This window comes from Microlunatus sp. GCM10028923, from assembly GCF_042666975.1.
Taxonomy (GTDB): domain Bacteria; phylum Actinomycetota; class Actinomycetes; order Propionibacteriales; family Propionibacteriaceae; genus Microlunatus.
This window is the reverse complement of record NZ_JBHTFF010000020.1, coordinates 1-53,881: the sequence shown is the minus strand read 5'-3', so window position 1 is coordinate 53,881 and position 53,881 is coordinate 1. Positions and strand designations below refer to the sequence as shown.

Below are 53,881 nucleotides of genomic sequence, written 5' to 3'. Positions count from 1 at the left end.
CTGCACCTGGAACAACACGCAGCTGGACGAGCTGTCGTACGTGCACTCCCGGGACATCACCTACGCGGTGTTCTGCCAGGGGCCGTACGAGGAGAGCGTCCGCTACCACGACTTCATGGGCTGGACGATGCCCTGGTACTCCGCCCAGCAGTCGCTGGACACGCTGCTGGTCGGGCGCCAGGCCGGCATGATGCACGTGGTCTGTTACCTCCGGCGCGGCGACCGGGTCTTCGAGACCTACTGGACCAGCTGGCGCGGGGTCGAGGCCGTCGACATCAACTACCGGCTGATGGACCTCACCATCTTCGGGCGCCAGGAGCCGACCGAGGATTCCCCCGAGGGCTGGCCGCAGTCCCAGAGCAACACGTTCCGCACCGACGGCCGGCCCATCGCCCAGTGGTCACGGATCCACGCCGGCCGATCGGACGACCTGACCGGCGGACGGTCACCGGCACCGGCGCCCGTCGCGGAATCGGATTCCCACGGCTGTGGCGCGTGTGGGTGAAGCAGCCGATGTCAGCAGTAGGAGAACCGGAGGTGTCATGAAGTACGTCTTGCTGATCTGTGACGACGAGGTCGATCCGCCCTCGACGGAGGAGATGGCCGCCGATCCCGTGCACGACGGCTGGGAGGCGAAGGTCCGCGGTGTCGAGCTGTGGGGTGCGCGGCTGCGGCCGACGGTCAATGCGACGACGATCCGGGTCCGCGACGGAGACGTGCTCGTGTCCGACGGGCCGTTCGCCGAGACCAAGGACTTCGTCGGCGGGGTGGTCGCCATCGAGTGCGAGAACCTCGACGACGCGATCGAGATCGCGGCCAGTCATCCGTACGCGCGGCGCGGGAGTGTGGAGATCCGACCCGTCTGGGAGTGACGGGGCTGAGTGGTGTGCCAGTAGGTTGGCCCATCATGAGTACGGACAGCAGGCAGGCTCGGGCACGCCCCGAACAGGCCGAACAGGCCGTCCGGGACGGCGCACCCACGGGTACGTCGCCGTACCGGACGGACCTGGAGCGGATCCGCTTCGCACCGTCGTTCTCCCGGCTGGCCGAGGTGACCCAGGTGGTGGCCTCGGCCGCGACCGCCGGCGTCGTGCACAACCGGCTGACCCACACGATCAAGGTCACCGCCGTCGCCCGGGCGCTGGCCGACCGGCTGGTCCGCAGCGAACCCGCCGATCGGTTGCAGGGCCTGGGCGGGCTGGACCAGGTCGTGGTGCAGGCGGCGGCCAGCGCGCACGATCTCGGGCACCCGCCGTTCGGGCACCTGGGCGAGCGGGTGCTGGACCGGCTGGCCCAGCACCGGTTCGGGCTGCACGACGGCTTCGAGGGCAACGCGCAGACGTACCGGATCATCACCGAACTCGAGGTGCGCGGCCCGGGCGACGAGGGGCTGAACCTCACCGCAGCGGTGCGGGCCGCCGTGCTGAAGTATCCGTGGGGCCGGCTGGACGTTCCCGACCCGCATCCGAGCAGCTGGCCGGAGCTGCCGCGCGGCGCCCGGGTCGGGGTCGACGGTCCGGGGTCGGCGAAGTTCTCGGCGTACGTGATCGACCTGCCCGAGCTGATCGCGGCGCGGGCCGCGTTCCCGATGCTCGGGCCTGGCCGGCAGACCGTCGAGTGTTCCGTGATGGACCTGGCCGACGACATCGCGTACTCGCTGCACGACCTGGAGGACTTCCACCGCTCCGGGGTGCTGCAGTTCTCGCCGGTGTCGGCCGAGTTCCGGGCCTGGGCCGCCGACCGGAAGACGTTGGCGGGCCTGGAGCCGGAGTCGGTGCGCGACCTGGACCGCAAGCCGGGTGCCGGGCTGGAGCAGCTGCGGCGCCGGTTGCGGGACCGGGACGGCTGGATGTTCGACGAGGAGCTGTTCGCGGCGGCGGTGGCCCGGGTCGGCGACGAGTTCGTCGACGGCGTTCTGGACCGGCCGTACGACGGGTCGATGGCGGCCGACCGGACCATCTCGGGCTTCACCGGTCGCTGGATCGACGAGTTCATCGCCGCCGTCCGGCTCGACCCCGAGCCGGTGGTCCGCTCCGGCTGGGTCGAGCTGACGCCGGAGGCCTGGCACCGGGTCGCGGTGCTGAAGTTCGTGCACGCCTACTTCATCCTGGAGCGGCCGGACCTCGCCATGTTCCAGCGCGGCCAGGCCGAGATCCTGACCCGGCTGGTCGCCGCCCTGGACGACTGGCTGTCGGACCGACCGGACGCCGGCCGGGCACCGCGGCGGCTGCTCGACCTGGTCCGGGTCGCGACGCTGGCGTACCGGAAGCTGGCGGAGGAACGGCCCGAGTGGCTGGCCGGCCGGACCGGTGACGGCGACCTGGCCCGGATGGGGCGCGGCCGCGGCATCATCGACTACGTGAGTGGGCTGACCGACGAGCAGGCGATCGCGTTCTCGTCGCGGCTCTCCGGTGGCAACAGCATCCTGTGGAGCGGGGCGGTCTGACCTTTGGACGCATTGCAGGAGTTCGCCGCGGCCGCCGGAACGGTGCTGCGGGAGATCGTCAACCGGGCGGTGTCGGTGCAGCCGGCGCCGCCGATCGAAGTGATCCTGGTGATCGCCGCCATCGCCGCGCTGGCGGTGCTGCTCCGGCCGGTCTGGCCGATCACCCGGCTGTTGATCACGATCACCCACGAGGGAGCGCACGGGGTCGCCGCCCTGCTGAGCGGCCGCCGGCTGCACGGGATCCGGCTGCACTCCGACACCTCCGGCGTGACGCTGTCCAGCGGCCGGCCGGACGGGCCGGGCATGATCATCATGCTCGCGGCCGGCTATCTCGGTCCGGCCGTGGTGGGCTTCGGCGCTGCGTTGCTGCTCGCGGCCGGGCGGAGCGTCGGGCTGCTCTGGCTGCTGTTGATCTTGCTCGCGCTGCTGCTGGTGCAGATCCGGAACTTCTATGGCCTGTTGGTGATTCTCGGGGTGGGAGCCGCGCTGGTCGCGATCAGCTGGTACGCGTCGCCGACGATCCAGTCCGGTGTCGCGTACCTGATCACCTGGATCCTACTGATCGCCGCACCGAAGCCGGTGATCGAACTGATCCGGCACCGCAACCATCCGCAGACCGCGGGCTCGGACGCCGCCCAGCTGGCCGGCCTGACCCGCATTCCAGCGCTCGCCTGGTCGGCGCTCTTCCTGGTCGCCAACGTCGCCGGGCTGGTCCTCGGGATCAGCTTCCTGGTGCCGGGGCTGGTCCAGCGCCTGGTCTCCCTGGCCGGCTGAATCCCTGAAAAACAAAGGACTCCCGGCCGGAAGCCGGGAGCCCTGTTCTTGGGGAGGAGGGTGTTTCGATCAGCGGTGCGGGCTGAAGACGCCGTTGCGCTGCGCGACCATGATCAGCTCATCGCGCATCGCCGGGGTGGCGGCGGTGGTGATGGCGCGGTTGATCTCGCGGCGGGTCCGAACAATCTCACGGCGGCTTCGAAGAGCCTTCGCGAGGCGTGACATGCGTGGTCCTTTCACAGGGTTGGTGAGTGGCAGCTTCGGCGTCGAAACTTTCGATTTCGAATTAATCTTACCTCGGCCGACAAGGCGTTCCGAAGCCGGCAGCTATGATCTCGCCCACACGACTGGGAGGAATAGATGCCGCAGGTCGAGGCACGAGTCCGGGTCGCGGTCGACCCCGCGACGGCCTTCGCCGTTTCCCAGACCACCGGGCCGACCAGGCTTCGCTGGGACCCGTTCATCCGGCGCCAGCACTTCCTCGACGGCGCCACCACGGCCGGCCGCGGCGTCCGTACCTTCACCCGGTCCCGGCACGGCCTTTCCATGATCAGCAGGTACGTCTCGTACGCACCGCCGGCGCCGGACCGGGACACCGGCAACGTCGGCATGACCATGGAAAGTGGCCCGTGGTTCTTCGAGACGTTCGGCGGTGGCTGGCGCTTCGTACCGGACGGCGAGGGCGGCACCGTGGCGACCTGGAAGTACACCTTCAGCTGCCGACCGGCCTGGGCCCGGCCGGTGCTGGAACGGATCGGGAGCTGGCTGCTCGGCCGGGACATCCGCCGCCGGATCGCCGGCTTCGCCCGCGGGTGCGGCGATCCCGAGGTACTCGCGGAGGCCCGGTCCGGGCATTAGGGTCGTTGGTCATGGACACCGAACCGCTGGCCCGGTTGCTCCGCAGCGGCCTCGCCGCCCACCCCCGACCCGTGTTCCCCGGCGCAGTGTGTGCCGTCGATCATGGCGGCGAGCGCGATGTGATCATGGTCGGCGACGCCTATCGCTACGCGGATCTGGCCGGCACCCGGGTGCCGGAGGAGCAGCGGACGCCGATGGCCACCGACACCGTCTTCGACCTGGCCTCATTGACCAAGTTGTTCACCGCGATCTTGATCATGCAGCTGGTCGAGCAGGACCAGGTGGACCTGGACGCGCCGGTGGCCGACTATCTCGAGGCGTGGTCGGACCAGGAGCGTTCGGCGGTGACCGTACGGCACCTGCTCACGCACACCAGCGGGCTCGCTGCCGTACTGACGCTGTGGGCCGAGCCGGACCTGGACGCCCGGGTCCGTACGGTCCTCGAGGCGCCACTGGAGACGCCGCCGGGCACCGTCTTCCGCTACTCGTGCGTCGGCTATCTCAACCTGGGCCTGCTCTACCAGGCGATCACCGGCCTGGACCTCGCGCACGCGGTGATCAACCGGATCTGCCGCCCGCTCGGACTGACCGAGACCGGCTATCGCCCGCTGGCCGCCGGGATCGGCAAGGAACGGATCGCGGCGACCGAGATGCGGCCGATCGCCTGGTCCCGGGACCTGCCGCCGGCCGGGCCGGACGAGCCGGCCCAGGACAACCGCGGCATCGTGCACGACGAGAACGCCGCCTCGCTCGGCGGGATCGCCGGCAACGCCGGAATCTTCGGTACGGCCGCCGACCTGCTCACCTTCGGCCGCGCCGTCCTGACCGGACTCCGCGGCGACGCCTCGGCCCTCGGCCTCCGTCCGGAGACCCTGGCCGAGATGGCCCGACCGCAACTGCCGGACGGCCTGAACCCCGATTTCCAACAGGGACTGGGTTTCCGGATCGGCCAGACCGGCTTCATGGGCCGGCTCGCCGACGGCCCGTCGATCGGCCACACCGGTTACACCGGGACCTCGATCACCATCGACCCGTCCCGCGACCTGGTGCTGGTGCTGCTCACCAACCGGGTCCACCCGTCCCGCGAGTGGTCCGAACTCAACCCCTTCCGCAGCCGGATCTCCGACCAGGTCGCCGCCTCCGTCAAGCCCGCGGCTGCGGATCATGCCGGTGAGCCGAGTCGGCCATGAAGGCCCGCTCGTAGAGGTCGTACACCACGGCTGACTTCACGTCGTTGTACCGCCGACCTACCGCTCCGTCGGCGGCGTCGCGCTTCGCGGCGGCGTAGCGGTCCCGATCGGCCGGGTGGGTGCGCAGCCAGCTGAGGAACAGGGCGTGCCGCCGAGGCTCGACTGCACCGGGACCCCACACGTGCAGATTGGCGTTGGGGGTGCCGAAGGTCAGTTGCCGGTGCGCGTCGCCGCCGAGGTCGTCCCGGAAGATCAGCCGGAACCCGACCGCTTCCAGACGCGGCAGGTACGAGCCTTCGTCGGTGACCTCGGGGACGGTCAGATCAAGATCGATCACCGGCTTGGCCAACAGTCCAGCAACCGCGGTCGAGCCGACATGAGCGACCTCCACGACCTGATCAGGAATCGCGTCCTCGATCACCTGCCGCAGGGCCGCATACTCCTTCGCCCACTGCTCTTGGTGCTCCTGCAGCGGACCGGGCTGAACCTGCCGATGCGCGATCCGCTGGGCCTGGCGGGCGGCATTGGCCGACGAGGAGTACGGCCGCCACAGCGGATGGGTCGCCACTGTCGTCTATCGCACCCGGTCAGCCGAGGCGACCAGAGCGATCGAGGGCAGCTTCAAGACTCCGGCTCTCCGGTCCACGGCCGTGAGCTCGCGGTAGGCGGCGCGCAGCCGCTCCCTGCCCGCGGCGTCCTGGTTGCGGAAGGTCTGCCCGATACCGGCGATGCCCGCCTCGACCGCGGCCCAGAGATCGTCCGGCCGGATCTCGAACGTCCACCGCAGTTCCCGGCAATCAACCTGCTCGAAGCCGGCCTCAGCCAGCATCCCGCCGAACCCTTCCGGCGTTCGCTCGAAGTCGAGCGCAGCTGGGAGCCGAGGGGCCGACGAAGGCGAGACACCCGCCTGTGCCATTACGTCGTTCCAGAGCTGATGGAGCGACACAGGCTGCGAGCTCCAGATCGTGGCAACGAGGCGCCCGCCCGAACGAAGACCTCGAAACAGCTCCCTTGTAGCGCTGCGCGGGTCCGGCGCGTGATTGACCACGAAGTTGGCCGTGATCGCCTCGAAGGTCTGATCACGACACGGCAAGCGTTCGATCGAGGCCAGGCCGAAGCCGATCCCAGGATGGCGGCGCGAGGCCAGAGCGATCATCGAAGAATCGCTGTCCAACCCGATCACCGCGTAGCCGCTGTCTTTCGCGGCCGCCGCCACCGTGCCGGGACCCGTCCCGATGTCCAGCAGACGTCGCGACGCGTCACCCGGCCCGAGGCGACGAAGAATCTCGTCGACCGTGCCGGCGCAGAGACCCGCGAAGGAACGTACGTAAACATCTGCGGTGTTCTCCCAGCAGTGAGGCACGATCGCGAACCTAACACCGCGAACGTGCCGAGCCCGTCTCGACAGACCCCGCAGCCGCGACCGTTCATCGTGTCCGCGACCGTTGCACCAGTCGCGGCTGGGTCGAACGGTCGCGGATCCCCTCCGGGTCGGCCGGACGCGCGTCAGGTGTCGGGGTGGTCCGCAGGGGTCGTCGTGACACAGGCGGCGAGGTCCTCGCGGAGCCGACGTTGCCGTTCGCGAGACAGTGGCGAGAAGACCTGCTTCTCAACGGCGCGGATCGCGACGCTGGCCTTCCGCAACAGCGCGCGACCTTCGGCGGTGAGCTCGGTCGGCCGGCTCCGCCCATGGGGAGCCTGATCAGGCCGGGTGAGCAGCCCGTGATCTTGGAGCCGGCGGACGACGAGGTTCATCGACTAGCGGGTGACGAAGGCGCCGCGGGCGAGGTCGGAGTTGGAGAGGCCCGGCTGCCTGGCCGAGCAGCTCGAGGCAGGCGTACTGCGGAACCGTCAGCTCCAGCGGTCGCAGCGCCTCGTCCATCGCCGCGCGCAGGGAGGCGTGCACCTGCTTGAGCACGTAGCCGACCGACAGGTGACATCGAAGGGAAGATCATGAACGGAAACGTCACCTACTTCGAGGTTCCGAGCAGCGACATCGACGCCACGGAACGCTTCTGGGGCTCGCTGTTCGACTGGAGGTTCACGGCGGGGAACTTCCCGGGCTACTCGATGATCCACGGGCCCTCGCCGATGGGCGGCGCGCCGCACGACGACGCCTCCCGGCACCCGCGGATCTACTTCGCGGTCGATGATCTTCAAGCCGCCCTGGCCAGGGTCCGCGAGCTCGGCGGAACGGCCCAGGACCCGGTGACCATCCCGTCGGGCGCGTTCGCCCACTGCACCGACGACCAGGGCGTCGAGTTCAGCCTGTTCCAGGATCCCGTCGCCACGGCCTGACCGGCGGATGTCGCGAATGACCCCCGCTCTGGCCACATCGGGCCGATTTCCGCGGTTTCTGCCCAGAGCGAGGGACCTTCGCGACAACGCCAGCCCGCATCATCAAACCAATCCACCGGCGACCCACGTCAGCATCAGTCCCCGATCCATCCGCGCCGACCGGGCACCAACGCAGCGACGCGCCGCCAGAACGCCTGCTTTTGTGCCCGGTCGGCGGGGTTGTTGGGCGGGGTGGTTGGGCGGGGCCGGTTAGGCGGCGCGGCCGTAGCCGGTGGAGAGGATCAGGCCGGCGCGTTCGAGTTCGGCCTCGACACGGAGGCGTTCGATGTCACGGGCGTGGCCGGCGGTGTCGGTGGCCAACTCGTGCTCGATGCCGAGCATCGCGCAGGTCTGGATCAGCAGCCGGTCGTAGGCGAGGCGGTTGCCGAGTTGGTGGGCGGCCGAGGAGCTGGCGTCGACGGCGATGATCCGGCGGAGTCGGCGCAGGTCGGCGGCCAGGCGTTCGATCGGGATGCCGCACTGGTGCCTGAGTGCGGACACGTTGCGGTGATGCTCGGCCCGCTGTCGTACGACCTCGGCGACCCGCTCCAGCAGGTCGGTCTCGGGAGACTCGAATCGACGGTGCCGCCGCCACCGGGATCCGGCCCACCAGAGGGCCGCCAGTCCGCACAGCAGGCCGGCGAACACCAGATATCCGAGCACCAGCCAACCCACATCTGAACTCTAGGCACGGTGTGACGCACCGCACAAGGAACTTAAGACCCACCCCACGAAGTTGCCCTCCCCCGCTGCGCTCCTCCGAACAACTTCGCGGGGACCCCGGGACATGGCTCTGCCCGGCCGGACATGTTCCGGCCGGGCAGATCCGAGACGATCGACTATCCGGTGCCTTCGTTTCCGTAGACCGAGATGTGCACGTGATCGTAGTGGTTCGCGGAAACCGATCCACGATCCTCCATCGAGCGCCAGCCTTCGCTGCTGCGCTGGACGGTCCAGATCTTCTGGGCGTGGATGACTTCCATGACGCCGAGGGCCTTGGCGTTGTCCTTCAGCCAGTACGCCACCTCCCAGCCGAGGTCGCCGTCCACCATGGCGTCCACGGCGCGGCCGGACGGGTGGTAACCCGATCCGTCCACGACACCGATGTAGTCGGTGATCGACGGGAAGCGAGCGCAGATCGCACGGTGCACGCGGATCGCGTCGTCGGTGAGGCCGTCCTCCATCCCCGAACCACTCGGGCACGGTGCGGACGAGAAGCCGTCGTTGTCGTCCGAGGAACCGCCGTCGTCCTCGCGAGGCTCGGGCTTGGTCTTGGACAGGTACTCGGTGGCCAGCCAGCGCGGCTCGTCGGAGTAGATCACGAGGGTGTAGTCACCCTCCTCGGTCGAGGTTGCCGTGACCTTCGAGCCCTCGGGCAGGACCTTGACGATCTTGCCGTCCGTGTTGGGTTCGATCCGGAGGTTGAGGGCCGTGGTCACGTACCGGTCGCCGACTTCCTCCCAGTCAGTCGGCGCCCGGTACGCATCCTCGGATCCCGAGTCCCCCGACTTCTCCTCCGAGTCCCCAGACTTGTCCGAATCCTCGGACCCGTCACCGGACTGTTGCGACCCCGCTCCCTCGGAGTCGCTGTCCGATTCCTTCTCCTCCTGGGCCTTTTTCTCAGCGGCTTCCTGCTCGGCCTTCTCCTTGGCCGCCTTGTCCTTGGCGGCCTGCTCCTCAGCAGCCTTCTTCTCGGCGGCCTTCAGCTTGGCGGCCTTGTCCTTGGCAGCCTTCTCCTTGGCCGCCTTCTCCTTGGCGGCCTTGTCGTCGGGTGGCGTGGACGGGCGGTCGGTGCTCCGATCCGGCCGGTCCTCGCGGGTGTCGGTCAGCGGTGTCGCTGACGAGGGGATTGGCGGCTCCGCAGTGACTGGCGCCGTTTGGGGCCAATACGCCACAGCAACCCCCGTCGCCAGGGCGCCCGCAACCACGGCCGGAATCCCGATGCGGGCGATCCGGACGAACATGGGCGGTCGCGCCGCGCGGCGGGGTCGTACCACGAAATCTGCCTCCTGCGTTTATCAAACCGTTACCAAACGCTGGCAGTCTAACCACACGGGTGCCGGATTCGGCAAACGTGACCACAAAAAACCTGCAGGAAGTCCTCCGGACCAGGCGTTTCAGTCCTTGGCGGGTACGGGTGCGCGGGGGCTCCTCCGGTACGGCGACACGCTGGGATCACCTTCGATCCAGAACCGCCAGGGCCGCTCCGCCGCGACCGAAACGCCCACCCGCGGACCCGTCGCCACGTCGCGGGCCGGCCGGGCCGCGGGGGTGAGGGTGACCGGGCCGTCGCCGAACAGGTCGGCGCCCCGGTGCTCGCCGTTCAGCCCGAGCGCCTGGGTGAGCCGGCCGGGGCCGCGAGCAAGATCACGATCCTTGGTCGCCGACAGCCGCCGGGACCGGGCCAGCTCGATCCCGTCGATCACCTCGCCGGCCCGGAGCAGCACCGCGGCCGAGCGGCCGTCCGGACCGCAGACCACGTTCGCGGCCCAGTGCACGCCGTAGGAGAAGTAGACGTAGAGGAAGCCGGGCGGGCCGAACATGATCGCGTTCCGATCGGTCCGGCCGCGGTACGCGTGCGAGGCCGGATCGCCGGCGCCGTCGTACGCCTCCACCTCGGTCAGCCGGACCGCGACGTCGCCGTTCCGCAGCACGGCGTTCAGCAGCCGCGGCGCCACCTGCGCGACCGGGCGAGCAAGATCAACCATCGGCGGCGGCGTTCGTCGGGCGGATCATGATCATGATGGTAGCCAGCCGCTAACGTGGGTGGCCCGACGGCGGAGGAGACCCATGTCCATACGCGCAGTGACCCTGATCAACGATGATCCCTCCCGGGCGGTCCGGGCGCTCAGTGAGGTGTTCGGCTGGACGATCGAGAGCGACTTCGGCCGGTTCGCCTCGGTGCTGCCGCCGTCCGGGATCCCGGTCTGGATCAACGCCCCCGCCGAGCCCGGCGCGACCACCAGTCACCTCGTCGTCCACCTGGCCACCGACGATGTCGACGCAGACGCCGCGGCGGCGGCCGGCCGGGGTGCGCGGATCGTCCGCGGCCCGTCCGACATAGAGTACGGCGAGCGCTCCGCCGTCCTCGAGGTCGACGGCGTCCCGGGCGTCAAGTTCGACTTCTCGCACCCGCTCGCGCGCTGACCTTGTCCGCCTAGCTGGTCAGTAGCTCGACCGTTCCGGCCGAACCGTCCACCCGGATCCGGTCCCCGGACGTGATCCGCATGGTCGCCGTGCCGGTGCCGACGACGGCCGGGATGCCGAGCTCGCGAGCCACGATCGCCGCGTGCGAGAGCGGCGCACCGATGTCGGTGACGACCGCGGAAGCCCTGGGAAACAAGGGAGTCCAGCCGACATTGGTGATCGAGGTGACGAGGATCTCGCCCTGCTGCAGGCGATCGCCGTCGGCCGGGTCCATGATCACCCGGGCGATGCCCTCGACCATCCCGCCGGCGCCGGCGAAGCCGGTCACCCTGGCGCCGGTCTCATGATCATCGGCGCGTCCGGGCGCCCACAGGTCGGTCCGCCGGTCCGGCTGGGCGGCCCAGCGGTACGGGTCGAACGGCCCCAGGATCAGGCTCGGCGGAGCGGGCAGCGCCCGGTAGTGGTCGTAGGCGTCCCGGCGTTCCCTGATCAAGATCGCATCGACCGGGGCCCCGCGCAGGGCGGCGACCAGCTCGTCCAGATCGAGGAAGTACGCGTCGCCGCCGATCCCGAGCAACTCGCCGGCCCGCCGGACGAAGTCACGGATCACCCAGAAGTAACGGACCACCTCACTGCGGGTCTGCTCGCGATCCCGGCTCATCTTCGCCCACCGGGCGAGCAGCGGCCGGAGCCGCGCCGCCTGCTTCGGATGGGCCGCCGCCAGCCGGTCCCACGCCTCGCGCTGCCGTTCCTCCTGCCGCGTGATCATGGTGCCGAAGTCGGGCCCGTCCCCCCGTTCGGCGAGCCGCTGCTCGATCCAGTCCGGGTCCTCGGCCGGGCGCGGGCTGGACAGCTCGAACTCGTGCGGGCCGCGGTGGGCGTAGCGCCGGTTGAAGGTCTCCGGGTCGAGCTCGCCGCGGGCCAGTTGATCAAGGCCGGCCACCAGGCCGAGGCTGGCCAGCTGGCCGGCGGCGGCGCCCAGCCCGGAGGTGATCTTGGCCGCCTCCGACTCGCCGACCAGGCGGGCCAGCTTCTCCGGCGTCGTGATCGGTCCCATCCCGGCGCTCCGGGTCGCCGCGGTGAGCATCTCGCTGGCCTGGTCGAGTTCCGACCGGAGGGTGCCGGTCCACAGTGCAGCCAGCGCGATCGGGTCCTCGATCCCGGCGATCTCGGCCCGGCGCCGTTCGCAGAGGGCCGGGTGTTCGGCGACGTACCGATCGATCTTGGGCGCGTTCCGGCGGACCAGGATCCGCATCCCGACCACGATCGGCACCAGGGTCCGGATCGCCCGCGACCGGCTGATCTCCGCCTTCGGGATCGCCAGGTCCTCCGGGATCCGGCCGAACAGGGTGCCGATCATGGACCGGAACCTGGCCTGCCCGACGCCGAACGCGCCGATCAGGCTGGCCTGCATCGACAGGTCGAGGTAGATCCGGCCGGCGATCCTCCCGTACCCGAGGTGGCCGGGGATGCTCGCCGTCGGCATCGTGCTGGCCATGAACAGCTGGACGGCGGACCAGGACGCCGGCGTGAGCACGTCCGGGATCGCCTCGCCCACGTTGGTGTTGGCCCACAGATGATCACTGTCCCGGGCGTCGTTCCACGGATCCGGCCCACGCTCCGGTACGGGCTCGGCGGCGACCGCGGTGACCGGCCGGGACTGCACGATCTGCAGCCGGTCACCGGTCCGGCACCACTCCACGTCGCGCTCGGAGCCGGCCCAGTCGGCCAGCCGGATGCCCAGCTCGGCCAGGGATACCGCCTGCTCGGAAGTCAGCGCCGGCGCGGTCCGCAGGTCGTCCGGGACCGGGCGTTCCTCGGTGCCGCCGTCGGTCAGCACGGTCATGATCGCCTTGTCGGCGACGGTCGTCTCGATCACCGTCCGGTCGCCGCGCCGGACCCGGAGGACGTCGGGCGTGACGGCACCGCTGACCACCGCCTCGCCGAGCCCCCAGGCCGCGTTGATCACCACCTGGTCGGCGGCACCGGTGACCGGGTCGACGGTGAACAGCACGCCCGAAGCGTCCGCCTCGACCAGCCGCTGGACGACCACGGCGAGCGCGACCTGATCATGGTCGATGCCCTGCCGGGCCCGGTAGCCGATCGCCCGCTCGGTCCACAGCGAGGCCCAGCAGTCCCGGACCGCGGCGAGCAGCTGCTCAGGCCCGCGGATGTTGAGGAAGCTGTCCTGCTGACCGGCGAACGAGGCCGACTCCAGGTCTTCGGCGGTGGCGGACGAGCGGACCGCCACCGGCGGTGCGCCGAGGTCGGCGTACGCCTTCTCGATCGCGGTCCCGACCGCCGCCGGCATCGGGCAGGCCCCGAACAGGCCGATGATCTCGGCCGACGCGGCCGCGGTGCTGCTCCGATCGCCCGGCTCGACCCGGGCCAGCGCCGCGTTGATCGGCCCGCGCAGTCCATGCTCCTCGACGAAGGCGCGGTAGGCGTCGGTGACCACATGGAAGCCGTCCGGGACGTCGAAGCCGGCGCCGATCATGGCGGCCAGGGACTCGCCCTTGCCGCCGACGTCGGCCAGTCCGGCACCGGGGTCGGCGAGCTCACGTACGAAGATCATGATCATTCCTTCGGGGGCAGGAGGATGCCGCGGCTCCGCAGATCGTCGGCCGCGTCCTTGACGCGCTCGAGGACGCCCGGATCGAGCAGGCTGGCCCCGCCCAGCCGGGCCGCGATGGCGTCGCCGAGCATGAACGATGCGGCGTTCCAGCTGGCCAGGATCGCCGCGTAGGCCTCGAGATCGTCCACCGGCCGGATCCGGCCGGCCTCGATCCCGGTGACCAGGTTGTTGCGAGCGGTGTCGATCATCCGATCGAACACCCGACGGCTGGCCGCGCCGCCGATCAGCAGGGCCTGGCCGAGATAGCGGGTCATCGCGATCAGCTCCGGATGATCACTGAGGTAGTCGGTGACCGAGTCGATCGTCGTCCCGCCCCGCAGGTAGTCGTCCCGCAGCTTCTCGATGTGGCCCAGGACGTAGTCGTCGCAGTGCCGGATCAGGCCGTCCTTGTTGCCGAAGTGGTGCATGATCAACGCCGGCGACACCTCGGCCCGGGCAGCGATCGCCCGCACCGTCGTACCGCCGAAGCCGGTCCGGCCGAACAGCTCGACCGCGGCCTCCCGAATCCTGGTCAGACCCGAGTCCTCGCTCACCCGACCAGACTAAACATCTGTTCAGCCGATGGTCAACGTCCGTTCATGCGACGTTCATCACCACGACGGCCGACGCCCGCGCAGATCGCCGTGATCCCTGCCAGCACAGCCATCCCGGCGAACACGGCCGCGGTCAGCCAGGCCCAGCCGGGCGAGTGGGCCGGGCCGTGCGGGGCCGCGAACAGCACCGCTCCGAAGGCGGCCGCACCGAGCGCGATGCCGATCTGCTGGGTGGTGGTCAGCACCCCGGCCGCCGTACCGGCGCGCTCCGCCGGCAGCTGCGCCAGCACCTGGCCGAACACCGGGATCATCACCAGGCTCTGCCCCACGCCGAGCATGATCAGCTCCGGCAGCAGGGCCACCCCGCTGAGAGTCGGGTACGTCAGCAGCGACCGCACCGCGATGATCAGGTTGACCACGACCAGGATCGCCGCACCCGCGATGATCACCCGGCCGGCGAACCGCCGGACCAGCCAGGGGATGATCAAGGAGCAGGCCAGGAAGCTGAGCGCGTACGGCGTCAGGACCAGTGCCGCGCCGAGCGGACCGAGCCCGAGCCCGCCCTGCAGTACGAAGCCGATCACCAGGAAGAAGCCGCCCAGACCGAGGAAGAAGGCCAGCGCCGTCACCAGTCCGCGCCGGAACGGTCGCAACGCGAACAGCGACGGCGGCAGCAGCGGCACCCGGCCCGCCGCCTCGATCCGCCGCTCCACGGCGACGAAGATCAACACCGCCGGGACCGCCGCGGCCAGGCTGAGCCAGGTCCACAGCGGCCAGCCCAGCCGCGCCCCGAGGCTGAGCGGCAACAGCAGCAGGACCAAGGGCAGGGCCAGCAGGGCCGCGCCGAGGATGTCGATCTTGACCGCCTGCCCGGTGGTCTCCGGCACCAGCCGGATCGCCAGCAGGGCCAGCAGGGCCGCGACGAAGACCAGCGGCAGGAAGATCGCCCGCCAGCCCAGGCCGCCGAGGTCGTACTCGGCGATCACGCCACCGAGCAGCTGACCGCCGGCCGCCGCCAGGCCCAGGGTCGAGCCGAACCAGGCGATCGCGCGTTGCCGGGCAGCCCCGCTGAAGCTGGCCTGGATCGTGCCGAGGACCTGCGGGGTCAGCAGCGCCGCCGCCGACCCCTGCAGCAGCCGGGCCGCGACCAGGGTCCAGAAGTCCGGCGCGATCGTGCAGCACAGGGTGCCCACCGCGAAGGCCGCCGCTCCGGTGACGAACATCCGGCGCCGGCCGTACCGGTCGCCCAGCCGGCCGCCGGCCACCAGCAGCGCGGCGTACGGCGTGCTGTAGCCGGCCACCAGCAACGGCAGCAGGCCCGGGTCCGCGCCGAGCTGGAGCCCGATCGTCGGCAGCGCGACGTTGATCACGAAGAAGCTCCCGGTGGCCAGGAAGGCGCCGGCCAAGATCACCACCAGGCCCGGAACGCCGCTCCTCGTCCGCTCTCGCGTCGCCGGCCTCGGGGTGCGTCGGAGCGGTCGGGTCAGCAGACGTTCGTCGGTCACGATGATCACCCTGGACTCGCCGGGAACCTGGTACCAGAGCGTCCTCATCCTGGTACCGGAAGCACCTGGAAACCCGTCAGTGCGACGGTGCACGATGGACGCATGTCCACCGCGGTCAGCCGTACCGAACTCGCCGCCTTCCTGCGTTCCCGGCGGGAACGCGTGCAGCCCGAGGAGGTCGGCCTGCCGGGCGGCGGGCGGCGCCGCACGCCCGGGCTGCGGCGCGAGGAGGTCGCCCAGCTGGCCCGGGTCGGGGTCACTTGGTACACCTGGCTCGAGCAGGGCAGGCCGATCAACGCCTCGCCGTCGGTGCTGGAGGCGATCGCCGGTGCGCTGCGGCTGGACGGCGGCGAGACGACCCACCTGTTCACCCTGGCCGGCGCCGCCGCACCGCCCGCCGTCGACGACGCGGCCCAGGTCGATCCGGTGACCCGGCACGTGCTGGATGCGGTCGCGCCGCTGCCGGCCTGCCTGGTCAACACCCGGCTGGACGTGATCACCCAGAACCGGCCGTCGGAGCAGCTGTTCGGCTCGACCCAGGAGCTTCCGCCCGGCCGCCGGAACAACCTCTGGCTGGTCTTCGCCGAGCCGCGCTGGCGAACCATGATGGCCGACTGGGAACTGGAGTCGGCGCATCTGATCGGGCTCTACCGGGCGGCCCTGGCCGAGCACCTCGGCGAGCCGAACTGGCAGGACCTGGTCGACGAGCTGATCGAGATCTCCCCGGAGTTCCGGAGCACCTGGGCGGAGCATCGGGTCGCCCAGCCCGGCGGCCGGACCAAGCTGTTCCAGCATCCGACGGCGGGGCTGCTCCGCTTCCGTACCGCCAGCCAGTGGTTGCAGCCGCGGGCCGGGCTGCGGATGGTGATCTACTGCCCGGTCGACGCCGCCACCGAGCACACCCTGCACCGCTGGCAGCAGGCCGGGCCGAAGCCGTTCACCGACTGGTCCGACCAGGCCCGCTACGGACGCTGCGCCCGGCCGCCGCTGCAGCAGGTCGGCTAGTCGGATTTCTTCAAGCCTGGGCCGGCCGAATGGGGTTGACTCGAGGTCATGAGCACAGAGCACGAGTCCACCGGGCCAGAGCCCAAGACCGCCGCGCCGGCCAGCGTGGCGATGTTCACCATCGACTGCGCCGATCCGGCGCCGCTGGTCGACTTCTACACGAAGCTGCTCGGGATGACGGTCGCTTACCAGGACGAGAACGTCGCCATGATCACCGGCGACGGCGGGCCCGCGATCGGGTTCGGCAAGGTGGACCACTACACGCCGCCGCCGTGGCCGGACGACGACAGCGCCAAGCAGTTCCACCTCGACCTCAAGGTCGACGACATCGAGGCGGTGGCGAAGCAGGCCGTCGAGCTCGGCGCGACCCAGCCGGAGCACCAGCCCGGCGAGACCTGGCGGGTGCTGCTCGACCCGGCCGGCCATCCGTTCTGCCTCGCCCTCTGGCAGAACTGATTCACCTGGTCCAGACAATGTTTCGCGATTAACCAGCGATCTTTCCGGCCGCACGCCGAAACCCACAAGGCCCGAGCTTCCGTTGTGAGGCTCGGGTTTTGTCGCGTCCGGATGGTTGACATCGCCCTGAGCCGGGAGCATGCTGAGCAAAGTTGCACGAATCTTTTCGTCAACCTGCGACACTTTTCGTTCATCGCCGAACAGCAGCCCCGCGACGCCGCGTGGGCCGCGGAAGGGCAGATCATGGCGACATCGCTCACCCCGCTCCCCCGTCGGGGGTTCCTCGGCCTGGCCGCGACGGCCGGGATCGCCGGAGCGGGTGCGCTGGCCGGATGCAACCGGGCAGCCAACAACGGCGGGGCCGGCGGCACCACCCCGCTCAAGTTCTGGAACATGCCGTGGGGCAACACCGAGTTCAACGTGGCCGACGAGAAGATCACCACCGCCTACCAGCCGGCCGAGGGGCTCAACCCCGCGAGCTACCAGGTGATCCAGTGGGCGAACTTCACCCAGACGTTCTCCTCCGCGGTCGCCTCCAACACCGGTCCCGCGGCCAGCTCGGGCGGCGGCACCCAAGCCTTCCAGTTCGAGGCCCAGGGCAAGATCGCGTACGCCGACGGGCTGCTCGAGTCCTGGAAGGCCGACGGTCTCTACGACGACTTCCTGCCCGGACTGATCGACACCATGAAGGTCGAGAACGGGTTCGCGGCGATCCCGTACAACCTCGACATGCGGGTGCTCTGGTACAACAAATCCCTGCTGCAGAAGGCCGATGCGGAACCGCCGAAGGACTGGGCGGGCTTCCTCGAGACCTGCGCCGCGCTGAAGAAGATCGGCGTCTACGGCTACGGCACCGCGGCCGGCTCCGGCGCGTTCACCGGCAGCCACATCCTGGTCAGCTGGATGATCAACAACGGCGGCGGCCTGTTCGGCGCCGACAAGCAGCCGGACATGCTGACCGACGCGAACATCGAGGCGATCGAGTTCGTCCTGGAGTGTGTCAGCAAGGGTTACGTCGACCCGGCCAGCCCGACCTACACCAGCGACAACGCGCAGTCGCAGTGGAAGGCGCAGAAGTACGGGATGGGCTTCGACACCGCGGGCCTGGCCAACAACGTCGGCGGCGACATCGCGAAGCAGCTGACTGTCGGCAGTCCGCTGACCAGCCCGGCCGGGACGAAGGGCATGCTCTACTTCCCGAACAACATCATGATGTACACCAACACCCCGAGCCAGCCGGCGACCGAGGCGTTCCTCACCTACTACTACAAGAACATGGCGCCGCTCTGGACCGAGAACACCGGCATCGGGCTGCCGCCGCTGAAGTCGATCACCGAGACCGAGGGCTTCCGCAAGGACGCCAACGCCGTCAAGGCGATCACCGAGTACCAGCCGATCGCCCGGACCTGGGCGGCACCCGGCTCGGACGCCCTCTTCCTCGGCGTCACCACGGTCGACGGGACGCCGGCGATGGACACCTTCACCCAGTCCGTGCTCGGCGGCAAGACCACGGCCCGGGACGCGCTGACCAAGCTCCAGGACGCCGTCGCCAAGGCGATCAAGGCGCAGGGCTGAACGGCGGGTGTCGGACGTGGCCCGCCCAGCCCCGCAACCCCAGACCCCGAAGTCGCCGACCTCGCAACCCACGCCGGCGCCGGTAACGCCCGCTGCGCCAGGCCTGGCCAAGGGTTTGGACCGAGCTCGCCGGGGCGTCGGAATGGCCGGCCCCGGGCCGCGGCCGATCGTCCGCCGCCGCGGCGTGCGGCGGTCGGTGATCACGCTGGTGCTGCTCGCCCTGCCGTCGTTGATCTTGCTCCTGTTGATCAACCTGTATCCGCTGCTCTACGCAGGCATGCAGTCGGTCCGGGCCGGCAACCTGATCAGCCTGGGCCGGTTCGTCGGGCTGGACAACTATGCCGACGTGCTGCAGAACCCGGACTTCTGGAGCTCGGCGCTGTTCACCGTGATCTTCACCGTGACCGGCGTCTTCGGCAGCTGGGTGATCGGCCTGGCCCTGGCGATGCTGCTGCGGACCAAGATCCCGGCCGGCGGCGTGTTCAAGGTGCTGCTGCTGTTGCCCTGGGTGGTCCCGATCGTGGTGTCGGCGACCTCCTGGAACTGGCTGGTGGCCACCCCGCAGAGCCCGCTGCCGATGCTGGCCGAGGCGATCGGCTTCGGCAACGTCTTGTTCCTCGCCGACCCGCTGCTGGCCAAGATCACCGTCTGCGTGTTCAAGGTGTGGATCAGCTTCCCGTTCATGATGATGATGATGAGTTCGGCGCTGGCCGGAGTCGATCATGGTGTGTACGAGGCCGCGAAGGTGGACGGGGCGACCGGCTGGCAGGCGTTCCGGACGATCACGATGCCGTTGATCTCCCGCTCGACGTACATCAGCTGGATCCTGATGACGATCTTCTGCGTGAACGACTTCCCGACGATCTTCCTGCTCACCGGCGGCGGCCCGGTCAACGCGACCACCTCACTGGTGGTGCTGGCGTACCGCACGGTGTTCCAGAACTTCCAGACCGGTCCCGGGGTCGCGATCGCGTTCCTGATGACGCTGGTCCTGGTCGTGATCTCGGTGGTGCTCTACCGGCAGATCAGGAAGGTGACGATCGAATGACCGAGACCGTACGCGAGCGCAGCCGGAGCCGCCGGGCGCCCCTGGACGAGCGCGGCCAGTGGTGGCGGTTCGTGCTGGTCCTGTTCATCACCGCAGTGACCGTGATCCCGATCGCCGCCGTGGTCTACCTGTCCCTGCTGCCCGGCCTGGGCAGCGCCAGCACCGGCATCACGCTGGAGAACTTCGTCCTGGTCTTCAGCCAGACCAACGTCGACTACTGGCTGGAGAACAGCCTCGGCGTCACGATCGTCACGGTGATCATCTCGCTGGCCGTCGCGGCGCCGGCCGGCTACGTGCTGTCCCGGGTACGGAACCGGCTCGTCTCCGGCTATTCGCTGACCCTGTTCATCGTGCAGTCGCTGCCGGTGGTGACGGCCGTGATCCCGCTGTTCATGCTGTTCTCGACGCTCGGCCTGGTGGACAACCTGGGCGGCGTGACGATCATCTACGTCGGCTCCACGCTGTCGGTGGCGATCTGGATGATGGCGGCCTACTACGACTCGATCCCGATCTCGCTGGAGGAGGCGGCCTGGATGGACGGCTGCTCCCTGTTCGGCGGCTTCGTCCGGGTGGTGCTGCGGAACGCGCTGCCGGGCGTGCTGTCGACGGCGATCTTCTGCTTCCTGCTGGCCTGGAACGACTACCTGATCTCGGTCGTGTTCCTGCGTTCCGACGTCAACTACACGCTGCCGGTCGGCCTGCAGACGTTCTTCCAGCAGAACGCGACCAACTGGGGCCCGGTGATGGCGGTGGCCGTGATCATGATGCTGCCGCCGGTGATCTTGTTCGCCGCGCTCAACCGGTACTTCAGCGTCGGAGGCATCGGCGGTGCCCTGGCCGGCCGCTGACCGGAACGGGGGGCGGCGGAAACTCGCGGATCTGGTGCAGGATGGGGCCCGATGACCGCGGGGGCGGTCCCGGAGGGAGGCAGGGTGGACACCATGGACAACGGCGCCGTCGCCCGGTCGACCCTGTCCCGGATCGCCGCGGACGCCGACGTCTCCACCTCGACCGTGTCGAAGGTGCTGAACGGGCGGGCCGGCGTCTCCGAGGCGACCCGGGCCCGGGTCGAGGCCCTGCTGCAACAGCACGGCTACCAGCGCCGCGGCCTGCGCGACGCGGCGCCGCTGATCGAGCTCGTGTTCGCCCGGTTCTCGACCGTCTGGGCGCTGCAGATCCTGCGCGGCGTGCAGCAGGTGGCCCGGGAACGCGGGCTCGGCGTCGTGGTCACCGAGAGCGGTGATCATTCCGGCCCCGGCCCGGAATGGGTGGACGGGCTGATGCAGCGCAATCCGGCCGGCATCGTGCTGGTGCTGTCCGGCGTCTCGCGGTCCCAGCGGGACCAGCTGCGGGCCCGCGGAATCCCCTTCGTGGTGGTCGATCCCGCCGGCGACCCGGCCCCGGACGTCGCATCGGTCGGCTCGGCCAACTGGAACGGCGGTCTGCTCGCCACCCGGCATCTGCTGTCCCTCGGGCATCGCCGGATCGGCGTCGTCGCCGGACCGGCCGACACCATGTGCTCGCGGGCCCGGCTGTCCGGCTTCCGGGCCGCGATGGAGGAGGCCGGCGCCCCGGTCTGCGAGGAACTGATCGTCTTCGGCGACTTCGAACGCAACAGCGGCCTGGCCCGCGGCCGTGAACTGCTCGACCGGCCCGACCGGCCGACCGCGATCTTCGCCTGCAACGACCTGATGGCCCTCGGCGTGTACGAGGCCGCCCGGCTCGCCGGGCTCGCCGTACCGGAAGGGCTTTCGGTGATCGGCTACGACGACCTGAGCGTCGCCGAGTGGGCTGGGCCGCCGCTGACCACCATCCGGCAGCCGCTGGCCGAGATGGGCCGGCAGGCCGCCCAGCTGGTGCTCGACCTCGACGACACCGCCCCGGCGCCGCGGCTCGACCTGGCCATCGACCTGATCATCCGCGGCAGCACCGCTGAAGCTCCCTGAGCCTCAGCCGACCCTGACCCAGGTCTTCTCCGCGTCGGAGCGCAGCATGGCGTCGCAGATCTCGGCGGCCCGGACCCCGTCGGCGAAGGTCGGCAGACCCTGCGGCGCCTCGCCGGTGCCGGAGGTCTTCGCGTCGATCGCCGCGTACGAATCCGCGACGTAGTGCTCGAAGCACTGCGCGTAGCCCTCGGCATGACCGGCCGGCAGCCCGGCCAGCCGGCGCTGCTCCGGCGAACCCTGGTTGGGATCCCGGACCAGCAGGGTGGTCTCCGCGTCGGCGCCGATCCACAGCTGCTCGGCGTGCTCCTGATCGAAGACGGCGCTCTGCGTACCGCCGTCGACCTCGATCCAGAGCCGGTTCTTCCGGCCGGCGCTGAGCTGCGAGATCACCGCCGACCCCGCGATCCCCTTCTGGGTCCGGAACAAGATCAACGCGCTGTCCTCGGTGGTCACGTCGACCAGCTCGGCGGCGTCGCCCTCGACCGCACTGAACGAGGCCGCGGTCGCCGCCGGCCGCTTCGGGATGGTGATCGACGTGGTCGAGACCAGCTCGGCGATCCGGTCACCGGTGACCCACTCGGCCAGGTCGCACCAGTGCGAACCGATGTCGCCGAACGCCCGGGACGGCCCGCCGGCCACCGGGTCGACCCGCCAGCCGCTGGCCAGCGGATTGAGCATCCAGTCCTGCAGATAGCTGCCGTGGATCAGGTTCACCGCGCCGAACGCGTCGGACTGCACCCGGGCCCGCAGCTCGCGGGCCATCGGATGGAACCGGTACGCGAACGGAATGGTGTTGATCATGCCCGTCCGCTCCGCCGCGGCCGCCGCCTCGCGGGCCTCGTCCAGGCCGGTGCCGAGCGGCTTCTCGCACAGGACGTGCTTGCCGGCCTCCATCAGCTGGATCGAGTACGGGACGTGGGACGCGTTCGGCGTGCAGATGTGCACCGCCTCGACATCGGACGCGGCCACCTCGTCGATGCTGGCGTACGCGTGCTCGACGCCCCATTCGGCCGCGACCTCGCGGGACCGCTCCGGACTGGAGGCCATCACCCCGGCCACCTCGGCCCCCGCCAGCACCGCCGCCCGCCGATGCACCTCGCCGATCATGCCGGCACCCAGGATCGCTACTTTTCGCCTCGTCGCCATGCGGATCATCCTATTTTGCCGAGCCCCGACGCGTCTGCGGGGCGTTCATGATCACGGGACGCGAACCCACTCCCGGGGCCGGTCAGTTTTTCACGTTACGTGAAAAACTGTCGCTTCCCGCGAGATATAACTCGCGGGAAGCGACAAGAAGTGTGGGGAAGTGGGGTCAGCCGGCGAAGAAGGTCCGGATGTCGGTGGCGACGTCGGCCGGGCGTTCCATCGCGGCGAAGTGGCCGCCGCTCTCGTACCGGCTCCAGTGGGTGATCGCCGAGTTGTCCCGCTCGGCGAAGACCCGGATGGTCTGGAAGTCCGCGGCGAAGACGGCGACGCCGGTCCGGGAGTGGTTGATCTGCGGCTCGGCCTTGGCCCGGGCCTCCTCGTAGTAGAAGCGGGCGGCGGTCGCGCCGGTGTTGGTCAGCCAGTAGAGCGAGACCTGGGTCAGCAGCTGGTCCCGGGTGATCAGGCTGGTGCCGTTGCCGAAGGACTCGAAGAGTTCCGAGTACGCCAGCTGGGCGACCGGCGAATCGGCGAGGCCGGCCCCGATCGTCTGCGGCCGGGAGGCGTTCATCCCGTTGTAGCCGCCGACCGACTGGAACCACTGCATGTGCTCGAGCCCCGCGTAGTCGGCCGGCTCCAGCTTCTCGAACTCGGCCGGATCGCCGCTCGGGAAGGCGAACAGCTGCAGCACGTGCAGGCCGAGGAAGCCCTCCGGCTCGAGCAGGCCGAGCTCGCGGGCGACCATCGCGCCGGCGTCGCTGCCGTGCACGCCGTACCCGTCGTAGCCGAGGTCGCGCATCAGGGTGTCGAACGCCCGGGCCACCCGGGCCAGGGTCCAGCCGCCCTCGGCCAGCGGGGTGCTGAAGCCGAAGCCGGGAATGGACGGGACCACCACCGAGCAGGCGTCCTCGGCCTTGCCGCCGTGCGCCTCGGGGTCGACCAGCGGGCCGATCACGTCGAGAAAGTCGGCGAACGAACCGGGGTAGCTGTGCACCAGCAGCACCGGCGTCGCGCCTGCCACGGCGGACGGGACGTGCAGGTAGTGGATCGTCTGGCCGTCGATCTCGGTCAGGTACTGCGGGAACGCGTTCAGCCGCTCCTCCTGGGCCCGCCAGTCGAACTCGTCCTTCCAGTACGCGACGGTCTCGGCGAGGTAGCTGTTCGGGGTGCCGTAGTCCCAGCTGTCGCCGGGCGCGGGCTGCGGCAGCCGGGTCCGCGCCAGCCGATCCTTGAGGTCGTCGAGGTCGGTCTGCGGGATCTGGACGGTGAACGGGGTGTGGTTCGTCATGAGCACTACTATGGAGCCGAATCAGGCACGTTCCGTTCCTGTTTGAAGAACTCCGTTGAAGGAATTTCGATGGCAGACACGGCCGGCCGGCTGCTCGCCCTGCTCGGGCTGCTGCAGACCCGCCCGGACTGGACCGGACCCGAGCTGGCGCGGCGGCTCAAGGTCAGCGAACGTACGGTCCGCAACGACATCGCCCGGCTGCGCGCCCTCGACTATCCGGTGGACGCTTTGCGCGGTGCCGCGGGCCACTACCGGCTCGGTGCCGGCGGGAAGCTGCCGCCGCTGCTGCTCGACGACGCGGAGGCGGTCGCCGTCGCGCTCGGCCTGCGCGCCACCACGGGCGTCGGCGGCATCGAGGAGAGCAGCGCCCGGGCCCTGGCCAAGCTGGAGCAGGTGCTGCCGAACCGGCTGAAGCGGCGGGTCACCGCGATCCACCAGGCCACCAGCGAGGGACCGCGGAACACCGCGACCGCCGACCCCGAGGTCGAGGTCGATGCCGAGCTGCTGAGCACTCTGGCGGCGGCGATCCGGGACCGAGAACTGGCCCGCTTCGACTACCCCGGAGCCGGGCTGCCGGTCACCGTCGAGCCCTACCGGCTGGTCGCCTGGCAGGGCCGCTGGTATCTCGTCGGCCGCGAGTCGGACCGCTGGCGTACGTTCCGGGTGGACTGGATCGAGCCGCGGATGGCCACCGGCCGCCGGTTCACGCCGACCCCGCTGCCCGGCGGCGACTACACCGCCTTCGTGCTCCGCGACGTCGCCGCGACGGGCTGGAAGGTGCACGTCCGGATCACCGTACTCGCGCCGGCGACCGAGGTGCTGTCCAAGATCAATCCGGCCGTCGGGCTGGTCGAGGAGATCGATGATCATCGCTGCGTGCTGGTCACCGGCGCCGACAGCGTCGACACGGTCGCCGTCTACATCGGCATGCTCGGCCTGGACTTCCGCGTCACCGAGCCGCCCGAACTGGTAGCGGCGCTCCGTACCGTGGCCGAGCGTTACCTGCGGGCGATCGACGGCGATCCTCAGAGCCCGACCCGCTCCAGCGCGTCGTCGTAGAGTTCGCGGACCTCGGTCCGGTTGGTGCCGACCGTGTTCGCGTGGTCGAGGGCCTGTGCCATCTCGTCCCGTACGGCATCGAAGCGGGCCAGCCACTCCTCCTTGCGGTGCCGCCAGTAGCCGATGATCTCGAACCGGTCCGCGGACCAGCCGAGCTCGCCGCGGACGAACTTCCGGACGGTACGGGAAGCGCCGGCCTCACCGGCGAACCAGAGATAGCCCGGCCCGGCCGGCCGCTCGTACCCCCGCACGGCTTCGGGCAACCGACTCTCGGTCAGCCCGTGCCCGGACCTGTGCAGCCATTGGTACGTGACGTCGCCGCGGGTCTCGAAGCGCTGCTCGTCGGCCGGATCGATCACCTCGATGATCGCGTGCACCCGGTCGCCCGGGGTCAGCTCCTCGATGATCCGGCCGGCCGCCGGCAGCCCGGTGAGATCGGCGACCAGCAGCTGCCACCCGGCATCCACCGGCGGCGCGTACCACCCGTCGGCCATCGTCAGCCCGACCTCGTCGCCGGGCGCCGCCCGGAGCGCCCACTGGGCCGCAACCCCGCCCTCGTGGACCACGAAGTCGATGATCATCTCTGGCGCCGCCGGGTCCCAGCGGCGCACCGTGTAACTCCTGAACTGCGGCCGGGTCGCCTCGTCCGGGTAGCTCCAGATCCCGTTGATCAAGGTCGGCTGCGGCGGCCGGGCCTGCCCGGGCAACGGGAAGATCACCGACACCCGTTCGTCGGCCTGGCCGCTGCTGACGAACCGGCGAAGATCAGCTCCGCCGAACCGGATCCTGATCATGCTCGGGGTCAGCCGCTCGGCGCTCAGCACGGACGCCGTGTAGTAGTCGGCAAATCTGCTCACGCGACTTAGGTTAACCTAAGTCGCTCACTGATGGCGATCGTACTGCAGCACCACGGCGCCGGTATCGGTGCTGGTGACGTCGGTCAGGGTCCACGAGGTCGACGGGAAGCCGTCCTCGAACAGCCGGACGCCGCCACCGGACAGCTCGGGCGCGAGCATGACGATCAGCCGGTCGATCTCGTCCGCGGCGAGCAGAGCCCGGATCAGGCTCAGGCTGTTGTTGATCACGATGTCGCCGCCCGGCTGATCGCGCAGCTCGCGGATGATCTTGGCCGGATCGCCGTTGACCATCCGGGCGTTGTTCCAGTCCGTCTCGGTCTGGGTGGTGGAGAAGATCACCTTGTCCACCCGCTCGATCCACTGGCCGTACGCGCGGTCGCGGGGATCGGCGTTCTCGTCCCGGCCGACCGGCACCCAGTAGCCGCGGAAGCCCTCGGCGTTGACCCGGCCCAGCACGGCGGTGGTGCCGTTGACGATCCGGGTCAGGATGTCGCGGGCCTGTTCGCTGACCGCGTGCTTGGCGACCCAGCTCATGTCGGCCGGCCCGCCGGGTCCGGTCACGTACCCGTCGATCGAGATCGTGACGTTGGCCAGGACGGTCCGGGTGGTCTGCTGCTCGGTCATGTCGGTGTTCCTCTCGGTTTCGCTGCGGGGTTCGCAGTGGTTCGATCCTGTCCGGGAGGGGTGGGCCGCTACATCTGCCAGGTGGCCGATCTTCCCGCGGCGGGTGGCAGACTCGACGACCATGGTGACCGACTCTCCGGCAGGCTCAGGACGCCGACTGCCCGGCGAGCTCTCGTCGTTCGTCGGGCGTGCGGCCGAAGCCGAGGCGGTCGCCCAGGCCCTGGCCGGCAGCCGGTTGCTCAGCCTGGTCGGGCCCGGCGGCTGCGGCAAGACCCGGCTGGCGATCCGGGTCGCCCGAACGGCCGGCCCGGCCGACGTGGTCTGGGTCGACCTGTCCGAGGAGGCGCGGGACGAGCAGGTGGTGGCGCGCGTCGCGGAGGCCGTCGCGGCGCCGATCCCGGGTTCCGATCCGACGGCGGTGGCCGCCGCCTTGGCGGACCGGCCGACCTTGATGGTGATCGACAACTGCGAGCAGGTACGGGCCGGAGTGGCCGCGTTCGCCGAGACCGCGCTGCGGCATCACCCCGGGCTGACCGTACTGGCCACTAGCCGGGAGCCGCTCGGCGTGACCGGAGAGCGGGTCTGGCGGCTGGCGCCGATGATCTTGGACGAGGCGATCGCCCTGTTCCTGGACCGGGCCGACGCCGACCCGGAGGACCCTGCAGCCAGGGCGGCCGGGCGCCGGATCTGTGACCGGCTGGACCGCCTGCCGCTGGCCCTCGAACTGGCCGCCGCCTGGTCCGGAACCCTTTCGCTGCAAGAGATCGCCGACTTGTTGATCAAGGAGCCGGGCCACCCGCTGCTGGACGGCGGCGGGCGGGCGGCGCCGTTCCGGCAGCGGACGCTGGCCGACTCGTTCGACTGGAGTCACCGGCTGCTGACCGAGGACGAGCGGGTGCTGCTCCGGCACCTGGCGCCGTTCCAGCAGTTCGGCGTCGAGACCGTACGGGCGCTGGCGGAGGGCGCCGGCCGGACCGCGGAAGCTCAACTCCGGGCGCTGCGCGGCTTGATCGACAAGTCTCTGGTGGTCTGCGACCCGACCGGACCGCGGGCCCGACACCATCTGCTGACGATCATCGGCGAGTACGCGCTGGCCCGGCTCCGCGAGGCCGGCGAGGAGGACCAGCTGCGCCACCGGCACGCGCGGATCGTGGCCGATCAGCTCGCCGGACTGGCGCCGCTGTTGAACACCGACAAGGACTCCTGGCGCGAGCGGGTCCGGGACCTGCGGGCCGACCTGATCGCGGCCGCGGAATGGTGCCTCGCCGGCCGAACGCGCGCTGAGCCTGTCGAAGTGCCAAGCCAGACCGGGCCTTGCCCCTCGACAGGCTCAGCGGACGTGAGCCAGTTGGGCCGGCGACTCTGCGCCGACGCCGCCTGGTGGTGGCACCTCACCGGAGACCGGACCGGATTGCGACTGCTGCAGCGCGCCGCCGAGCTGGACCCGGGTACCGACGACGCCTTGCAGGCCAGAGTTCTGGTCGGTCTCGCGTTGGTCGGGGACGTGGTCGATCCGTCCGTCGGCTATCCGTCCGCCGAGCGTGCGCTGGCCCTGGCCGAGACCACCGGCGACCAGGCCACGATCGGGTTGGCGCGGCAGTTGATCGCGATCGGACTGATCGGGTCCGACCTGACCGGGGCCCGCGAGCTGGCGCAGGTCGGGCATCGAGAGGGCGCCCGCACCGGCGACCTCTTCGCACGGGACGCCGGCGGGGTGCTGGTCGGCCTGGTGCACTCACTGCTGGACCAGCACCGGGAGGCGATCGACTGGCTGGGCCGTTCCGTCACCGGCCTGGTCGACCGCGGCGACCGCGGGATCGCCGGCACCGGTCTGTGCGCCCTGGCCCTGAGCCAGGCGGCCGTCGGCGACCTGGCCGCGGCCGAACAGGCGGCCCGCCGAGCCCGGGCGGTGACCGAACCGCTGCGCGACTTCGCCCGGGTCGGCGTCGCCACCTGGGGCCTGGCCCGGATCCTCGCCCTGCGCGGTGACCTGACCGGGGGCGAGTCGCTGCTGGACGAGCTGCAGCGGCTGATCGACCGGGCCGACGAGGAGCCGTACCTGCCCGGCTGGTACGCAACGCGGGCCCGGATCGCCTTGTGGAGCAGCGATCCCGCGACGGCGACCGGCTGGTGCGAACGGGAGCGGTACGCCGCGACACCCGACCTGTTGATCATGCAGGCCGCCGCCCGCCGGACTGCCGGTGATCTTGACGGCGCGGCCGCGATGCTGGACCGGGCGCAGGACTCGCCCATCCTCGCGGCGATGCCGGCGATCCGGGCGGAGTTGATCTTCGAACGGGCTCGGCTGCAGGAGACGCGGGATCCGGTCGGAGCGGCGGCGGCGCACCGGGATGCGCTCCGGCTCCGGTCCGAGCACGGCCTGCTGCTCGGCCAGGTCGACAGCCTGGAGGCGCTGGCCGCGTTGGCCGGAACGCCGGACCGTGCCGCGATCCTGTACGGCGCCGCGGACCGGGCCCGTACCGGCACCGGCTATCGGGCCGGACGTCCGGAGTTGCCGCGGGGCGAGGAGTACGCCGTCGGGCTGGACCGGGGCCGCGCCCTGACCCTGGCGCAGGCGGTCGAGCGCGCGCTCCCGGTCCGCTCGGCCGACCGCACGGGCTCCGGCTGGGCCAGCCTGACTCCGGCCGAGCGGGCGGTGGTCGAACTCGCCGTCCGCGGGTTGTCCAATCCCGAGATCGCTGCGGAGCTGTTCATCGGGCGCGGCACGGTGAAGACCCACCTCGCGCACGTGTACGCCAAGCTGGGAGTCGCCAACCGGACCGAGCTGGCCCGCAGCGCGACCGAGTCCGGCGCCTCGCCTGCCTCTTGATCAACAGCGATCAGGGCTTGGGCGGCCGTTGCCCGCGGACGGTGGCCACGCACTGGTCGTACAACTGATCGAGCGGCACCGAGTCGTCCTCGATCCAGGCGTCCAGCGCCGCGTCGAAGCAGGCGAACGAGGTCGCGATGACGGCCCGCGGCCGCGGATCTGCGGGCCGGTCGCCCAGGCCCATCCGTTCCGCGATCAGCGGCAGCAGGTCGGCCTGCCAGCGGAGCCGCTTCTCGAGGTAGCGGGCCCGGAGCGTCGGGATGGTCAAGATCAACCGGAACCGGTCGCGGAAGTGCTCCGGGGCGTCGTGCGCGGCCAGGACGGCGACGATGCCGGCTCGCAGCGCGGCCCAGCTGGACGCCCTGGCGGGCTGCTCCGCCACGGTCTGGCGCAGCACGTCGCCGAACACCTCCTGATCACCGCCGATCAGGTCCTCCTTGGTTCCGAAGTAGCGGAAGAGGGTCCGTTGCGACACCCCGGCCTCCAGCGCCACCTGGGCGATCGTCGTCGCCTCGAAGCCCTGGTCGGTGAACAGGCGCATCGCCGCGTCCATGATCGACTGCCGGGCCAGCCGTCGGGAGCGGTCCCACAGCGTCGGCGGAGCCTCCTCGGTAGATCTCGTCACGAGGACACCATAGGCGACCAGTGCCGAATTGGCAGCTCCACGCAGTTTGGCAGTTACTGCCAAGTTGGCCTATGCTGCCAGACATGAACGAGATCTGGATCCTGGGTGCGACCGGCCGCATCGGACGCAGCATCGCCGCCGGCCTGGTGGAGCGGCACCGCTCGGTGGTGCTGGTCGGACGGGACGAGACGAGGCTGCGCGCTCTGGCCCGCGAGCTCGGCGACGCACCCACGGTGCTGGCCGAGAGCTCGCTGGACGGCGTCGCCCGGCGCATCACCGAGCGGGCCCCCGCCGTCGTCGTGAACACGGTCGGCCCGTTCGGCACGACGGGTCCCTTGATCGCCGACAGTTGTCCGGCAGGGACGCACTACCTCGACCTGGCCAACGAACTGCCCGCCGTCACCGGGATGTTGGACCGTCACGACGCCGCCGTCGCGAGCGGCCGTTGCCTGGTCACCGGCGCCGGCTTCGGCGTCCTCGGTACGGAGAGCGCGACCCTGCGGGCCTGCGCCGACCGGCCAACTCCGGTCCGGGTCCGCGTCGATGCCCTCGCCGACTACCGCGGCAGCGGCACGGTCGGCGCGGTGCTGGCCGAGACCATGATCGACGTCTTCGCCAGTGGCGGCTTCAGCTACCGGTCGGGCCGGCTGACCCCGGACCGGCTCGGCGCCGGCGCCGAGCAGCTCGCCCTGCCCGACGGGCGGACGGCCACCACCGCCGCGGCACCGTCCGGCGAACTGATCGCCGCCCAGCGCGGCAGTGGTGCACCCGACGTCGTCGCCGCCTCCAAGGAGATCCCGACCGGACGGCTGGCCGGCCTCGCCCTGCCGATCGTCGGCGCCCTGCTCAGGATTCCTCCGCTGCGGCGCGGCGCGATCCGGCTGCTCGCCGGGGTCACGATCAAGGAGGACGCCGCCGCCGGCGACCCGACCACCTGGGCTCGCGCCCGAGTCGAGTGGGACGACGGTTCGAACCGGGTGGTCTGGTTGCGCGCCGACGACGGGATGGACTTCACCGCCGCGATTGCCACCGAGGTCGCGGACCGGCTGGTGACCGGGGCCGGCCGACCGGGCGCCTACACGCCGGGCGCGCTCTTCGGTCCCGGCCTTGCCGAACAGGCCGGCGGCACGTTCCTGATCGAGGACCGGGTCGGTTGATCATGGTCCTGGTCAGCCGGCGACCCCGGACGGTGCGGCGGCGCGGGTGAGATCGACGGTCACCGGCGGCTCCCCGTACGGGGACAACTGGGTCACGGTGCCGGTCGGCCACAGCCGGGTGTCGCCCCGGAATCGCTGCTCCAGCTCGGTTTCCGCGCCCTCGTCGCCGGCGTCGGCCTTGATCGACAACGCCGCGATCCGATCCGTCTCCTCGTCCGAGACGCCGGTACCGACCTCGTCCCAGAGCAGCAGCTCGTTGCCGTAGCGGTGATTGACCTCGAGGAACACATACCTCTTGATGAACGGCGGGCCGACGTGCTCGGAGCCCGGGAAGACCCCGTACCGCTCGGGATCCAGCCGGCCCTGGCGGTAGCCGGTCCAGACCTCCGCGGCCGTCGGGAACGGCGCTCCCTCGCCGACGGCAAGATCGAACACGTCGAACGGATGATCTTGCTGCTGCAGTTCGGGGTCGGATCGTTGCCAACGGCTGCCCTGCCACCATTCGACGACGACGTGATCACTGTGGAAGCCGGGGCCGAAGTAGCCGGCGAACCCGACCCGGGTCCGGGCCGGAATCCCCTGCTCGCGGAGCGCAGCGACCGTGAACAGCGAATGGTCACGGCAGCAGCCCGGAACCCGGTCGCCCGGCGGACGCGGGGCCAGTAGGGATCCCGGGTGCCGCTGCTGATCAAGCTCGAGGATCACCGAGACCCAACGAGCGTTGACCTCGTGCTTCCGATCCTCGCGGAGCAGGTTGGACTCGGCCCGGTAGTGCAGGATCAGGTTGCCGGCGGTGCGGCAGACTTCCTCGATGCCGACCGGCTCGCGGAGCAGCGCGGCGTGCCGGCCGGGATCGGTGTAGGCCGTGTGAGCGGCGAAGCGGTGTGGAGTGGTCATGATCCGAGCCTGCGCCCTGACACCGTGTCAGAGTCCAGCCCGGGCCGGCGGTCCGGCCGCGAGCTCGATGATCACCGGCGGTTCACCGTACGGGGACAACTGGGTCACCGTGTCGGGCGGCCGCAATCGCGGGTCGGTCCGGAACCACTGCTCCAACTCGGCCTCCGCCGCCTCGTCTCCGGCGTCCGCCTTGATCAACAGCGCCGCCAGCCGGTCCGCGTCCTCGTCGGTGATGCCGGCGCCGAGCTCGTCCCAGAGCAGCAGTTCGTCGCCGTACCGGTGGTGGACCTCCATGATCACGTAGAACCTGATGAAGGTCGGGCCGATCAGCTCGGGAACACCGGCGACGCCGTACCGCTGCGGGTCGAGCCGCCCGGCCCGGTAGCCGACCCAGACCTCGGCGGCGGTCTCGAACGCCGCCCCTTCGCCGGTCGCCAAGTCGTGCACGTCGATCTCCCGCGTCCCCGGCACCAGCTCCGGATCGGCCCGCTGCCAGCGCTCCCCGTTCCACCAGTCGAGGACGACATGATCACCATGGAAGTCCGGATCGAAGTAGCTGGTGAACCCGACCCTGGTCCGGGCCGGGATCCCCTGCTCCCGCAGCATCGCCACGGCGAGCAGCGCATGATCACGACAGCAGCCGGCCACCCGGTCGCCGGGCGGTCGCGGCTCCAGCACCGGCTCCGGGTGCCGCTCCTGATCAAGCTCGAGGATCGCCGAGACCCAGCGCGCGTTGATCTCGTCCCGCCGGTCGTCCGGCATCAGGTCCGCCTCGGCCCGGTAGTGCAGCACCAGATTGCGTACCGCGGCTCCGATCCGGTCCAGGCCGACCGGCTCCCGGAGCAACGCGGCATGGCGGCCGGGATCGGAGTAGGGCGAGTGGGTGGCGAAGCGTTCCCGAGCGGTCATGGCACGATCTCACGCCCACCACCCCCGAAATGTCCAGAAATTTCGGCCCGTGCTGGACGGTCCTCGGGACGGCCGGTGGTGTCACCCGGCCGCTGTCGTACGTTCCCGTAGAGTTGACCGGAAGTTCACGAGCGAAGGGCAATTTCGATGGCTGACACGACGGTGATCACGTTCGGCACATTCGACGTGTTCCACGTCGGGCACGTCCGGGTCCTCAACCGGGCGGCCGAGTTCGGCGACCGGCTGTTGGTCGGCGTCTCCTCCGACCAGCTCAACCTGGCCAAGAAGGGCCGGCGTCCGGTGTTCACCCAGGACGAGCGGATGGAGATCCTGACCAACATCAAGGTGGTCGACGGCGTGTTCCTCGAGGAGAGCCTCGAGCTGAAGCGGCAGTACGTCGAGGAACACCAGGCCGACATCCTCGTCATGGGCGACGACTGGGCCGGCAAGTTCGACTACCTGAACGACATCTGCAAGGTCGTCTACCTGCCCCGCACCCCGTCCGTCTCGACCACCGCGATCATCGAGCACATCACCACCATCGCCTGACCTGCGGTTGTCCCCAGGGCCCTGTGCACAACGTGTGGACGAGGGTACGGAAACGGTGGGTATCCGGCCGGTAACTGTGGATCGACCGGTGGACGAAGAATTGCTCAGAATACTTTCACCGAAGGGCTTGCGGACCCCTGGCACCGGGTGTAGAACTTACTCACCGGACGCCGCAAGGCAACCGGGATCGGACGAAGGAAGGTCCATACGGAGGGTTTCGGCCCACCGCGTCGGTCGTGACGGACCGCGGGACCGGAGAGCATCCGATGGTCAGGCAGCGTCACCCGCCAGACCACACCAGTAGGGCCCGTCCAACTCATACTTGGACGGGCCCTACACCCATTTTCCCACAGTTCACCCGTCGAGTCGACCCTTCCAAACCGGAGCTGACTAGGAACGGGACAGCCAAAGGCGCCGACCCGGCAGCGTTCTCCGGATCGGTCCCGACCAGGCCGTCATCCTCGCCGGGCCAGCAACCGTGACTCAGCCAGCTCCAGGTGCAGGTCTATTTCCCTGGGTCCGAAGTGGCTGATCGACCAATCCACCAGTCGAAGGCCCCAATGAGCCCAGTACGCCCGCAGCGTGTCCGGCTCGATCAGGTCCTCAAGAATCTCGTCCAACCGGGCAAGGACGACGGGGTCCGGCGCCTCCCACTGGAGGATGTAGCGCATCTTCACCAGCCCGAAGTGACGATCCCCCCGAGCCGTACTCAGGTCCCAATCGATGACACCGGTCAAAGTGCCGTCATCGTCGAACAGGACGTTGGTGTGATTGAGGTCGGCATGCACAAGATCAGTCCCGTGCATCTCAACCTCGCCGACCTCACGCACGCAGTCCAGCAACCGGCGACTTCGGGCACTGTGCGTCTCCAGGGGGCCGCAGCCCCGCTCATGGCGAAGCAGCAGCATGGGCACGGGCACATCGGAGCGATCGGCAAGCAGGTCGGCAAACTGCTCGTTCACCTCGATCATCGTCTCCAGCTTGGCCACGTCCAGACGCTTCACTTCGCCCGGCACCCGTTCCTGCACGATGACCCGGCGCTCGGCCAGCGGCACCACCAGCTGATACTCAGGCACCGCGATTCCGCGTGATCGCGCCAAGATCATCAGGTCGGCCTGCTGTTGCAGCGCTGCCAGTGGGGCGACCGACGGTGTCACAACACCCTGTCGACCATCCGGCCACTGCACGAACACCGCGCCGCCGGTCCCGCCTTGAGCCGCGATGCCTCGCAGCACAAGATCGGCGCCCGTCGCCGCGTTGACCTCATCAACCAGAGCCACCGCATCAGCTTCAGCCAGCATGAACCTCTTCCTACCGCACGGCACCGACAGCCGGAGCTGACCAGGAACGGGACAGCCGAAGGCCCCGGACCTCCCGCTTCAGCGTTGACGGGTCCTGCCGTAGCGGTTGGCGTAGAGGTCACGCACCATGCAGATCTGGGTGCCGTGGTGGCTCACCTCGTTGAGCATCGCGGCGAGGGCGCGGTCGCCGCGCTTCCAGGGATGTCCCGGGTAGTCCCGCTCGAGCATCTCGTCGGTCGTGATCTTGAGCGCTTCCCTGAGCGCGGCCCAGCCGTCGTCGAATCGCGCCAGGCCCTCGTCGACGGTCGGGATGATCGTGTGGCTCCACATCTGGTTGTAGACGTCTTGTGTCGGGGTGGTGGGGCCGCCGACGATCTCGAGTTCGGCGAACAGGCCCGGCGCGGCGCCGAAGTGGTTGAGCAGCCAGTTGATCGTCGTCATCGGTATGACCACGGGCCGACCGTTCATCTCATCCGTCGCCAGGTCCCAGTCGCATTCGACGACCCATTCGCCGTTGTCCTCGGTCCAGATGTGCTTCGTACGTTGCTCGCCACGCCGGCGGATCCCCCACGCACCCGGGTGCGGCTCGAAGTCGAGCTCGTCCTGCACGAGGTCCTTCCGCGCTCGGTCGAGCGTGTAACTGTCGATCAGCCCCATCCAGGTAAGGAAAACGTCGGCGCGCTTGCCCGTCATGAAAGCCGAGCCTGGCATGCGTTTGCGGCCTCCGGCAAGGTTTCGGGCCGCGAGGCTGGGCTAGCGCCTGGCCACGACCAGGATCCGGTCGGGACTGCGCCGTCCCACCCCTGGCCGGACCTCGACCCGCGTGAATCCGACGCGGCTCAGGCCCTCCTGAAGCTCGGCCCGGGTCCACGGCACCATCGCGAACGAGTACTCGTGCACGGCGATCGGTCGGCCGTCGGCGGACCGAAGCTCGTAACGTTCCTCGACCTCGATCCGGCCTCCGTGCCAGGTCGGTCGGCTGGAGAACGTCAGCCGTTCTCCTCCCGCGAGTTCCACGGTCTTGGCACGCCACTCGGCGTCTGCTCGCAGCGCCGAGGCCTCGCGTTCTCTGACGTCCAAGATCAGGAATCCGTCCTGACCCGTGATCTTCGCGAGAGAACTGAGCGCCGCCGCGCGCTCGGCGTCTTCGACAAGATCGTTCAGCACGCCACGGCAAACCACGGCATCGTAGGTCTCATCGGCCTCCAGCCGGCAGAGGTCGGCGCGGAGGATGCGGGCGTTCGGGCAGCGACGCGAGGCAACCGCCAGGAGTGCCGGCGACGCGTCGAGGAGGGTCACCCGATGGCCCAGGGCAGCCAAGGCCTCACCGTGCCGCCCGGTCCCGCAACCGGCATCCAAGATCGATGCGCGCGTGATCCCGGCGCCCTGGAGCCGTTCGTGTACGGCCTCGACCCACGGCTCGACCGGGTCGGTGATCAACGCGTCGTAGGCGTCAGCGTGCCGGTCGTAGAACGGTCGCTCCGTCGCAACTCGGGCCGATCGAGAGGTCATGACCACAGTCTGGCAGGCCGTGACTGGGCGAACGCCGCCATGATCAAATTCGTCAGGAAACGGGCTCCGGGTCTGTACGTAGCTTGCGCGCCGCGGGATCGAGAACCAGCCGGATGCCGACCAGGAGCATGGGGATCGCCGCGATGGCGAAACCCCAGCCGATGGAGTGGGTCAGAACGCCGCCGAGCAGAGCGATGGACACCGGCCCGAAGATGACGCGCGGCAGCCCGATGAGGCTACTGATCCGCCCCAGGAACTCCCGCGGGGTGCGGGTCTGGATGAACGTCGGCAGGGCCACATCGCTCGAGTAGGCGACGCCGAAGCCGACCACAACCAAGATCGCGGAGGCGACGAAGATGTTCGGCGATACGCCCAGCAAGGCGAAGGCGGTCGCCTCGACCAGGGTCATGCCGATGATCAACAAGCCCCAGCGGCGCGGCAGGCCGGTGATCGCTGCGGAGATCGTACCGAGAAGCTGTGCGACGCCCCAGGCAGAGATCAGCGTTCCGAGTGCCACGGCGCTGGCGGAGAAGGACTGCGCCAGAGCCGGCAGGCCGACGGCGAACAGGCCGCTGTAGCTCAGCGCGGAGGCGCCGACGATCAACAGCACGATGCGTACTTCATGGCTCCGTCGCGCAAGCCGCAGACCCTCACCGATCTCCTTGATCACGACAGCAGCCGAGATCGGCTCCCGCGGTGCGGCCTCACGGCCCGGCGCCGCGCGCGCCGTCATGGCGGCGACGAGGAAGGTGAGCGCGTTCAATCCGATCGCCACGGCCGGCCCGAGCCACGCCGTCAGGAGTCCACCGAGCAGCGGTCCGATGATCATGACCGACTGCTCGACCGCACCCTGGAGCGCGTTGCCGCGCGGAAGCTGCTCCGCTGGCAGGAGGAAGGGCAGCACGCTTTCGGACGCCGGGCCGAAGAAGGCGCCCGCGACACCGATCACCACGGCGAGTACGTAGAGCTGCCACAGCTGGAGGTTCCCAGTCCCGGCCAGAACGGCCACCGTTCCGACGGCCAGTCCCCGAACGACGTGCGACCAGACCATGACGGTACGGGGCGAGACCCGGTCCGTGATCGCGCCGCCGAACAACATCAGCAGACCACCCGGGATCGCCTGCACCAAGAGGATGGACGCGAGTGCAACGACGGAACCGGTCTCCTGAAGCACCAACCAGGCCAGCGCGACGGCGAACGCGGCGTCACCGATCATCGACAGGCCCTCACCCGACAGCACAACGGTGAAGCGTCGATTCCGCAGCGGCGCCATTGCCTGATCAAACACGACCTCTCCCTCTCGGTCGAAGATCTGGGCAGTCTCGCACGACCGGCAGCAAGATCGACATCGAATAATCCGGATCGCCAGCCTCCGGCACCCGGGCCCACCGCTCAGCCATCAGCCGTTCGGCATTGATTGGTTCTGCTTGACGACGATTGCCAGCTCGGCCCGGAGGGCATCCCGAAGTGGGGTGTGTTGCGGGCCAAGGCGTGTCGCGGGATCGTGCCACCGTTCCTTCGGGTGGCGGGCCACCTGATGGAATCTGACGGCCGCAGGCTCCCACTCATATCGCGGCCAGATGTGCGCGTGGAGCTTGGGCGTGAGATTTCCCTGGATCTCCAGGTTGATCCGGCGGAAATCGGAATCGCGTTGGCAGACCCGCTCGACCGCCTCACCGACGGCCTCCATGTCCGCCAGGAAGGCGACTCGAGCAGAGCGGGGCAGATCGGTCAGGCGGTCTACGCCCGGGACGCCCGAGAGAAGAAGGCTGTATCCGGGCAGAAATTGTGCCTCCCCGATGATAGCTCGCCCCGACTCAAGGTGTGCTAGTAGCTGAAAGTCCTCGTCCGCTGGAATATCGGATTGGTGAGCAGGCATGGCGAAACGATAGTCACACAGGCTGCGAACTCGGGGGCCGGGCAGAGCAGTCCCGTGCCAGAGCGCCTGCATGGTCCAGGCGACGCGAATTGGACAGGATCCGCCTATGGCTACCTATTGTTACCCGTCAGATCCTCGCCCATAACTGCTAATGTATTCAGCATGATCGAGCTTTGGGAGAATAGACGCTGGAAGATTGTCGTGCCGGAACGTGCAATGACTCGAAGCCATTTGGCGCTCGTTGATAGGTCACCTGATCACCATTTCGATGATGCCGCTGCAAACGAGCTGCTCGACGCTTATCGCAGGTCACGGTCGGCACTTTGGCACACTCTCGAGGCTCGCGGTTTCGGCATCAGCTTCTCCGCGGGCTGGAAGCCGGACAGGATTGGAATTGGTGAGCCTGAGCCGCTTACCGCGGGTCCTGCAGTTCACATCTTTGGCCGGTATCCAGGTGAGGAGATATCTCCGAATCGCGTCATGGCCATTCCGCGCGAGGACCGAGATTCCGTCACGGTTGATGATGAAACGCTTTCAGCGTTAGCGCGGGCGCTCGGCGATGCACCAGAGGTGACTATTCCTGCCCCCTCTGACTCTGAGTGCGATGGTTGCTGGCCTGAGGTGCTCATGAAGCAGGAGCGTTGGAGGGCCGATGGCGTGAGGGTGATCCGACCCAGGGGCGTGATGATTGAATCCCAAGTCATCCTGTTGCCGCTGCGTCATGTCGTGAGCATTGGCGATTTGACGGGACCGGAGGTCGTATCTATGGGTGCGCGACTCAAGGAGGTGCGCAATCAGTTCGATAGCGCATCGGGAGCAACCGGCCTCAGTTGCTTTGCCAACGACGGATTGGCATCACACCAGGGAACGCCACACGTTCATTTGCACGTGTTCGGCCGATCACACGACGAGGCCGTCAACCCTTTTACTCTGTTGACAAGACGGCTTACCAGCTCACCGCCAGCGGGATAGACATGGTTTGTCCCGAATCTCGGCAATGCCCACTGGTTCCTTCGAACGCGGAACTCGGGAAATAGATCAGGTGTGCCCCTGGTGGACGGTGCCGTCGGGTCCTATGCGATCCTGAGCGCTGCCTTGTCGACGTTCCCTCTCCTACACCAAGATCAACTCGTAGGTGGGCCACCGAACACCCAGTGCGCAAGGGTTGTTCCGGCTCCGCACCTGTGATCTCCGGATCAGGTCAGCGCCAGGTCGACCAGGTCGGGATCGTCGGCGGTGGCGCGGCCGGCCACGATGATCTTGGCTAGGCGCCAGGGTTGCTCCACCTCCAGGAACGGAAGTTCCGAACTCATCCATTCCTCCCAGAAGCTCTCCACGCCCGCCGCGTCCCGGATCCCGAGCTCCAGATCCCGGGCGATCCCGCGGACTCGGGCGTCCGTGAAGTCCGACTGCACCCAGACCACCGCATCGGCCCAGGCCGCGATGCTTGCCCGGCCGGCGCCCACGCCCTCCACGATCAGATCCCGGCCGGGCTCCACCACGATCGCGCCCTCGCGCCCCTTCCCGGCCCAGCCCGGTGGTCGGTAGCGGACCGGTTCGTTCCGCCGTACCGGCGCGATCACGTTCTCGATCAGTTCGGAGTCCCAGCGGAAGAACGAGTGGTTCCAGGCCACGTCGTCGGTGTGCACCAGTTCCGACCCGGCCAGGGCGGACCGGAGTCGACCCGCCAGGGTCGTCTTCCCGCCCGCGCTGCGCCCGTCGACCAGGATCACCCGGTTACCGGCGGTCCGGTCGGGCAGGTCCAGCCGGTCCAGCAGTTCGGTGGTCGAGGCCCGTTGCCAATGGGTGATCACGGGTTCCGTGGTGCCTTCCGGCAGCTTCATCAAGGTCTCCTACCCAATCGATCACTCGCGCGGTGGGACTTCCCTAGTGTGGCGCCCATGACCACCTGGCAGGAGTTCGCGGCCGCGGCGCCGCGGGTTTCGTCGATCTTCGCCCGTCGGCATCAGCAGGCCGACCGGCTCTGTCTGCTCGGCACCCTGCGCTCCGACGGCTATCCACGGATCAGTCCGGTCGAGCCGTGCATCTTCGAAGGCCAGCTCGTCATCGCGGGCATGCCCGGCACCACGAAGTTCCTCGACCTGAACCGCGATCCGCGGTTCACGCTGCACAACTCGATCGACGATCACGACCGAGCGATCGCGTCGTCGGTCGAAGGGGACGACCACGGTCTCAAGATCACGATCTGGAAGGCCGGGGAGCCGGAACAGGTCACCAGCCCCGGGCAGTCCGGCCAGGGCTCACCTGCGAGACTGCTGCCGTGACCGAGTTGACGCTGCTGCATCAGGGCAAGGTTCGCGACATCTACACGGATCGGCCCGGTGAGATCCTGCTCGTCGCGTCGGACCGCGTGTCGACGTTTGACGTCGTGCACCCGACGCCCGTCCCGGACAAGGGAAAGGTGCTGACGGCGCTCTCCCTGTGGTGGTTCGAGCAGTTCGCCGACGTACCCAATCATGTGCTGTCGGTGACCGACGTCCCCGAGCAGTTCGCCGGCCGGGCGATGCGCTGCCGGCAGGTCGAGATCGTGCCGGTGGAGTGCATCGCGCGCGGCTATCTCTCCGGCACCGGTTTGAATGCCTATCGGCAGTCCGGCGAGATTTCCGGGGTACGACTTCCGGAGGGCCTGGTCGAGGCCTCGCAGCTGCCGGAGCCCGTGTTCACGCCATCCACGAAGGCGCCCGTCGGTCAAGGGCATGACGAGTTGATCACCTTCGAGCAGGTCGTCGGCCTGGTCGGCGCGGAGACCGCCGCGAAGCTGCGCGACCTCACCCTGGACCTCTACACGCGCGCCGCCAAGCTCGCCGAGAGCCGGGGCGTGATCATCGGCGACACGAAGTTCGAATTCGGCCGCACGCCGGACGGCGAGATCATCCTCGCCGACGAGATCTTCACCCCCGACTCGTCCCGCTTCTGGGCTGTCGACGAATGGGAACCCGGCCGCCCGCAGAACTATCTCGACAAGCAGTACCTGCGGAACTGGGTCGAGACGACCGGCTGGGACAAGACGCCGCCGGCGCCCGAACTGCCGGCCGAGGTAGTCGCCGAGACGCGACGCCGCTACATCGACATGTACGAGCGCTTCACCGGCACCACCTGGTCCAGCTAGCGCAACGCTTGAGTGAATTTCCGCCGGTCAGTCACGGCCGAAATTCACTCAAGATCTCTAGCCCGACGGGAACAGCTCGGGGGACATCGCGATCGGTGTGCTGACATCCACGACGGTGCCGGCCGGGTCGCTGGTCAGGAACCTCCGTTGACCGTACGGCTCGTCGCGGAGCCCGAGAATGATCGGCAGGCCGAGCTGTTCGGCCTCCGCGAACACCTGGTCGACCTCGTCCACGACGAAGTTGATCACGCCTGCGCCCTGGCCGCGGATCGTCGGCGGGACCAGTTCATGATCACGTTGCCAGATCGCGAGCTCGGCAGCCTCGTTGCCCGGCGCCTTGAGATTGGCGAACCTCCGCGACCGCCCTGGCCACCTCAATGAACCTGCGTGCCTGCGACCCGACCCGGTCCGGGACGTCCGCGAACAACGGAGACCCGGCGGAGCGCAACTCGTCCATCCGATCCGACAGTCCGGCCAGAACACCGAACGGGTCCCGATCCGGTACGGACGTCGGCGGCGACTCCCGGCCGACGAAGTGCTCGACGTCGTGGAGCGCGCCGAGCGTCGCGGCCAACATCGGCATCGAACCGGCGTGGCGCGCCGCGGACTTGGCGTTCCACAACAGCGTCATCCAGAACCATGGAACGGCGTGACAGGCGATCTCGAAGACCGTACGCTCCGGAGCCGGGCCGGGTCCAGCCGGTTCGGTCGCCGACGCCTCTACCGGCGGAAGCTCCCGGTCGATCAAGATCACTGACTCGAGCGGCCGGCGCGCGGAGCTGCGGGGCAGCCATTCCCAGTCGACCTGCTGGGGGCCATCCGCCCCTGCGGTCAACGTCGTGAGGAAGGCTCCTCCGGCCGGCGCATTCTGCGGCGCCTCGAGCAGCAGCAGCGGCTCGAGGATGGACGCCACCCAGCGACCGCGAGGTGAGTCCAGCACGTGCCGGTAGTCGACCGGCGACCGCGGACCGCCGGCGATTTCCTTGATCAACTCGTCCGGTACGACGACCACAAGATCAAGATCGCTGAGCGCGTCACCGCCGCCCCGCGCCGACGAGCCGTGCAGCCAGGCCGCGCAGACCCGCTCGTCGTCCGCCAGGGCGGCGGTGATCGTTTCCAGCAGGCGTCGACGTTCGTCGAGACGCCGGCCGGTGACGTCGTGCAGGGTTCAGCCGAGGGTCTCGGTGAGGAACCGGTAGCTCTGCGCGATGCCCTCGAACGTGTCGCCCTCGTAGTGATCGAACTCGACCACCGCGTACGGGATCGCCAGGTCGGAGGTCAACACCTCGGCCAGCGGGACGTCGCCCTGACCGGCCGGCTGCTGATCATTCGGCAGCTCGCGGGCGCTGATGCCGGGGCGCATCGGGCCGTCCTTCACGTGCACCGCGATCACCCGGTCGCCGAGCTTGCGCAGCAGCGGGATCAGGTCCGCGCCGCCGGCGAAGGCCCAGTAGAGATCGACTTCCAGCAGCACCGACGGGTCGAGCTGCTCGGCGAAGAGCTCCAGCACCGGGCGGTCGTCGACCTTGGTCGTCAGTTCGTGATCATGGTTGTGGTAGCCGACCTTGAGGCCGAACTCCTTCGCCTGCTCGGCGCGCTCGTTGAGCCGCTCGGCGTTGCGCTTCACGTCGTCGGCGGTCGCCCACCGGTCCGGAGCGACGAACGGATCGATCACCACCTGCACCCCGAGGGCGTTGGCCGCGGCGAACGTCTCCTCGGCCGGCGGTACGGACAGCAGGCCGTCCGGCGTGGCCACCCCGGCCTCCTCCAGCAGCAGCGCGTGCGCGGTCGGCGAGCTGAGGCCGTACTTCTCGAAGGACGCCTTGAGCGCATCGGCGCGGCGAACGAAGTCGAACGCCTCGACGGTCTTGAAACCGATCTCGGCAAGCTTCGCCAGCGAGCCGTCCAGGTCGGCCTCCAGCTCGGGGTGGATGGAATACAGCTGTACAGAGATCTCGGGCGTGGCCATGCTGATCATCCTCACGTGATGCGGGCGGAAAGGCCAGTATCTCGCGACGCCTTCCGCGGTCTGCTACCGGGCGAGACTGAACGTCACGGTGGACGATTCACCACGCTCCCGACCGTCAGCGGCCACCCTGACCTCGGCGTTGAGCGAGCCGTCAGCGACGCCCGGGATCCCCAGCGGATCGCAGTCGGCCGGGATCGTCGCGGTGCCGTGCCAGGTCGCCACGACCTTGGATTCGGGCGGAGTGAGGGTCGAGCCCGGCACCCGGAAGGACACCGTCTCGGCGAATTTCGCGTTCTGGCACAGGGCTTCGATGATGATCTTGGTCTCGACCGCCCGCTTGCCGTAGTTCCGGAAGGCGAGCGACAGCTGCAAGGTCTGACCGGGCCGCACCAGGTACTGACCCTCGTCGTTGGTCGGCCCGTCGACCTCGAGTTCCCCGGAGTCGGCTCCGTCCAGCGCGCCGACAGCTGCGGACGGCGCCTCGAAGGGTCCCTCTGGTTCCGACTGCGTAGGCGGGCTCGGCTGCGGCGCTGGTTGCTCGGCGGTGCACGCCGTCAGCGCCAGTACGACGAGCAGGGCGACCCCGCCACTCCGCAGTCCCATGACGGCACGCTACCGCCGGATTCCACGGTTCGGGTGAAACGGGCGACGTCAGCCGAGGTGCTCGATCCAGACGTTCGGCTCGACGTAGCTGCCGACCCCCAGCGAGACGGAGACGAACAGCGGGGCCAGGCCGCCGGGAATCGCGACCGGGCCGTCGGCGTCGAGCGGCAGCCCGGTCCAGGTCCGCCACCGGTCCAGGCCGGCCGCGATGGTGGCCGAACACGGAGCGATGGCGCGGATCCGGCCGCCGGCCCGGACGTGGACCCGGAGCCACGGATCGCTGGGCAGACCGTCGTCCCTGGTCCTGCTCGCGTACTCCGCCATCGGGGTCCACGGATCGTCGGCCTTCTGCGGCGGACGGACCGGGGTGATCAGGCGGCCGAATCCGACGTCCTCCGCGTTCTGCCGCAGCGCCTGCAGCGCCCGGCCCGACAGGCCTCGGCGCTGATGATCGGGATGGACCGCGATTTCCAGGGCACACAGCGTGTCCGGGGCGCGACCGTCCAGCGCATCCTCGGACGCCCAGAGCACCGCCTGTTCCCAACCGCCCTCCGGGTACGGATCCCGGCCCTCGACCGTCGACGCGTACGGGATCGTCACGCCGCGGGCCACGCAACTGCCGTCATCGTCAAGGACGGCGACGGAAAGTTCCGGCCAGCGACGGGCCAGTCTCGGCCGCGACACCAGCTTGGTGATCAGGTGGCCGGCCATGAAGCCACCACCGCCGCCCTTCCCGTACGGGAGCGCGAACGCCGCCTCCGCAACGGCCTCGGACTCCGCGAGGTTCGTCCAGCGCATGATCGCCAGTCAACCAGCCCGGACGCCGCCGGCGTGTGAGAATCGGGGCCGTGGAGTTCTCCGAGATCGCCGCCGAGCTGTACGCCGGGTCGCCGGACGGTTTCGTCGCGCGGCGCAAGGAGCTGGCCGACCAGGCCAAGAAGGAAGGCGACAAGGAGCTGGCCAAGCGGGTCGGCGCCCTCCGCCGGCCGACCAAGTCGGCCTGGCTGGTCAACCTGCTGGCCCACCACGACCCGGAGCGGATCGAGTCCTGGCTCGAGCTGGGTACGGCGCTCACCGAGGCGCAGCAGCGGCTCGCCGGTGATCAACTTCGGGAACTCAACCAGCAGCGCGCGACGGCCGCCCGGCAGTTGTCCCGGCGGGCAGCCGAACTGGCCAAGGAGGCCGGGCAGACGACCACCGACACGGCGCTGCAGGAGGTCTCCTCGACCCTGCAGGCCGCCTGGACCGATCCCGAGTTGGCCGAGGCGGTCCGCAACGGCTGGGTGCACCAGGTGGTGGCCTACGGCGGATTCGGACCGTTGTCGCCCGGGCCCGTACCGGCTCCTGCCCCGGCCAAGTCCGCCAAACCCAAGCCGGACGCCAAGGACACGAAAGCGGAGAAGGCTCCGGCGAAGCCGAAGACCGAGGATCCCGAGGTACGGAAGGCCCGCGAGCAGGCCGAGCGGAAGCGGGCCGAGCAGGCCAAGCTGCGCAAGGAACTGGAGGCGGCCAAGGCGGAGCTGGACGCGGCGGCCGAGGTCCTGACCGGACTGCGGGAACGGCAGGCCGAGCTCTCCGAGCAGCTCAAGCGGGTCACGGCCGAGGAGCGGGAACAGGCGAAGGTCGTCGCCGAGTTGCGAGCCCGGGCAACGACCCTGCGCCGCGACCTGCCCTGACCCGGACATGCCTTGAGCCTGCCGAAGGGTTGCCCCTCGACAGGCTCAGGGAGCGGGGGATCAGGAGTCGGCGGACTTGCCGGCGACGACGGCTGACTCGGGCGAGACCGACTCCAGGTCTTCGTCGGCCACCTCGGGCAGCCGATTCCGGCCGGTGAGCCGGCCGACGACCTTGTCGATCACGAAGCCGATGATCATGGCGGCGACGATCGCGACGGCGGCACCGAGGATCGGGTTGTCCTTCACCCAGTGGCCGGCGACCGCCCCGATCAGGATCGAGTACGCGGCCCAGGACGAACCGGCCAGGATGCTCAGCGGGAAGAACCGGCGCCAGGAGAAGCCGGTCGCCCCGGCGGTCATGTTCACCGCGACCCGGCCGACCGGGATGTAGCGGGCGGTCAGGATCAGCAGCGCACCGCGGTGCTGCAGCTGCCGGTGCGCGAAGTCGAACACCTTCGCGACCCGCGGCCGGCGCATCCAGGCGAACCGGCCGACGCCCAGCTTGCGGCCCATCAGGAACGCGATGTTGTCGCCGGCGATGGCGCCGATCGCAGCCACGATGGCCACGCCGATCACCCACGGCTGCCCGGTCGCGATACCGACCGCGGCGAGCGCGACGACCACCGACTCACTGGGGATCGGCGGGAAGAACCCGTCGATGCAGGCCACCAGCAGCACCAGCAGATAGACCCACGGTGAGCCTGCAGCCCCCAGGATGAATTCGGTCAGCGTCTCCATGTCCACTATCCAACGCAAATCCGCCGGACAGCACATTGAGGTAGTCACCCGAATCCGAGTCGGGTTAGCCCTACCCGGAGCCAGGGTCCGGGGACACCCCGACCCTGACTCGCAGGGTTGTGATCAGGGCAGTTCGAAGACGATCGCGAGCGGGGTCTGCTGGCTGCCCTGGCCGAGCGGGTTGTCGGCGAACATCTCCTCGTAGACCTGCGGCTCGCCCGGCACGTCCTGGCCGAGCGCGTTCCGACCAAGATCATTTGCGTCCATCACGACGGTGCCGGCGAACGTGCTCGCGTACGGCTCCGGGAGCAGCGGCCGGATCGCCGCCGTCAGCTCCGCGGCGACCTTGTCCGGGTCCTTCGGCGGCAACTTGGCCGACACGTTGGAGGGGTACGCCGAGTACTCGGTCGGCCCGTCGATCGCGCGCACGTCGTGCCCGACCAGCTGATAGAAGACGCCCGACTTGCCGGCCAGCTTGCCGACCACACTGCCGGCCGACGCGAACAGGATCCGCGGCAGCCCGGCCTCGCCGATCGCCAGCTGCATGGTGAACGGCGACCCGAGCCCGATCCCGGTCGGGGTCCGGGTGACGAAGCGGGACAGCACCCGGGCCGCCCAGCTGACCTTGATGTCCCAGACGAACATCGAGCGGCCCTGGGTGATCGCGACGATCTTCTCGCTGATGAAGAAGTACCAGCGGCCCGTCGTCGCTGCCCGATGATCTTCGTCCGTCGTACCGCCGAGGGTCTGGAAGAACTCGCCGACCCGTTCGACGACTCGTCCGGTCAGATCGTCGCTGGCGCTGAAGAGTTCGGTGCGCAGCGGGTAGCGCCGGACCGAGCGGCCGTTCGGCAGGACAAGATCAAGTTCCTTGCCCTCGTTCGCCTCCAGGTCGGTCTTGATCTTGACCTCGGGCGCCGGCTGGGCCTTGTCGAAGAACTCGCGGCACCAGAGTTCGACGTTGAGGATGCGCCAGAACACGGCCGCCGCCGGGCCGGTCGGACGCTTGATGAACGCCTCGAAGGACTCCACCACCGCGGTCTGGTCGAAGTAGCCGCGGTTCGCGAACGACTCGCTCATGAACACGTCGTAGACGGTGTTCTTGATCCGCATCAGCCAGTCGGCCTGCGCCGGTTCGCTGTCGACCTGACCCGGCCCGTCCAGCAGTTTGATCAAGGTCTCGTCGTCCTGGCCGAGCAGCCAGCGGACCGTGTCGAGGTCCAGGTACGGCAGCGCGAACCGGGTGCCGAAGTGCTCGGCCGTCTTGGCCAGCGACCGCAGCCGGTACGGCAGCGAGGTCGCGGTCAGCGCGTCCACCCGGAGCCGGCCCGGCTCGCTGGCCAGCGGCGCCGGTCCCTCGTCGGAGTAGCGGGACCGCAGCTCGTCCGAGAGCAGGCTCACCGACAGTTCGGTCCGGCCGCTGCCGCCCGCACCGGTGACGGCACGGACACCGCCGCGCACCGCCGCGCCGGCCAGCAGCACCGCGCCGGCGATCCGGTTCGCCGACGGCGCCGTACCCAACAGCAACTGCGCGGCGCCCTCCGCGCTGATCAAGGTCTGCAGGTCCGCGCCGTCCTGGGCCAGCCGGTAGTGCAGGTAGGCGGCGGCGGAACCGGTCGGCTCTTCCTGGACCCGGATGAAGTCCGACCAGTCCGCCTTGAACTGGTCGGCGGTCAGCCGCACCCGGCCCGGCAGCGGAGCGGTGCTGGCCTGCGCATGGTCCGGGTACTCCGGGGAGAGAGCGGTGTCGGCCAGACCGGACAGGGCCGCCGAGCCCGGCCCGGCGACGACCACGGCCGCGGGCTGGTCGGGCGTCCCGACGGTCGCGGTCAGCCGGCGGCGCAACTCGTCCGCGGGGTCGGCGGCCGCGGCGGACGGGTCGGGACGCAGCAGGTCGGAGACGTGGCGCGGGGTGGGGCGGAGCAGTTCGGTGCCCGCGCGCAGGAACGCCTGGCGCCGGACCCCGCTCGGCTCGGCGATCAGGGCCTGACCGGGCAGCACCCGCTCGACGCCCTCGAAGAACGTGGCCGGCTCGTCGTCCAGCGCGCCGGTGGAGAGATAGCGGTGCACCACCCGCGGCGACGGCGACGGCTCCGGCCCGTCGGCGAGCACGGCCGCGATCGTCGATCCGTACCGCACCCGGCAGCCGTCCGCGTCGTGCCGGAAGTAGAGCTGTTCGACCCCGAGCGGATCCCGCGCCAGCACCAGCCGGTCCGCGTCGGAGACCGCCAGCGCGAACGTGCCGGCCAGCCGGCGGAACCCGTCGATCCCCCAGATCCGGTACGCCTGCAGGGCCAGCGTGGCGTCGTCCGCCCCGGAATCGGGCGCCGCCTCCGGGTCGGCCTGCCGCATCTCCGCGATCAACGCCTCGGTGCCCGTGAGCCGGCCGCTGAACTCGATCGTCCCGTCCGACGACGTCAGCTCGGCACAGTGGTACGACCCGGCCAACGCGATCATCGAAACGTCCTTACATCCAGGGGGCTTTGGGGGCCGGACGATCCTACCGAAGCGTCCGACCGCCCGACCTTAACGTGCGCCGACCGCTGACCCACACAACAACGAACTCAAATAGCCGACGTGGCTCGTCAGCATGTCCATCGGCAGGTACGGCAGCAGCCGATGCCAACTGTTGTAGCGATGCAGCCGTCCGATGACCATCGCCGGCTCGACCAGCCGCCGCAGCTCGGCGCGCGGCGCCAGGTCCGACCAGCACTCGAGATAGGCGTCGACCAGCCGGTCCAGCCGCGGGTCCGCGCCGGCCGCGGACCAGGGACCGCAGGACCACTCCTGGGCGAGCACCACCAGGGTCACGTGCAGCACGCAGAACGGGTGGCCCCAGACCGCGTCGCCGAAGTCGAAGAACCGCAGTGGCCGGCCCGGTTCGGCGGCGAACGCGTTGTTCTGGTGCAGGTCGTTGTGCTGCAGCGACAACGGGATCGGCGTCTCGGCGAGCCGCTCGGCGGCGGCGACCAGCACCGGCCGGTACGCGACGGACCGGGCCCGCAGCTCGGAGCCGGCCCGCAGCGGATGGCCGTCCGGCAGCGCGGCGAGGTCCGCCACCTGGCCGGCCAGGTGTTCGGCGGACCGGGCCGGCTCCAGAGCCGGCAATCCGGTGCCGACCAGCTCGGCGCCGTGGCCGGCCAGGTGCCGCTGCAGCTCGGCGTACTCGGTCAGGATCCGGGTGAAGCCCGCCTCGTCGGGGCCGCCGGACTCGCGCACCGTACGGCCGCCGTCGGGGCCCAGCAGCCAGCCGCGGTCGGCCGCCACCGCGACCGGTGCCAGCACCCGGCCGGGCGCCAGCTCCGAGAGCCGGGCGACCAGGGCGGCCTCGAAGGCCATCGCGGGGTTGTTCTCCTTGAACCAGTACCGGCCGCGGTCCGTCGGCACGACCAGCTGGGTGGACCAGGGCCGTACCCGCGGCTGCTCGATCGGCCCGGTGACCGCGATCCCGGCCGCCGCGAGCCGGTCCCGGATCCAGGCCTCCGCCTCGGCCCGCCAGGCCGCGCTGGTCCAGACCGCCACCAGGTCGTGCCGTGCGCCCGTACTCATCCGGGCATCCTGACAGCCGGGCCCGGCCGGAGCGAGGGAGATTTCGGCTTGACCGCCGCGATAGCCTGTCTCCCCTGGTGGAACGCGAACCGTCGAAGGATCGCCGGAGGTCAGCGGGGGTTACCGACCCGACGACCGGAAGGCCACGACGATGAACGCGCAGCTCCCGCCCCCGATCCCCCGCCTCGACCCGGCCCGGCTGATCGCCGCCCTGGCCGCACAGCACGGCATCCACCTCGAGCTGATCGGCACCGCGGCCGACGGCGAGGTCGGCGCCGCCTACGTCCGCTGGCCGGACGGCCGGGACGGCGTCCTGACCACCGTCGGCGATGACGACCCCGCGACCGGCGACCGGCTCCGGGAGACCGCCGACATGCTCGAACTCGCCCGCTCACATGGGCTGCCGGTGCCCCGCTACGACCTCGTCGCCGCGGTGCCCGAGCCGGCCGCCCACGTGGTCGTCCAGGAGCGGTTGCCGGGCGCCCCACCGCAGACCGTCGACCCGATCCTGCTGGACCGGATGGTCGCGGAGACGGACCGCTGGGCCGGGCTGCTCGCCGACCGGCCGGCCGAACCGCTGCCGCTGTACCTGACCGGGAGCGGGCCCGGCTTCTGCCTGCACGAGTCCCTGGAACGGTACGACCAGCGGACCCGCCGGCTGCTGGCCGTGGTGCACGAGATCGGCCAGACCGGGCCGGACGTGATCACCGGCGACGACCTGGTGCACCTCGACTTCCATGCCGGCAACCTGCTGGTCGACCCTGACGGGCGGATCACCGGCATCGTCGACTGGGACGGCTGGGCGCGCGGTGACCGCGGCTTCGCGCTGGTCGTGCTGGCGTACGACCTCGCCTGGCGGCGCAGCGATCCGGCGGTCCGGGCCCGGCTGGCCGAGTTGATCAACCTGACCGTGCCGCCGGACCGGCGACGCCGCTACGACGCGTCGCTGAGCCTGCGCCAGGTGGACTGGTCGATCCGGCACCACGGCCGGGCCGAGGTCGACTTCTGGCTGGACGTCGCGGCCGACCGGCTCGACCCCTGCTGACTCAGTAGCGCAGGTAGGCGCGGCGGACCCGGCGGAACTCGGCCAGGTCGTCCTGCCAGCCGGCGACGATCGCGGCCACGTCGTCGCCGGCGTCCACCGCGAGCCGGACCCGGTCGGAGCCGGTCAGGTGGTCGATCCACCACTGCGGCTTCGCCTCCGTACCCGAGTTCAGCCACGCGAAATCCTTGGGATACAAGGATTTCAGCGTGACCAGCAGCGCGATGCCGAGCGCGACCGCGTCGACCTGCGCCGGGTCGGTGACGTTGAGGTCGACGCCACCGCAGTTCTTGCCCTGGTAGGTGGAGAAGGTCGGCGTGAAGTAGGCCTCCCGGAACGCCAGTCCGGGCAGCCGGCGGGCGGCCAGCTCGGCCGCCCACCGGTGGTCGATGAACGGGGCGCCGACCAGCTGGAACGGGCGGGTGGTGCCGCGGCCCTGGGACAGGTTGGTGCCGGAGAAGAGGCAGCTGCCCGGGTAGACGTACGCGGTCTCCAGGCTGGGCAGGTTGGGCGACGGCAGCACCCAGGGCAGTCCGGTCCGGTCGTACGAGAGCTCGCGGCGCCACCCCTGCATGCGGCGGACGGACAGGTCGGCCGGGCCGCTCGGCCGGCCGGGCAGGAACTCGGCGTTGAACAGCTCGGCCAGCTCGCCGACCGTCATCCCGTGCTGCTGCGCGATCGGCGCCCGTCCGATGAACGTCGCGTACTCGGGCTGCAGCACCGGGCCGGTGGCACGACGACCGGTGATCGGGTTCGGCCGGTCCAGCACGACGAACCGCTTGCCGGCCAGCGCGGCCGCCTCCATCGAGTCGAACATCGTCCAGATGTAGGTGTAGAAGCGGGCGCCGACGTCCTGCACGTCGAACAGGACTGTGTCGACCTCGGCCGCCGTGAAGAGATCGGCGAGGTCCTGGCCCGACGTCTCGAACGTGTCGTACACCGGCAGGCCGGTCCTCGGGTCGGTGAAGAAGTCCTCCGAGTCGTTGGCCTGGGCGGTGCCGCGGAAGCCGTGCTCCGGCCCGAACACCGCGACCAGCTCGACGTCGTCGCTCTCGGCCATCACATCGACGCCGTGCCGGAGGTCCGGCAGCACCCCGGTCGGGTTCGTGATCACTCCGACCCGTTGCCCGCGAAGATCACGGAAGCGGTCCTGGACCAGGAGCTCCAGGCCGGTGCGGACCCGACCGGGCTGAGCCTGCGCCGTAGGACCGAGGCCGAGGGTTCCGGCCAGGGCGCCGGCGCCGATCAGGGCTCCACGTCTGGTCATCGTCATGATCAGGAGGCTAACGGCGCCCGGTGACCAGCGGCTGACGTACGGGTGTCGGCTTGCTGGCGTACCGTGACGTCGCATGGAGAACCGGGAGCCGAAGTCGCCGAAGATCACCGCCGTACGTCTCGGCGAGCTGAGGCGGCCCGACCCGCGGGACGTGCTGGACGGGGACCTGCGCGAAGGCGAGCAGTATGTCCGGGCCGACTTCACCGACCGGGACCTGACCGCGACCTCGTTCACCGGCTGCGAGTTCGAGGGCGTGCAACTGCTCGGCGCCGACCTGCGCGGCGCCCACTTCACCGGCGGCCGCTGGAACGACGTCGACGCGCCCGTGCTGCGCGGACCACGGACCGGCTGGCGCAACATGATCATCGAGCGGTCCCGGATCGGCTCCGCCGAGTTGTACGAGTCGAACTGGCGCGACGTGACGATCTCCGAATGCAAGCTGGGCTTCCTCAACCTGCGCGGCTCGGAATGGCGCGATGTGATCATCACCGACAGCGGGATCGACGAACTCGACCTCGGCATGTCCAAGATCAACCGGCTCACCTTCCGCAACTGCCGGATCGGCACCCTCGATCTCACCGAGGCGAAACTGACCGATGTCGATCTTCGTGGCGCCGACCTGTCGACGATCAACGGCCTGGCCGGGATCGCCGGCGCGACGATCAGCGAAGATCAGTTGATGCTGATGTCCCGGCTGCTGGCCCGGCATCTCCGGCTCAACGTCCTATGACTCCTTGGCGGCGACTGGCGGGCCGAGCCGATCAAGGTCATCAACGGCATCACCGAGGGCATCCGGTCGCTCGACAGCACCCTCGCCGAGGCCGTACGGCTGGCCCGGAAGCAGGGTGTAACCTGGGCCGAGATCGGCTCGGCACTCGGCGTCAGCCGGCAGGCCGCCTGGGAGCGCTACTCGGTGGACTGACGTGGTTGACTCGATCAATGATGATCACCGAGATCAACCTCATCGTCGAGGACCTCGCCCGGAGCCACGCGTTCTACTCGGCCCTCGGCTGTGAACTGCGCCCGGTTTCCGACTCCGACGAGGACACCACGGCCTGGCTGAGCGATGGCGGACCGGTCCCGGTCGCCTTGCACAGCACGGAATTCGCCGCCTGGTGGGACTCGTCCGAACCACCCGTCGCCCCCGGCTCCACCACCATCGACCTGACCCTCGACTCGGCCGGCGAGATCGACGCCCTCCTGGCGACCGCGGAACAGTCCGGCGGCACCGTGATCGCCGCGGCCCGCCCGATGCCCTGGGGCCAGCAGTACGCGATCTTCGCCGACCCCGACGGCTACCGCTGGGGCATCAAGTCCCCACCCCGCCAAGCCTGACGCCACCCGCGACTACTGCAGCCTTCCGCGGCCGATCCCGCGCCGGCGGCGACTGGTCCCGACCCCGCGCCCAACCCAACCGCGCCCCGACCCAACCGCCGCCCGACCCTCGACCAAATCCCAACCCAGCCCACGTCAGCACCCCCGCCCCACGACCAAACCCAGCCCAACCCAGCCAACACCCCCAACCCACAACCAAACCCAGCCGAACCCAGCGATCACCCTCAACCGCGAGCAAACCCAGCTCAGCCGCGACTGTTCCTCCGATCCGCGACCGCTGCACGAGTCGCGGATGGAGGCAACGGTCGCGGGTGCTCCGAGGAGATCGGCGGGCTTGGCTGCCGGGGAACGGGGGGTGTCCCTATGTCTTGTGTCAAGCAGCTTGGGCTGTCCGCGGTTGGTAGGGGGTTCCGGTTTTGAGCATGGTGTGGAGGACGTCGCAGCGTCGTCGGGCGAGGCAGATGAGGGCGGCGTTGTG

Annotated in this window: 57 protein-coding genes (1 of these 57 cut by a window edge); 25 read left to right on the top strand and 32 right to left on the bottom strand. The window is 69.8% G+C overall.

Going from position 1 to position 53,881, the window contains the following annotated elements; genetic code table 11:
• The 4 genes in view from ACFQU4_RS33895 to ACFQU4_RS33880 are tightly spaced (at most 37 nt apart) and all read left to right on the top strand, a layout consistent with a single transcriptional unit that may run on beyond the window.
• Positions 1-505, top strand: partial view of a DUF899 family protein gene (locus ACFQU4_RS33895; RefSeq protein ID WP_377500789.1) — the 3' portion only. The gene continues 281 nt to the left of window position 1, outside the view; the window shows 505 of its 786 coding nt (coding positions 282-786); the start codon falls outside the window, past its left edge; it ends in the stop codon at positions 503-505.
• Positions 506-542: 37 nt separating this feature from the next.
• Positions 543-872 (top strand): YciI family protein, encoded by a 330-nt coding sequence (locus tag ACFQU4_RS33890; RefSeq protein WP_377500787.1) that lies wholly within the window; start codon positions 543-545, stop codon positions 870-872.
• Between the two features lie 35 nt (positions 873-907).
• Positions 908-2,446, top strand: a complete 1,539-nt coding sequence (locus ACFQU4_RS33885) for a deoxyguanosinetriphosphate triphosphohydrolase family protein (protein WP_377500785.1) — start codon at positions 908-910, stop codon at positions 2,444-2,446.
• A gap of 3 nt (positions 2,447-2,449) precedes the next feature.
• Complete coding sequence (locus ACFQU4_RS33880; RefSeq protein WP_377500783.1) at positions 2,450-3,220, top strand: M50 family metallopeptidase; 771 nt, start codon at positions 2,450-2,452, stop codon at positions 3,218-3,220.
• A 69-nt stretch (positions 3,221-3,289) separates the two neighbouring features.
• Here ACFQU4_RS33880 and ACFQU4_RS33875 read toward each other — a convergent pair whose 3' ends face one another.
• Complete coding sequence (locus ACFQU4_RS33875; protein WP_377500781.1) at positions 3,290-3,445, bottom strand: hypothetical protein; 156 nt, start codon at positions 3,443-3,445, stop codon at positions 3,290-3,292.
• A gap of 135 nt (positions 3,446-3,580) precedes the next feature.
• Between ACFQU4_RS33875 and ACFQU4_RS33870 the strand changes: the two genes are divergently transcribed.
• Positions 3,581-4,078, top strand: a complete 498-nt coding sequence (locus tag ACFQU4_RS33870; protein ID WP_377500779.1) for an SRPBCC family protein — start codon at positions 3,581-3,583, stop codon at positions 4,076-4,078.
• An 11-nt stretch (positions 4,079-4,089) separates the two neighbouring features.
• On the top strand, positions 4,090-5,268 hold the full coding sequence (locus ACFQU4_RS33865; RefSeq protein WP_377500776.1) for a serine hydrolase domain-containing protein: 1,179 nt from the start codon (positions 4,090-4,092) through the stop codon (positions 5,266-5,268).
• Here the strand turns inward: ACFQU4_RS33865 and ACFQU4_RS33860 are convergent.
• The 3 genes from ACFQU4_RS33860 to ACFQU4_RS33850 form a co-directional block, all read right to left on the bottom strand.
• Positions 5,222-5,836 carry a GrpB family protein gene (locus tag ACFQU4_RS33860; RefSeq protein WP_377500774.1) on the bottom strand — a complete coding sequence of 205 codons (615 nt, stop codon included), beginning with the start codon at positions 5,834-5,836 and terminating at the stop codon, positions 5,222-5,224. The genes ACFQU4_RS33865 and ACFQU4_RS33860 overlap by 47 nt on opposite strands.
• Positions 5,837-5,842: 6 nt before the next feature.
• A complete protein-coding gene (locus ACFQU4_RS33855; RefSeq protein WP_377500772.1) occupies positions 5,843-6,631 on the bottom strand; it encodes a class I SAM-dependent methyltransferase in 789 nt (262 codons plus the stop codon).
• Between the two features lie 143 nt (positions 6,632-6,774).
• Complete coding sequence (locus ACFQU4_RS33850; protein WP_377500770.1) at positions 6,775-7,023, bottom strand: hypothetical protein; 249 nt, start codon at positions 7,021-7,023, stop codon at positions 6,775-6,777.
• Positions 7,024-7,221: 198 nt separating this feature from the next.
• On the opposite strand from ACFQU4_RS33850, the gene ACFQU4_RS33845 reads away from it, so the two are divergent.
• Positions 7,222-7,566 (top strand): VOC family protein, encoded by a 345-nt coding sequence (locus tag ACFQU4_RS33845; RefSeq protein ID WP_377500768.1) that lies wholly within the window; start codon positions 7,222-7,224, stop codon positions 7,564-7,566.
• Between the two features lie 249 nt (positions 7,567-7,815).
• Here the strand turns inward: ACFQU4_RS33845 and ACFQU4_RS33840 are convergent, their stop codons facing one another.
• The 3 genes from ACFQU4_RS33840 to ACFQU4_RS33830 form a co-directional block, all read right to left on the bottom strand.
• A complete protein-coding gene (locus tag ACFQU4_RS33840) occupies positions 7,816-8,280 on the bottom strand; it encodes a hypothetical protein (protein ID WP_377500766.1) in 465 nt (154 codons plus the stop codon).
• Positions 8,281-8,444: 164 nt separating this feature from the next.
• A complete protein-coding gene (locus tag ACFQU4_RS33835) occupies positions 8,445-9,569 on the bottom strand; it encodes an SH3 domain-containing protein (RefSeq protein ID WP_377500764.1) in 1,125 nt (374 codons plus the stop codon).
• A 153-nt stretch (positions 9,570-9,722) separates the two neighbouring features.
• A complete protein-coding gene (locus ACFQU4_RS33830; RefSeq protein ID WP_377500762.1) occupies positions 9,723-10,313 on the bottom strand; it encodes a DNA-3-methyladenine glycosylase in 591 nt (196 codons plus the stop codon).
• Between the two features lie 82 nt (positions 10,314-10,395).
• On the opposite strand from ACFQU4_RS33830, the gene ACFQU4_RS33825 reads away from it, so the two are divergent.
• Positions 10,396-10,752: a VOC family protein gene (locus ACFQU4_RS33825; RefSeq protein WP_377500760.1), complete on the top strand. Its 357-nt coding sequence runs from the start codon at positions 10,396-10,398 to the stop codon at positions 10,750-10,752.
• Positions 10,753-10,762: 10 nt separating this feature from the next.
• Here ACFQU4_RS33825 and ACFQU4_RS33820 read toward each other — a convergent pair whose 3' ends face one another.
• Genes ACFQU4_RS33820 through ACFQU4_RS33810 form a run of 3 tightly spaced genes read right to left on the bottom strand, consistent with a single transcriptional unit; the run spans position 10,763 to position 15,425 of the window.
• Positions 10,763-13,327, bottom strand: a complete 2,565-nt coding sequence (locus ACFQU4_RS33820; RefSeq protein WP_377500758.1) for a PEP/pyruvate-binding domain-containing protein — start codon at positions 13,325-13,327, stop codon at positions 10,763-10,765.
• A gap of 2 nt (positions 13,328-13,329) precedes the next feature.
• Positions 13,330-13,920 (bottom strand): TetR/AcrR family transcriptional regulator, encoded by a 591-nt coding sequence (locus ACFQU4_RS33815; protein ID WP_377500756.1) that lies wholly within the window; start codon positions 13,918-13,920, stop codon positions 13,330-13,332.
• A 32-nt stretch (positions 13,921-13,952) separates the two neighbouring features.
• Entirely contained in the window at positions 13,953-15,425 is a 1,473-nt protein-coding gene (locus ACFQU4_RS33810) for an MFS transporter (protein WP_377500754.1), read from the bottom strand.
• 102 nt (positions 15,426-15,527) lie between these two features.
• On the opposite strand from ACFQU4_RS33810, the gene ACFQU4_RS33805 reads away from it, so the two are divergent.
• The 6 genes from ACFQU4_RS33805 to ACFQU4_RS33780 all read left to right on the top strand — a co-directional run bounded on the left by ACFQU4_RS33805 (position 15,528) and on the right by ACFQU4_RS33780 (position 21,455).
• The gene (locus ACFQU4_RS33805) at positions 15,528-16,430 is read left to right on the top strand and encodes a helix-turn-helix transcriptional regulator (protein WP_377500752.1); all 903 of its coding nucleotides are present in this window, start codon (positions 15,528-15,530) and stop codon (positions 16,428-16,430) included.
• A 48-nt stretch (positions 16,431-16,478) separates the two neighbouring features.
• Entirely contained in the window at positions 16,479-16,886 is a 408-nt protein-coding gene (locus ACFQU4_RS33800) for a VOC family protein (RefSeq protein ID WP_377500750.1), read from the top strand.
• Between the two features lie 243 nt (positions 16,887-17,129).
• On the top strand, positions 17,130-18,461 hold the full coding sequence (locus ACFQU4_RS33795) for an ABC transporter substrate-binding protein (RefSeq protein WP_377500748.1): 1,332 nt from the start codon (positions 17,130-17,132) through the stop codon (positions 18,459-18,461).
• A 142-nt stretch (positions 18,462-18,603) separates the two neighbouring features.
• On the top strand, positions 18,604-19,509 hold the full coding sequence (locus ACFQU4_RS33790) for a carbohydrate ABC transporter permease (RefSeq protein WP_377500746.1): 906 nt from the start codon (positions 18,604-18,606) through the stop codon (positions 19,507-19,509).
• Entirely contained in the window at positions 19,506-20,357 is an 852-nt protein-coding gene (locus ACFQU4_RS33785) for a carbohydrate ABC transporter permease (protein WP_377500744.1), read from the top strand. The genes ACFQU4_RS33790 and ACFQU4_RS33785 overlap by 4 nt, the downstream gene beginning before the upstream one ends.
• Positions 20,358-20,450: 93 nt before the next feature.
• Entirely contained in the window at positions 20,451-21,455 is a 1,005-nt protein-coding gene (locus tag ACFQU4_RS33780; protein ID WP_377501011.1) for a LacI family DNA-binding transcriptional regulator, read from the top strand.
• Between the two features lie 3 nt (positions 21,456-21,458).
• Here the strand turns inward: ACFQU4_RS33780 and ACFQU4_RS33775 are convergent, their stop codons facing one another.
• Positions 21,459-22,601: a Gfo/Idh/MocA family protein gene (locus ACFQU4_RS33775; protein ID WP_377500742.1), complete on the bottom strand. Its 1,143-nt coding sequence runs from the start codon at positions 22,599-22,601 to the stop codon at positions 21,459-21,461.
• A gap of 166 nt (positions 22,602-22,767) precedes the next feature.
• Positions 22,768-23,886, bottom strand: a complete 1,119-nt coding sequence (locus ACFQU4_RS33770) for an epoxide hydrolase family protein (protein ID WP_377500740.1) — start codon at positions 23,884-23,886, stop codon at positions 22,768-22,770.
• Between the two features lie 69 nt (positions 23,887-23,955).
• On the opposite strand from ACFQU4_RS33770, the gene ACFQU4_RS33765 reads away from it, so the two are divergent.
• Complete coding sequence (locus ACFQU4_RS33765) at positions 23,956-24,945, top strand: helix-turn-helix transcriptional regulator (protein ID WP_377500738.1); 990 nt, start codon at positions 23,956-23,958, stop codon at positions 24,943-24,945.
• Here ACFQU4_RS33765 and ACFQU4_RS33760 read toward each other — a convergent pair.
• Together ACFQU4_RS33760 and ACFQU4_RS33755 are read right to left on the bottom strand one after the other, a co-directional pair.
• Entirely contained in the window at positions 24,912-25,802 is an 891-nt protein-coding gene (locus ACFQU4_RS33760; RefSeq protein ID WP_377500735.1) for a siderophore-interacting protein, read from the bottom strand. The two genes, ACFQU4_RS33765 and ACFQU4_RS33760, sit on opposite strands and share 34 nt — an antisense overlap.
• Before the next feature lie 24 nt (positions 25,803-25,826).
• Entirely contained in the window at positions 25,827-26,426 is a 600-nt protein-coding gene (locus ACFQU4_RS33755; RefSeq protein WP_377500732.1) for a dihydrofolate reductase family protein, read from the bottom strand.
• A gap of 121 nt (positions 26,427-26,547) precedes the next feature.
• Here ACFQU4_RS33755 and ACFQU4_RS33750 point away from each other — a divergent pair, with 121 nt between their 5' ends.
• Positions 26,548-29,256 carry a LuxR C-terminal-related transcriptional regulator gene (locus ACFQU4_RS33750; protein WP_377500729.1) on the top strand — a complete coding sequence of 903 codons (2,709 nt, stop codon included), beginning with the start codon at positions 26,548-26,550 and terminating at the stop codon, positions 29,254-29,256.
• A gap of 10 nt (positions 29,257-29,266) precedes the next feature.
• Here the strand turns inward: ACFQU4_RS33750 and ACFQU4_RS33745 are convergent, their stop codons facing one another.
• On the bottom strand, positions 29,267-29,881 hold the full coding sequence (locus ACFQU4_RS33745) for a TetR/AcrR family transcriptional regulator (RefSeq protein ID WP_377500727.1): 615 nt from the start codon (positions 29,879-29,881) through the stop codon (positions 29,267-29,269).
• 83 nt (positions 29,882-29,964) lie between these two features.
• Here ACFQU4_RS33745 and ACFQU4_RS33740 point away from each other — a divergent pair, with 83 nt between their 5' ends.
• Positions 29,965-31,038: a hypothetical protein gene (locus tag ACFQU4_RS33740; protein WP_377500725.1), complete on the top strand. Its 1,074-nt coding sequence runs from the start codon at positions 29,965-29,967 to the stop codon at positions 31,036-31,038.
• A 12-nt stretch (positions 31,039-31,050) separates the two neighbouring features.
• Here the strand turns inward: ACFQU4_RS33740 and ACFQU4_RS33735 are convergent, their stop codons facing one another.
• Positions 31,051-31,935, bottom strand: a complete 885-nt coding sequence (locus ACFQU4_RS33735) for a transglutaminase-like domain-containing protein (protein ID WP_377500723.1) — start codon at positions 31,933-31,935, stop codon at positions 31,051-31,053.
• Positions 31,936-31,962: 27 nt separating this feature from the next.
• Positions 31,963-32,844: a transglutaminase-like domain-containing protein gene (locus tag ACFQU4_RS33730; protein ID WP_377500721.1), complete on the bottom strand. Its 882-nt coding sequence runs from the start codon at positions 32,842-32,844 to the stop codon at positions 31,963-31,965.
• A gap of 147 nt (positions 32,845-32,991) precedes the next feature.
• On the opposite strand from ACFQU4_RS33730, the gene ACFQU4_RS33725 reads away from it, so the two are divergent.
• On the top strand, positions 32,992-33,393 hold the full coding sequence (locus ACFQU4_RS33725) for an adenylyltransferase/cytidyltransferase family protein (RefSeq protein ID WP_377500719.1): 402 nt from the start codon (positions 32,992-32,994) through the stop codon (positions 33,391-33,393).
• 455 nt (positions 33,394-33,848) lie between these two features.
• Here the strand turns inward: ACFQU4_RS33725 and ACFQU4_RS33720 are convergent, their stop codons facing one another.
• The 5 genes from ACFQU4_RS33720 to ACFQU4_RS33700 form a co-directional block, all read right to left on the bottom strand.
• A complete protein-coding gene (locus tag ACFQU4_RS33720; RefSeq protein WP_377500717.1) occupies positions 33,849-34,694 on the bottom strand; it encodes a phosphotransferase in 846 nt (281 codons plus the stop codon).
• Between the two features lie 78 nt (positions 34,695-34,772).
• Complete coding sequence (locus ACFQU4_RS33715) at positions 34,773-35,387, bottom strand: DinB family protein (protein WP_377500715.1); 615 nt, start codon at positions 35,385-35,387, stop codon at positions 34,773-34,775.
• Between the two features lie 60 nt (positions 35,388-35,447).
• Positions 35,448-36,206 (bottom strand): class I SAM-dependent DNA methyltransferase, encoded by a 759-nt coding sequence (locus tag ACFQU4_RS33710; RefSeq protein ID WP_377500713.1) that lies wholly within the window; start codon positions 36,204-36,206, stop codon positions 35,448-35,450.
• Positions 36,207-36,258: 52 nt separating this feature from the next.
• The gene (locus ACFQU4_RS33705; protein ID WP_377500711.1) at positions 36,259-37,479 is read right to left on the bottom strand and encodes an MFS transporter; all 1,221 of its coding nucleotides are present in this window, start codon (positions 37,477-37,479) and stop codon (positions 36,259-36,261) included.
• A 126-nt stretch (positions 37,480-37,605) separates the two neighbouring features.
• Positions 37,606-38,085 carry a diadenosine tetraphosphate hydrolase gene (locus ACFQU4_RS33700; RefSeq protein ID WP_377500709.1) on the bottom strand — a complete coding sequence of 160 codons (480 nt, stop codon included), beginning with the start codon at positions 38,083-38,085 and terminating at the stop codon, positions 37,606-37,608.
• 162 nt (positions 38,086-38,247) lie between these two features.
• Between ACFQU4_RS33700 and ACFQU4_RS33695 the strand changes: the two genes are divergently transcribed.
• A complete protein-coding gene (locus ACFQU4_RS33695) occupies positions 38,248-39,057 on the top strand; it encodes an HIT family protein (protein WP_377500707.1) in 810 nt (269 codons plus the stop codon).
• A 224-nt stretch (positions 39,058-39,281) separates the two neighbouring features.
• On the opposite strand, the gene ACFQU4_RS33690 is transcribed toward ACFQU4_RS33695, so the two are convergent.
• Positions 39,282-39,929 (bottom strand): uridine kinase, encoded by a 648-nt coding sequence (locus ACFQU4_RS33690; protein WP_377500705.1) that lies wholly within the window; start codon positions 39,927-39,929, stop codon positions 39,282-39,284.
• A 57-nt stretch (positions 39,930-39,986) separates the two neighbouring features.
• Between ACFQU4_RS33690 and ACFQU4_RS33685 the strand changes: the two genes are divergently transcribed.
• Both ACFQU4_RS33685 and ACFQU4_RS33680 read left to right on the top strand, forming a co-directional pair.
• A complete protein-coding gene (locus tag ACFQU4_RS33685; RefSeq protein ID WP_377500703.1) occupies positions 39,987-40,370 on the top strand; it encodes a pyridoxamine 5'-phosphate oxidase family protein in 384 nt (127 codons plus the stop codon).
• Entirely contained in the window at positions 40,367-41,215 is an 849-nt protein-coding gene (locus ACFQU4_RS33680; protein WP_377500701.1) for a phosphoribosylaminoimidazolesuccinocarboxamide synthase, read from the top strand. Before ACFQU4_RS33685 ends, ACFQU4_RS33680 begins: the two co-directional genes overlap by 4 nt.
• 57 nt (positions 41,216-41,272) lie before the next feature.
• Here ACFQU4_RS33680 and ACFQU4_RS33675 read toward each other — a convergent pair whose 3' ends face one another.
• The 5 genes from ACFQU4_RS33675 to ACFQU4_RS33655 form a co-directional block, all read right to left on the bottom strand.
• Positions 41,273-41,593: a VOC family protein gene (locus tag ACFQU4_RS33675; protein WP_377500699.1), complete on the bottom strand. Its 321-nt coding sequence runs from the start codon at positions 41,591-41,593 to the stop codon at positions 41,273-41,275.
• A complete protein-coding gene (locus ACFQU4_RS33670) occupies positions 41,508-42,314 on the bottom strand; it encodes a nucleotidyltransferase domain-containing protein (protein WP_377501009.1) in 807 nt (268 codons plus the stop codon). Before ACFQU4_RS33670 ends, ACFQU4_RS33675 begins: the two co-directional genes overlap by 86 nt.
• Before the next feature lie 69 nt (positions 42,315-42,383).
• A complete protein-coding gene (locus ACFQU4_RS33665) occupies positions 42,384-43,184 on the bottom strand; it encodes a sugar phosphate isomerase/epimerase family protein (protein WP_377500697.1) in 801 nt (266 codons plus the stop codon).
• Between the two features lie 63 nt (positions 43,185-43,247).
• Positions 43,248-43,787, bottom strand: coding sequence for a hypothetical protein (locus ACFQU4_RS33660; protein ID WP_377500694.1), 540 nt, complete (start codon positions 43,785-43,787; stop codon positions 43,248-43,250).
• Positions 43,788-43,835: 48 nt separating this feature from the next.
• Positions 43,836-44,585, bottom strand: a complete 750-nt coding sequence (locus ACFQU4_RS33655) for a GNAT family N-acetyltransferase (protein WP_377500692.1) — start codon at positions 44,583-44,585, stop codon at positions 43,836-43,838.
• A 50-nt stretch (positions 44,586-44,635) separates the two neighbouring features.
• On the opposite strand from ACFQU4_RS33655, the gene ACFQU4_RS33650 reads away from it, so the two are divergent.
• Positions 44,636-45,463, top strand: coding sequence for a hypothetical protein (locus ACFQU4_RS33650; RefSeq protein ID WP_377500690.1), 828 nt, complete (start codon positions 44,636-44,638; stop codon positions 45,461-45,463).
• A gap of 60 nt (positions 45,464-45,523) precedes the next feature.
• Here ACFQU4_RS33650 and ACFQU4_RS33645 read toward each other — a convergent pair whose 3' ends face one another.
• The 3 genes from ACFQU4_RS33645 to ACFQU4_RS33635 form a co-directional block, all read right to left on the bottom strand.
• On the bottom strand, positions 45,524-46,201 hold the full coding sequence (locus tag ACFQU4_RS33645; RefSeq protein ID WP_377500687.1) for a DedA family protein: 678 nt from the start codon (positions 46,199-46,201) through the stop codon (positions 45,524-45,526).
• 123 nt (positions 46,202-46,324) lie between these two features.
• Entirely contained in the window at positions 46,325-48,658 is a 2,334-nt protein-coding gene (locus tag ACFQU4_RS33640; protein ID WP_377500684.1) for a hypothetical protein, read from the bottom strand.
• Between the two features lie 69 nt (positions 48,659-48,727).
• A complete protein-coding gene (locus ACFQU4_RS33635; RefSeq protein ID WP_377500682.1) occupies positions 48,728-49,750 on the bottom strand; it encodes a phosphotransferase in 1,023 nt (340 codons plus the stop codon).
• Between the two features lie 151 nt (positions 49,751-49,901).
• Between ACFQU4_RS33635 and ACFQU4_RS33630 the strand changes: the two genes are divergently transcribed.
• Positions 49,902-50,795 (top strand): phosphotransferase family protein, encoded by an 894-nt coding sequence (locus ACFQU4_RS33630; RefSeq protein WP_377500679.1) that lies wholly within the window; start codon positions 49,902-49,904, stop codon positions 50,793-50,795.
• 1 nt (position 50,796) lies between these two features.
• On the opposite strand, the gene ACFQU4_RS33625 is transcribed toward ACFQU4_RS33630, so the two are convergent.
• A complete protein-coding gene (locus ACFQU4_RS33625; RefSeq protein WP_377500677.1) occupies positions 50,797-52,065 on the bottom strand; it encodes an exo-beta-N-acetylmuramidase NamZ domain-containing protein in 1,269 nt (422 codons plus the stop codon).
• A 76-nt stretch (positions 52,066-52,141) separates the two neighbouring features.
• On the opposite strand from ACFQU4_RS33625, the gene ACFQU4_RS33620 reads away from it, so the two are divergent.
• Both ACFQU4_RS33620 and ACFQU4_RS33615 read left to right on the top strand, forming a co-directional pair.
• The gene (locus tag ACFQU4_RS33620) at positions 52,142-52,798 is read left to right on the top strand and encodes a pentapeptide repeat-containing protein (protein WP_377500675.1); all 657 of its coding nucleotides are present in this window, start codon (positions 52,142-52,144) and stop codon (positions 52,796-52,798) included.
• A 209-nt stretch (positions 52,799-53,007) separates the two neighbouring features.
• A complete protein-coding gene (locus tag ACFQU4_RS33615) occupies positions 53,008-53,403 on the top strand; it encodes a VOC family protein (protein ID WP_377500673.1) in 396 nt (131 codons plus the stop codon).
• Positions 53,404-53,881: the final 478 nt, after the last annotated feature.

What these genes read in the sequence shown, in the direction of transcription:
- ACFQU4_RS33620 (WP_377500675.1), top strand. Translation starts at nt 52,142, where the DNA reads ATGGAGAACCGGGAGCCGAAGTCGCCGAAGATCACCGCCGTACGTCTC.
- ACFQU4_RS33645 (WP_377500687.1), bottom strand. Translation starts at nt 46,201, where the DNA reads ATGGAGACGCTGACCGAATTCATCCTGGGGGCTGCAGGCTCACCGTGG.
- ACFQU4_RS33770 (WP_377500740.1), bottom strand. Translation starts at nt 23,886, where the DNA reads ATGACGAACCACACCCCGTTCACCGTCCAGATCCCGCAGACCGACCTC.
- ACFQU4_RS33705 (WP_377500711.1), bottom strand. Translation starts at nt 37,479, where the DNA reads ATGGCGCCGCTGCGGAATCGACGCTTCACCGTTGTGCTGTCGGGTGAG.
- ACFQU4_RS33735 (WP_377500723.1), bottom strand. Translation starts at nt 31,935, where the DNA reads ATGACCACTCCACACCGCTTCGCCGCTCACACGGCCTACACCGATCCC.
- ACFQU4_RS33785 (WP_377500744.1), top strand. Translation starts at nt 19,506, where the DNA reads ATGACCGAGACCGTACGCGAGCGCAGCCGGAGCCGCCGGGCGCCCCTG.
- ACFQU4_RS33755 (WP_377500732.1), bottom strand. Translation starts at nt 26,426, where the DNA reads ATGACCGAGCAGCAGACCACCCGGACCGTCCTGGCCAACGTCACGATC.
- ACFQU4_RS33635 (WP_377500682.1), bottom strand. Translation starts at nt 49,750, where the DNA reads ATGAGTACGGGCGCACGGCACGACCTGGTGGCGGTCTGGACCAGCGCG.
- ACFQU4_RS33845 (WP_377500768.1), top strand. Translation starts at nt 7,222, where the DNA reads ATGAACGGAAACGTCACCTACTTCGAGGTTCCGAGCAGCGACATCGAC.
- ACFQU4_RS33765 (WP_377500738.1), top strand. Translation starts at nt 23,956, where the DNA reads ATGGCAGACACGGCCGGCCGGCTGCTCGCCCTGCTCGGGCTGCTGCAG.
- ACFQU4_RS33825 (WP_377500760.1), top strand. Translation starts at nt 10,396, where the DNA reads ATGTCCATACGCGCAGTGACCCTGATCAACGATGATCCCTCCCGGGCG.
- ACFQU4_RS33690 (WP_377500705.1), bottom strand. Translation starts at nt 39,929, where the DNA reads ATGAAGCTGCCGGAAGGCACCACGGAACCCGTGATCACCCATTGGCAA.
- ACFQU4_RS33830 (WP_377500762.1), bottom strand. Translation starts at nt 10,313, where the DNA reads ATGGTTGATCTTGCTCGCCCGGTCGCGCAGGTGGCGCCGCGGCTGCTG.
- ACFQU4_RS33630 (WP_377500679.1), top strand. Translation starts at nt 49,902, where the DNA reads ATGAACGCGCAGCTCCCGCCCCCGATCCCCCGCCTCGACCCGGCCCGG.
- ACFQU4_RS33835 (WP_377500764.1), bottom strand. Translation starts at nt 9,569, where the DNA reads ATGTTCGTCCGGATCGCCCGCATCGGGATTCCGGCCGTGGTTGCGGGC.
- ACFQU4_RS33700 (WP_377500709.1), bottom strand. Translation starts at nt 38,085, where the DNA reads ATGCCTGCTCACCAATCCGATATTCCAGCGGACGAGGACTTTCAGCTA.
- ACFQU4_RS33665 (WP_377500697.1), bottom strand. Translation starts at nt 43,184, where the DNA reads ATGGCCACGCCCGAGATCTCTGTACAGCTGTATTCCATCCACCCCGAG.
- ACFQU4_RS33875 (WP_377500781.1), bottom strand. Translation starts at nt 3,445, where the DNA reads ATGTCACGCCTCGCGAAGGCTCTTCGAAGCCGCCGTGAGATTGTTCGG.
- ACFQU4_RS33715 (WP_377500715.1), bottom strand. Translation starts at nt 35,387, where the DNA reads ATGACGGGCAAGCGCGCCGACGTTTTCCTTACCTGGATGGGGCTGATC.
- ACFQU4_RS33695 (WP_377500707.1), top strand. Translation starts at nt 38,248, where the DNA reads ATGATCGAGCTTTGGGAGAATAGACGCTGGAAGATTGTCGTGCCGGAA.
- ACFQU4_RS33660 (WP_377500694.1), bottom strand. Translation starts at nt 43,787, where the DNA reads ATGGGACTGCGGAGTGGCGGGGTCGCCCTGCTCGTCGTACTGGCGCTG.
- ACFQU4_RS33640 (WP_377500684.1), bottom strand. Translation starts at nt 48,658, where the DNA reads ATGATCGCGTTGGCCGGGTCGTACCACTGTGCCGAGCTGACGTCGTCG.
- ACFQU4_RS33790 (WP_377500746.1), top strand. Translation starts at nt 18,604, where the DNA reads ATGGCCGGCCCCGGGCCGCGGCCGATCGTCCGCCGCCGCGGCGTGCGG.
- ACFQU4_RS33685 (WP_377500703.1), top strand. Translation starts at nt 39,987, where the DNA reads ATGACCACCTGGCAGGAGTTCGCGGCCGCGGCGCCGCGGGTTTCGTCG.
- ACFQU4_RS33775 (WP_377500742.1), bottom strand. Translation starts at nt 22,601, where the DNA reads ATGGCGACGAGGCGAAAAGTAGCGATCCTGGGTGCCGGCATGATCGGC.
- ACFQU4_RS33885 (WP_377500785.1), top strand. Translation starts at nt 908, where the DNA reads ATGAGTACGGACAGCAGGCAGGCTCGGGCACGCCCCGAACAGGCCGAA.
- ACFQU4_RS33710 (WP_377500713.1), bottom strand. Translation starts at nt 36,206, where the DNA reads ATGACCTCTCGATCGGCCCGAGTTGCGACGGAGCGACCGTTCTACGAC.
- ACFQU4_RS33820 (WP_377500758.1), bottom strand. Translation starts at nt 13,327, where the DNA reads ATGATCTTCGTACGTGAGCTCGCCGACCCCGGTGCCGGACTGGCCGAC.
- ACFQU4_RS33870 (WP_377500779.1), top strand. Translation starts at nt 3,581, where the DNA reads ATGCCGCAGGTCGAGGCACGAGTCCGGGTCGCGGTCGACCCCGCGACG.
- ACFQU4_RS33805 (WP_377500752.1), top strand. Translation starts at nt 15,528, where the DNA reads ATGTCCACCGCGGTCAGCCGTACCGAACTCGCCGCCTTCCTGCGTTCC.
- ACFQU4_RS33800 (WP_377500750.1), top strand. Translation starts at nt 16,479, where the DNA reads ATGAGCACAGAGCACGAGTCCACCGGGCCAGAGCCCAAGACCGCCGCG.
- ACFQU4_RS33725 (WP_377500719.1), top strand. Translation starts at nt 32,992, where the DNA reads ATGGCTGACACGACGGTGATCACGTTCGGCACATTCGACGTGTTCCAC.
- ACFQU4_RS33655 (WP_377500692.1), bottom strand. Translation starts at nt 44,585, where the DNA reads ATGCGCTGGACGAACCTCGCGGAGTCCGAGGCCGTTGCGGAGGCGGCG.
- ACFQU4_RS33865 (WP_377500776.1), top strand. Translation starts at nt 4,090, where the DNA reads ATGGACACCGAACCGCTGGCCCGGTTGCTCCGCAGCGGCCTCGCCGCC.
- ACFQU4_RS33780 (WP_377501011.1), top strand. Translation starts at nt 20,451, where the DNA reads ATGGACAACGGCGCCGTCGCCCGGTCGACCCTGTCCCGGATCGCCGCG.
- ACFQU4_RS33795 (WP_377500748.1), top strand. Translation starts at nt 17,130, where the DNA reads ATGGCGACATCGCTCACCCCGCTCCCCCGTCGGGGGTTCCTCGGCCTG.
- ACFQU4_RS33850 (WP_377500770.1), bottom strand. Translation starts at nt 7,023, where the DNA reads ATGAACCTCGTCGTCCGCCGGCTCCAAGATCACGGGCTGCTCACCCGG.
- ACFQU4_RS33730 (WP_377500721.1), bottom strand. Translation starts at nt 32,844, where the DNA reads ATGACCGCTCGGGAACGCTTCGCCACCCACTCGCCCTACTCCGATCCC.
- ACFQU4_RS33615 (WP_377500673.1), top strand. Translation starts at nt 53,008, where the DNA reads ATGATGATCACCGAGATCAACCTCATCGTCGAGGACCTCGCCCGGAGC.
- ACFQU4_RS33740 (WP_377500725.1), top strand. Translation starts at nt 29,965, where the DNA reads ATGAACGAGATCTGGATCCTGGGTGCGACCGGCCGCATCGGACGCAGC.
- ACFQU4_RS33890 (WP_377500787.1), top strand. Translation starts at nt 543, where the DNA reads ATGAAGTACGTCTTGCTGATCTGTGACGACGAGGTCGATCCGCCCTCG.
- ACFQU4_RS33625 (WP_377500677.1), bottom strand. Translation starts at nt 52,065, where the DNA reads ATGACGATGACCAGACGTGGAGCCCTGATCGGCGCCGGCGCCCTGGCC.
- ACFQU4_RS33750 (WP_377500729.1), top strand. Translation starts at nt 26,548, where the DNA reads ATGGTGACCGACTCTCCGGCAGGCTCAGGACGCCGACTGCCCGGCGAG.
- ACFQU4_RS33720 (WP_377500717.1), bottom strand. Translation starts at nt 34,694, where the DNA reads ATGCTGGCTGAAGCTGATGCGGTGGCTCTGGTTGATGAGGTCAACGCG.